Annotated in this window: 57 protein-coding genes (1 of these 57 only partly in view); 25 read left to right on the top strand and 32 right to left on the bottom strand. The window is 47.4% G+C overall.

The features are described 5' to 3' along the window. The first annotated feature begins 56 nt into the window (after positions 1-56). The 4 genes from JOY44_RS07380 to JOY44_RS07365 all read left to right on the top strand — a co-directional run bounded on the left by JOY44_RS07380 (position 57) and on the right by JOY44_RS07365 (position 3815). Positions 57-569, top strand: coding sequence for a Fur family transcriptional regulator (locus tag JOY44_RS07380; RefSeq protein ID WP_197985038.1), 513 nt, complete (start codon positions 57-59; stop codon positions 567-569). A 203-nt stretch (positions 570-772) separates the two neighbouring features. After that, the gene (locus JOY44_RS07375; protein ID WP_171572986.1) at positions 773-2608 is read left to right on the top strand and encodes a hypothetical protein; all 1836 of its coding nucleotides are present in this window, start codon (positions 773-775) and stop codon (positions 2606-2608) included. A 252-nt stretch (positions 2609-2860) separates the two neighbouring features. Further along, positions 2861-3517, top strand: a complete 657-nt coding sequence (locus tag JOY44_RS07370; protein ID WP_171572985.1) for a DUF3386 domain-containing protein — start codon at positions 2861-2863, stop codon at positions 3515-3517. A gap of 55 nt (positions 3518-3572) precedes the next feature. Continuing rightward, positions 3573-3815 (top strand): NifU family protein, encoded by a 243-nt coding sequence (locus JOY44_RS07365; protein ID WP_171572984.1) that lies wholly within the window; start codon positions 3573-3575, stop codon positions 3813-3815. Between the two features lie 149 nt (positions 3816-3964). On the opposite strand, the gene JOY44_RS07360 is transcribed toward JOY44_RS07365, so the two are convergent. Beyond that, on the bottom strand, positions 3965-4384 hold the full coding sequence (locus JOY44_RS07360; protein WP_171572983.1) for a TIGR02588 family protein: 420 nt from the start codon (positions 4382-4384) through the stop codon (positions 3965-3967). Next, the gene (locus tag JOY44_RS07355; RefSeq protein WP_171572982.1) at positions 4381-5262 is read right to left on the bottom strand and encodes a TIGR02587 family membrane protein; all 882 of its coding nucleotides are present in this window, start codon (positions 5260-5262) and stop codon (positions 4381-4383) included. The genes JOY44_RS07360 and JOY44_RS07355 overlap by 4 nt, the downstream gene beginning before the upstream one ends. An 84-nt stretch (positions 5263-5346) precedes the next feature. On the opposite strand from JOY44_RS07355, the gene JOY44_RS07350 reads away from it, so the two are divergent. Both JOY44_RS07350 and serS read left to right on the top strand, forming a co-directional pair. Beyond that, on the top strand, positions 5347-5919 hold the full coding sequence (locus JOY44_RS07350; RefSeq protein WP_171573761.1) for a sugar O-acetyltransferase: 573 nt from the start codon (positions 5347-5349) through the stop codon (positions 5917-5919). 124 nt (positions 5920-6043) lie between these two features. Continuing rightward, positions 6044-7324 (top strand): serine--tRNA ligase, encoded by a 1281-nt coding sequence (serS, locus tag JOY44_RS07345; RefSeq protein ID WP_171572981.1) that lies wholly within the window; start codon positions 6044-6046, stop codon positions 7322-7324. 63 nt (positions 7325-7387) lie between these two features. Here serS and JOY44_RS07340 read toward each other — a convergent pair whose 3' ends face one another. Genes JOY44_RS07340 through dusB form a run of 3 tightly spaced genes read right to left on the bottom strand, consistent with a single transcriptional unit; the run spans position 7388 to position 9038 of the window. Further along, positions 7388-7609, bottom strand: coding sequence for a BrnA antitoxin family protein (locus JOY44_RS07340; protein ID WP_242541726.1), 222 nt, complete (start codon positions 7607-7609; stop codon positions 7388-7390). Between the two features lie 19 nt (positions 7610-7628). Then, the gene (locus JOY44_RS07335) at positions 7629-7907 is read right to left on the bottom strand and encodes a BrnT family toxin (protein WP_171572979.1); all 279 of its coding nucleotides are present in this window, start codon (positions 7905-7907) and stop codon (positions 7629-7631) included. A gap of 60 nt (positions 7908-7967) precedes the next feature. Next, the gene (dusB, locus tag JOY44_RS07330) at positions 7968-9038 is read right to left on the bottom strand and encodes a tRNA dihydrouridine synthase DusB (protein ID WP_171572978.1); all 1071 of its coding nucleotides are present in this window, start codon (positions 9036-9038) and stop codon (positions 7968-7970) included. 339 nt (positions 9039-9377) lie between these two features. Between dusB and acnB the strand changes: the two genes are divergently transcribed. Beyond that, positions 9378-11966 carry a bifunctional aconitate hydratase 2/2-methylisocitrate dehydratase gene (gene acnB / locus JOY44_RS07325; RefSeq protein ID WP_171572977.1) on the top strand — a complete coding sequence of 863 codons (2589 nt, stop codon included), beginning with the start codon at positions 9378-9380 and terminating at the stop codon, positions 11964-11966. A gap of 73 nt (positions 11967-12039) precedes the next feature. Here acnB and JOY44_RS07320 read toward each other — a convergent pair whose 3' ends face one another. From JOY44_RS07320 to JOY44_RS07310, 3 genes are all read right to left on the bottom strand, one after another. Continuing rightward, entirely contained in the window at positions 12040-12429 is a 390-nt protein-coding gene (locus tag JOY44_RS07320; RefSeq protein ID WP_171572976.1) for a hypothetical protein, read from the bottom strand. Positions 12430-12494: 65 nt separating this feature from the next. Next, positions 12495-12875: a cupin domain-containing protein gene (locus tag JOY44_RS07315; protein WP_171572975.1), complete on the bottom strand. Its 381-nt coding sequence runs from the start codon at positions 12873-12875 to the stop codon at positions 12495-12497. Positions 12876-13254: 379 nt separating this feature from the next. Beyond that, positions 13255-14517: a TetR/AcrR family transcriptional regulator gene (locus JOY44_RS07310; RefSeq protein ID WP_242541725.1), complete on the bottom strand. Its 1263-nt coding sequence runs from the start codon at positions 14515-14517 to the stop codon at positions 13255-13257. 145 nt (positions 14518-14662) lie between these two features. Between JOY44_RS07310 and JOY44_RS07305 the strand changes: the two genes are divergently transcribed. After that, positions 14663-15505 (top strand): acyl-CoA desaturase, encoded by an 843-nt coding sequence (locus tag JOY44_RS07305; RefSeq protein ID WP_171572974.1) that lies wholly within the window; start codon positions 14663-14665, stop codon positions 15503-15505. Here JOY44_RS07305 and JOY44_RS07300 read toward each other — a convergent pair. The 4 genes from JOY44_RS07300 to JOY44_RS07285 all read right to left on the bottom strand — a co-directional run bounded on the left by JOY44_RS07300 (position 15502) and on the right by JOY44_RS07285 (position 20545). After that, positions 15502-16038, bottom strand: coding sequence for a GNAT family N-acetyltransferase (locus tag JOY44_RS07300; protein ID WP_207211159.1), 537 nt, complete (start codon positions 16036-16038; stop codon positions 15502-15504). The genes JOY44_RS07305 and JOY44_RS07300 overlap by 4 nt on opposite strands. A 278-nt stretch (positions 16039-16316) precedes the next feature. Continuing rightward, positions 16317-16553 carry a hypothetical protein gene (locus JOY44_RS07295; protein WP_171573759.1) on the bottom strand — a complete coding sequence of 79 codons (237 nt, stop codon included), beginning with the start codon at positions 16551-16553 and terminating at the stop codon, positions 16317-16319. A 159-nt stretch (positions 16554-16712) separates the two neighbouring features. Next, positions 16713-18539, bottom strand: a complete 1827-nt coding sequence (locus JOY44_RS07290) for a sensor histidine kinase (RefSeq protein WP_197985035.1) — start codon at positions 18537-18539, stop codon at positions 16713-16715. Then, a complete protein-coding gene (locus tag JOY44_RS07285; RefSeq protein WP_171572972.1) occupies positions 18536-20545 on the bottom strand; it encodes a PAS domain-containing sensor histidine kinase in 2010 nt (669 codons plus the stop codon). Before JOY44_RS07285 ends, JOY44_RS07290 begins: the two co-directional genes overlap by 4 nt. A 385-nt stretch (positions 20546-20930) precedes the next feature. On the opposite strand from JOY44_RS07285, the gene JOY44_RS07280 reads away from it, so the two are divergent. From JOY44_RS07280 to JOY44_RS07260, 5 genes are all read left to right on the top strand, one after another. Beyond that, positions 20931-21644 carry a response regulator gene (locus JOY44_RS07280; protein WP_171572971.1) on the top strand — a complete coding sequence of 238 codons (714 nt, stop codon included), beginning with the start codon at positions 20931-20933 and terminating at the stop codon, positions 21642-21644. 102 nt (positions 21645-21746) lie between these two features. Beyond that, entirely contained in the window at positions 21747-21833 is an 87-nt protein-coding gene (locus tag JOY44_RS32795) for a LuxR C-terminal-related transcriptional regulator (protein WP_415881107.1), read from the top strand. A gap of 266 nt (positions 21834-22099) precedes the next feature. Beyond that, complete coding sequence (locus JOY44_RS07270; RefSeq protein WP_171572970.1) at positions 22100-22282, top strand: CsbD family protein; 183 nt, start codon at positions 22100-22102, stop codon at positions 22280-22282. A 241-nt stretch (positions 22283-22523) separates the two neighbouring features. Then, complete coding sequence (locus JOY44_RS07265) at positions 22524-22871, top strand: hypothetical protein (protein ID WP_171572969.1); 348 nt, start codon at positions 22524-22526, stop codon at positions 22869-22871. 147 nt (positions 22872-23018) lie between these two features. Further along, positions 23019-24134, top strand: coding sequence for an AI-2E family transporter (locus JOY44_RS07260; RefSeq protein WP_197985033.1), 1116 nt, complete (start codon positions 23019-23021; stop codon positions 24132-24134). A gap of 4 nt (positions 24135-24138) precedes the next feature. Here JOY44_RS07260 and JOY44_RS07255 read toward each other — a convergent pair whose 3' ends face one another. Then, positions 24139-25350, bottom strand: coding sequence for a hybrid sensor histidine kinase/response regulator (locus tag JOY44_RS07255; protein WP_171572968.1), 1212 nt, complete (start codon positions 25348-25350; stop codon positions 24139-24141). 59 nt (positions 25351-25409) lie between these two features. Further along, positions 25410-25829: a response regulator gene (locus tag JOY44_RS07250; RefSeq protein WP_245404905.1), complete on the bottom strand. Its 420-nt coding sequence runs from the start codon at positions 25827-25829 to the stop codon at positions 25410-25412. A gap of 545 nt (positions 25830-26374) precedes the next feature. On the opposite strand from JOY44_RS07250, the gene JOY44_RS07245 reads away from it, so the two are divergent. Together JOY44_RS07245 and JOY44_RS07240 are read left to right on the top strand one after the other, a co-directional pair. Beyond that, positions 26375-26965, top strand: coding sequence for a hypothetical protein (locus tag JOY44_RS07245; RefSeq protein WP_171572966.1), 591 nt, complete (start codon positions 26375-26377; stop codon positions 26963-26965). A 102-nt stretch (positions 26966-27067) separates the two neighbouring features. Beyond that, positions 27068-27613, top strand: a complete 546-nt coding sequence (locus JOY44_RS07240) for a Dps family protein (RefSeq protein WP_171572965.1) — start codon at positions 27068-27070, stop codon at positions 27611-27613. Positions 27614-27744: 131 nt separating this feature from the next. Here JOY44_RS07240 and JOY44_RS07235 read toward each other — a convergent pair whose 3' ends face one another. The 8 genes from JOY44_RS07235 to JOY44_RS07200 all read right to left on the bottom strand — a co-directional run bounded on the left by JOY44_RS07235 (position 27745) and on the right by JOY44_RS07200 (position 33733). Continuing rightward, entirely contained in the window at positions 27745-28695 is a 951-nt protein-coding gene (locus JOY44_RS07235) for a F0F1 ATP synthase subunit gamma (protein ID WP_171572964.1), read from the bottom strand. Positions 28696-28813: 118 nt separating this feature from the next. Next, complete coding sequence (atpA, locus tag JOY44_RS07230; RefSeq protein ID WP_171572963.1) at positions 28814-30334, bottom strand: F0F1 ATP synthase subunit alpha; 1521 nt, start codon at positions 30332-30334, stop codon at positions 28814-28816. A 52-nt stretch (positions 30335-30386) separates the two neighbouring features. Continuing rightward, positions 30387-30947 carry an ATP synthase F1 subunit delta gene (gene atpH, locus JOY44_RS07225; protein ID WP_171572962.1) on the bottom strand — a complete coding sequence of 187 codons (561 nt, stop codon included), beginning with the start codon at positions 30945-30947 and terminating at the stop codon, positions 30387-30389. Beyond that, positions 30947-31489 (bottom strand): F0F1 ATP synthase subunit B, encoded by a 543-nt coding sequence (locus tag JOY44_RS07220; RefSeq protein ID WP_171572961.1) that lies wholly within the window; start codon positions 31487-31489, stop codon positions 30947-30949. Before JOY44_RS07220 ends, atpH begins: the two co-directional genes overlap by 1 nt. A gap of 86 nt (positions 31490-31575) precedes the next feature. Further along, a complete protein-coding gene (locus JOY44_RS07215; protein ID WP_171572960.1) occupies positions 31576-32004 on the bottom strand; it encodes a F0F1 ATP synthase subunit B' in 429 nt (142 codons plus the stop codon). Between the two features lie 179 nt (positions 32005-32183). Further along, positions 32184-32435 carry an ATP synthase F0 subunit C gene (atpE, locus tag JOY44_RS07210; RefSeq protein ID WP_171572959.1) on the bottom strand — a complete coding sequence of 84 codons (252 nt, stop codon included), beginning with the start codon at positions 32433-32435 and terminating at the stop codon, positions 32184-32186. Positions 32436-32573: 138 nt separating this feature from the next. Next, positions 32574-33323 carry a F0F1 ATP synthase subunit A gene (gene atpB, locus JOY44_RS07205; RefSeq protein ID WP_171572958.1) on the bottom strand — a complete coding sequence of 250 codons (750 nt, stop codon included), beginning with the start codon at positions 33321-33323 and terminating at the stop codon, positions 32574-32576. A 56-nt stretch (positions 33324-33379) separates the two neighbouring features. Next, positions 33380-33733 (bottom strand): ATP synthase subunit I, encoded by a 354-nt coding sequence (locus JOY44_RS07200; RefSeq protein ID WP_171573756.1) that lies wholly within the window; start codon positions 33731-33733, stop codon positions 33380-33382. 538 nt (positions 33734-34271) lie between these two features. Between JOY44_RS07200 and JOY44_RS07195 the strand changes: the two genes are divergently transcribed. The 3 genes from JOY44_RS07195 (at position 34272) to JOY44_RS07185 (ending at position 40028) form a co-directional block, all read left to right on the top strand. After that, on the top strand, positions 34272-37619 hold the full coding sequence (locus JOY44_RS07195) for a phycobilisome rod-core linker polypeptide (RefSeq protein WP_171572957.1): 3348 nt from the start codon (positions 34272-34274) through the stop codon (positions 37617-37619). Positions 37620-37855: 236 nt separating this feature from the next. Further along, positions 37856-38727 (top strand): IS630 family transposase gene (locus JOY44_RS07190; protein ID WP_242541724.1). Its coding sequence is split into 2 segments (ribosomal slippage): positions 37856-38176 and positions 38179-38727, totalling 870 coding nucleotides; the frame shifts between segments, so codons are not numbered across the junction. Between the two features lie 227 nt (positions 38728-38954). Then, on the top strand, positions 38955-40028 hold the full coding sequence (locus JOY44_RS07185; RefSeq protein ID WP_171571797.1) for an IS630 family transposase: 1074 nt from the start codon (positions 38955-38957) through the stop codon (positions 40026-40028). A 109-nt stretch (positions 40029-40137) separates the two neighbouring features. Here JOY44_RS07185 and JOY44_RS07180 read toward each other — a convergent pair whose 3' ends face one another. Together JOY44_RS07180 and JOY44_RS07175 are read right to left on the bottom strand one after the other, a co-directional pair. Then, complete coding sequence (locus JOY44_RS07180) at positions 40138-41892, bottom strand: peptidoglycan D,D-transpeptidase FtsI family protein (RefSeq protein WP_171572956.1); 1755 nt, start codon at positions 41890-41892, stop codon at positions 40138-40140. An 11-nt stretch (positions 41893-41903) separates the two neighbouring features. Further along, the gene (locus tag JOY44_RS07175; RefSeq protein WP_171572955.1) at positions 41904-42482 is read right to left on the bottom strand and encodes a hypothetical protein; all 579 of its coding nucleotides are present in this window, start codon (positions 42480-42482) and stop codon (positions 41904-41906) included. A gap of 328 nt (positions 42483-42810) precedes the next feature. Here JOY44_RS07175 and JOY44_RS07170 point away from each other — a divergent pair, with 328 nt between their 5' ends. Next, positions 42811-43107 (top strand): DUF3288 family protein, encoded by a 297-nt coding sequence (locus JOY44_RS07170; protein ID WP_171572954.1) that lies wholly within the window; start codon positions 42811-42813, stop codon positions 43105-43107. A 36-nt stretch (positions 43108-43143) separates the two neighbouring features. On the opposite strand, the gene JOY44_RS07165 is transcribed toward JOY44_RS07170, so the two are convergent. Continuing rightward, positions 43144-44670, bottom strand: a complete 1527-nt coding sequence (locus JOY44_RS07165; protein WP_171572953.1) for a CPBP family intramembrane glutamic endopeptidase — start codon at positions 44668-44670, stop codon at positions 43144-43146. A 173-nt stretch (positions 44671-44843) separates the two neighbouring features. Here JOY44_RS07165 and JOY44_RS07160 point away from each other — a divergent pair, with 173 nt between their 5' ends. The 4 genes from JOY44_RS07160 to JOY44_RS07145 all read left to right on the top strand — a co-directional run bounded on the left by JOY44_RS07160 (position 44844) and on the right by JOY44_RS07145 (position 48698). Beyond that, positions 44844-46265, top strand: coding sequence for a histidine phosphatase family protein (locus tag JOY44_RS07160; protein ID WP_197985031.1), 1422 nt, complete (start codon positions 44844-44846; stop codon positions 46263-46265). Positions 46266-46280: 15 nt separating this feature from the next. Further along, positions 46281-47546, top strand: a complete 1266-nt coding sequence (locus tag JOY44_RS07155) for a dihydroorotase (RefSeq protein ID WP_171572952.1) — start codon at positions 46281-46283, stop codon at positions 47544-47546. Between the two features lie 79 nt (positions 47547-47625). Beyond that, a complete protein-coding gene (locus JOY44_RS07150; protein ID WP_171572048.1) occupies positions 47626-48135 on the top strand; it encodes a helix-turn-helix domain-containing protein in 510 nt (169 codons plus the stop codon). Beyond that, positions 48129-48698: an IS630 family transposase gene (locus JOY44_RS07145; RefSeq protein WP_171572047.1), complete on the top strand. Its 570-nt coding sequence runs from the start codon at positions 48129-48131 to the stop codon at positions 48696-48698. Before JOY44_RS07150 ends, JOY44_RS07145 begins: the two co-directional genes overlap by 7 nt. Before the next feature lie 241 nt (positions 48699-48939). Here JOY44_RS07145 and JOY44_RS07140 read toward each other — a convergent pair whose 3' ends face one another. Next, positions 48940-49665, bottom strand: a complete 726-nt coding sequence (locus JOY44_RS07140) for a response regulator transcription factor (RefSeq protein ID WP_322091340.1) — start codon at positions 49663-49665, stop codon at positions 48940-48942. Between the two features lie 381 nt (positions 49666-50046). Between JOY44_RS07140 and JOY44_RS07135 the strand changes: the two genes are divergently transcribed. Then, positions 50047-50667, top strand: a complete 621-nt coding sequence (locus tag JOY44_RS07135) for a CPP1-like family protein (RefSeq protein ID WP_171572950.1) — start codon at positions 50047-50049, stop codon at positions 50665-50667. On the opposite strand, the gene hppD is transcribed toward JOY44_RS07135, so the two are convergent. The 5 genes from hppD to JOY44_RS07110 all read right to left on the bottom strand — a co-directional run bounded on the left by hppD (position 50632) and on the right by JOY44_RS07110 (position 55966). Continuing rightward, entirely contained in the window at positions 50632-51822 is a 1191-nt protein-coding gene (gene hppD, locus JOY44_RS07130; RefSeq protein WP_171572949.1) for a 4-hydroxyphenylpyruvate dioxygenase, read from the bottom strand. The genes JOY44_RS07135 and hppD overlap by 36 nt on opposite strands. A 155-nt stretch (positions 51823-51977) precedes the next feature. Further along, positions 51978-54254: a PBP1A family penicillin-binding protein gene (locus tag JOY44_RS07125; protein WP_171572948.1), complete on the bottom strand. Its 2277-nt coding sequence runs from the start codon at positions 54252-54254 to the stop codon at positions 51978-51980. A 188-nt stretch (positions 54255-54442) separates the two neighbouring features. Next, a complete protein-coding gene (locus JOY44_RS07120) occupies positions 54443-54640 on the bottom strand; it encodes a hypothetical protein (protein WP_197985030.1) in 198 nt (65 codons plus the stop codon). 120 nt (positions 54641-54760) lie between these two features. Further along, complete coding sequence (locus JOY44_RS07115; RefSeq protein WP_171572947.1) at positions 54761-55645, bottom strand: ABC transporter permease; 885 nt, start codon at positions 55643-55645, stop codon at positions 54761-54763. A 54-nt stretch (positions 55646-55699) separates the two neighbouring features. Further along, positions 55700-55966 (bottom strand): helix-hairpin-helix domain-containing protein, encoded by a 267-nt coding sequence (locus tag JOY44_RS07110; RefSeq protein ID WP_171572946.1) that lies wholly within the window; start codon positions 55964-55966, stop codon positions 55700-55702. A 95-nt stretch (positions 55967-56061) separates the two neighbouring features. On the opposite strand from JOY44_RS07110, the gene JOY44_RS07105 reads away from it, so the two are divergent. Then, the gene (locus tag JOY44_RS07105) at positions 56062-56250 is read left to right on the top strand and encodes a hypothetical protein (RefSeq protein WP_203031945.1); all 189 of its coding nucleotides are present in this window, start codon (positions 56062-56064) and stop codon (positions 56248-56250) included. Positions 56251-56316: 66 nt separating this feature from the next. Here the strand turns inward: JOY44_RS07105 and JOY44_RS07100 are convergent, their stop codons facing one another. After that, positions 56317-56722: the 3' portion of a DUF4230 domain-containing protein gene (locus JOY44_RS07100; protein ID WP_197985029.1), read on the bottom strand. The gene runs 401 nt beyond the window's last position; only the last 406 of its 807 coding nucleotides appear in the window; its start codon lies off the right edge, out of view; its stop codon occupies positions 56317-56319.

The following is a 56722-nucleotide window of genomic DNA, read 5'->3' as shown; positions in this document are numbered from 1 at the left end:
TTTAGCTATACTAGAACTATACTTGGAAGCATGATGTGTAAAGGCACCCAAGACGATTGTATCTAGCTACAGCCGCACCGCATCAAAAAGACTGGTTGGAAAAAGAGCGGTTAGATATGCAAAACGACACGATTAACCAAAAACCAATTCGATCGCTGGATGAAGCCCTAGACCGTTGCCAGGATTTAGGTATGCGCCTGAGCCGCCAGCGTCGTTTTATCTTAGAACTGCTGTGGCAAGCACAAGAGCATATGTCTGCCAGGGAAATTTATGATCGCCTAAATTTGCAGGGCAAAGAAATTGGGCATACATCGGTTTATCAAAATTTAGAAGCGCTTTCTAGCCAAGGCATTATCGAATGCATTGAGCGATCGGATGGCAGACTCTACGGCAATATCAGCGATTCTCATAGCCATGTGAACTGTTTGGATACCAACCAAATTTTGGATGTTCACGTTGTCCTGCCAGCAGATATCCTGAAGCAGATTGAAGATCAAACAGGCGTGCGGGTTACGGACTATCACATTAATTTCTTTGGCTATCGCAATCAAGAGCCTGCCAATGGTTGAGTTGTTATGGGTGAGAAAACTTGTCGATCAGACTAGAGCGATCACGAAGGATTTCACCATTGGCGCTCCAAACTAAATTGCAGCCTATACAATAGCGGCAAGCTGCAATGCGGATGAGTCACATAGACAAAGTACCCACCCCATTTCAGCTAGGCTGTGAACAACAGTCGGCAACACATTGTTGACAGAGAAGCGCTGAAGTCATGGCACATAAGGCAATTGACCGATTTCGACCTCAGGCATCGGGGGGAAAGCAGGGCACATCCGAAATCCATTCTTCAGTTCAGCCACCTGACCCAGAAGCCGCAATTGCAGAAGCGGAAGGATCAGAAATAGTCAGTCAGGCTGCTCAGTCGGAAGCCGCTTTGGATGCTCCCGAAGCTGATACTGTAGTGGAGGCTCCTGCACCTAAAGATTTAGAGCAAGCCGACAACTCCACTAGCTCATTAGTAGAAGCGGGAACGCAGCGTCATCAGACCGCTAAGTTTTTCACTCAAGTAACTTTAAAGCTAAAGCAGGGAGCCAAAACTTTAGGTACGCCCTTGGTTTGGTTGGGTGTGGTGGCATTTTGTGGCGGCACGGGAGTGGCAGCAATTTCCTGGTTAACGGATGTGCCGCCGAATCCTAATTGTCAACAGCTATGGTTTTTTTCATCCGATACAGAACGCTTATTTTGTGCAGAACAAGCTGCGCGATCGAGCAGCCCTAGCGCACTATTGGCTGGGTTAAAACTGATTGAACCCTGGCATGACAATCACACGTTAGAAAAACCTGCCAAGCGGCTCATGCGCGACTGGTCTAAAACCGTGCTGGCGATCGCCCGTCAAAAAGCAGGACAAAACAATTTGAAACAGGCGATTTATTTAGTCAGCAAAATTCCTGCAAATAGCCCGTTTTATAGAAATGCTCAACAGGCTGAAAACCGATGGCGAAAAAGCCAGATTAAAGGCAAAGCATTGGAAGAGTCGATTGAAAGCGCCTTAAAGAAACAGGATTGGCAAAAAGCTGAAACGCTACTGCTGCCCTTTGCCAACCAACAGAATGAGTATTGGCAGCAGCAGTTCATTCGAATGCGAGAGCGAATGATGACAGAACGACTGTCTTACAATCAGCTTCAAGCAATTCGGACAACTGTGGGACCGGATCTATCCAAAGCTGGGGAAAAACTAGGACCCGCGATCGCTGAAGTAGAGCAGTTGCATCCCAAAACCTACGCTCGTGCAAGTGCCGAAGACGATGTAATTCAGTGGAGCAAGGCGCTGACAAATAGTGCGACTCAGCAATTAGAGCAGGGAAACTTATCAGGGGCGATCGCTCAAGCAAAATGGCTGCCCGTCCAATCTTTATCCCCAGACTTGCAAAACCTGATCTGGTTGGATCAGGCAACCCAGTTAAATCGACAGATGCCTGCCGCTATCCCAACTGAGGAAAACTATTGGCAGATAGCGACTACGCTATCTGCTTTGCGCCAGATTCAACCCAGGCAGCCGCTGTATACCGCAGTACAGCCCAAAATTTCGCCTTTAGAAGATCGGCTGCAAGATTTAACTCAACTGCGCTTTGCCAAATTCGTGGCGGATGCGCGCCCACTCCCACTGCTACCGCTTGCGATTCAAATAGCCCAAGCCATTGCGCCTACCCGTCCCCATCGCCTTTATGCTCAGACGCTAATTTCTGTTTGGCAGCAGGATCAGCAGCAAATGAGCGATCGCGCTAATATTATTGCGGCTGAAAAATTTGCGGCTCTGGGAACTCCTCAATCATTGAACAACGCGATCGCCTACGCCAGTAAAGTACCCCTTGGCAGACCGCTCCGCCTTACTGCCCAATCAGCCATCTTTGATTGGAAACAACGCCTTTTAGATTTAGAAGATCAGACAATATTAGATCAAGCTCAGAAATTGGCAACTTCAAAACAGTATGCTCAGGCTATTCAGCTTGCCAATAAGATTGGCGATGGTCGCCCCCTGTATAACGCCGCGCAAACCCTTGTTCAACAGTGGAGTCTTTCTGAAAATGGTTCTACAGAAGGTGACTAGCACCAGCGACTACACAAGTCCCTAAATCCGGTTGGCTGTGATGCTCAGGCACAAAGTCAATACGTTGACAAACTGAATTGTTTGCTCATTCTGCGTGGATTTTGGCTCCAATTAACCCACGTAGAATAGACCGTCGGGGGATAAGCATAGTCAAAATTCGGCAGCAACTAATTTTGTACACTTACTCAAGCGAGTTCATATCCTTAGTAAAAGTCTCTAAACTGAATAAAGAACCCAACACAGGAGAATTGCATGACTGTAGCGCAAGTATCGGCACAGGAGCTATTTCAAGCCGCTTATGAAAATCGCTATACCTGGGAGCGCACTTTTCCCGGTTACACCGCTGACGTTCTTTTAAAGCTAGACGGTCAGGACTTTAAGGGCACGGTACGAGTGAATCCTGATCTGACTGCTGAAGTATTTGATATTGAAGATGAGCAAGCGAAAAAGCTGGTTCACGGTCAGCTTTGGGAAATTGCGATTCACCGGGTGCGACGTTCATTTGAAGAGACCCACAGCAAAAATACCTTTGCCTACGGTGAAACAGATGAGTCTGGCGCGGTGGCAATTTTGATGGGCGGCAAATCTGAGGGCGATCGCTATAAAGTTCACAACGGCGAAGTCAGCCTGGTTCACCGTCATATGCACGGTGTTGTGATCACCATTAACACCTTCAGCACCCACGACACGGGCGAAGGCTACTTGCCTTACCGCTATGATTCGGTCTATCAAGACCCCAAAACGGGTGAGCAAAAAGGTGGCAAGAGCCTATTTGAAGATGAATATGAACAAGTTGGCGGCTTCTTCATTTTGAATCGTCGTTTCATGGAAACCGATGTTCACGGCAAAACATCAACCCAAGAATTTCTCTTTTCCAACATTCAACTTTTTTTACCCAACGCCGCGTAGAAAGTAGCGTTAGGATCAAGTGGAATGATAGCTTTACAACAAACCAAGGTGAATTATGTCTGAAACGCTTACATTAAACACTGAAAACGTAGAAACCGTCTTAGACGAACTGCGTCCTTATCTAATGGCAGATGGCGGCAACGTGGAACTCGTTGAAATCGATGGTCCCGTCGTCAAACTACGGCTTCAAGGTGCCTGTGGCTCTTGCCCTAGCTCCGCCATGACTTTGAGAATGGGTATTGAACGTCGCCTGCGCGAATTCATTCCCGAAATTGCAGAAATTGAACAGGTCATGTAAGGGGTAAACAGGTAAAGGAGTAGGGGCATAGAGGTATACACCAGTAAACTTCTTCGCCTCTTTACTGCTTAACTCCTTTACCTACCAATGCTTGTTTGCCACACTATAAGCCCCTGATTCTCAGTTCCATCTCCTCTCTATCTCATACCTTAAGGCGTTTTATAGCTAGCCACTCGCACGACCAAATCACCTTGGCGCGGATCTGTTTTGAAAACAAATGCAGCCTTCTCTGTTTCGCCCCGTGATAGAAAATCAATTTGCAAATCGCCTGACTCCTGAATGGCAGCGTTGACTTTCAACTCAGCAATGACCTGCACTGACTCAGCCGTTTCGCCGCCTGTGTTAACAATTTCAAACGGAACATAAAACTGCCCATCAGCTTCACGCACAGGTTCAGTGCGATAAATTGTCAAACTAGGGGGACTGTTGCGCCCCATTGCCCAGCTATAAATGACCAAACCTGCCACCGTTCCTACGATTAGCGATGCAATTCCAAAAGACAGCCATTCGGTAGAATTGCGGAAAGGGCGTTTTGACTCTGGAGCATTTTTGATTTCACTGTCTGTCATATTGCTAACCGTCCTGCTGCGCCGCCGATCGTGGCAGGCAACCCTAAAATAATTGAGTAGCTCAACCAGAGATGCCAGGGATCTTGCCAACGCAACTTATCGAAAAACACCAGCATCATACAGGCTGCTAGCAATGAAACTAGGTATGAGATCAATGTTTCACTGTAAGGATTCTGAAAAATCCCTTCTTGCTGATGCCGCTTTTGCTGATTGGTAAACCCTGCGGCAAAGACGATCATATAGGAAACTAAAAGCGACGCTGCCATGATTGCCACAAGCCATAAGCCATTGACCGCCGCAGTAATCATCGGGATCTCATCAGTGGGAGCAATATTGAATGCGATAATAATTGCCCCAATTAAAGTGCCGCCAATATCGGAAAACGTTGCATTAAAAGTATTTTGATCAGACGCGAGAGAATCACTTTTTTGCGCTTCATTCTCCTCTTGCCCAGATAAAAACTGATTTGCTAATGCTACTCCCAATGTGAAGGGTGTGCTTTCATAAATTAGCTTTCCAAGCGCCTCATTGAGTGGAGTCTGTGAAGTAATTTCTTGAATCAATATCAGCATTGAGGCAGTACACACTAAGCCGATCGCCATCGCTTCCACACTATCCATCGCCGCATCAATCGCATAGATATCACTCGTTTGACGAAATCCAGCAGTGCGGTTAAGCATAAAGACAATCGCAAACGTGAGCAGTAATGCCACCAGCAACCGAAACATGTGAGCGGACGACCCAATCCACCAAACCTCCATGGTGTAGAGCAAGGGAATACCAAACAAGAATCCGCCTGATGCTCCTCGAATCACATCATTAAGTTCATTTTTCCACTGTTTTTCCACTAACTTTTTTTCACTGAATATCTTTTTCATTAAGTAGTCAATTTTACAATTTCTCGGCATAGGATGAAGCGATCGCACCTCTATCTTCTTAAAACAGAAAAGTCCAAAAATTCTATGAGCGAATTCGAGCAAACAGAAAAACAGAAGATGCTGGCAGGAGAGTTATATCTGGCAACCGATCCAGAACTTGCAGCAGAAAACAAACGCGCCAGTTGCCTGCTTCGCCAATACGCGCAAACGACGTTAGAAGAACCGGATCTTCGCGAACAAATTTTGCGAGAACTATTGGGGAAGGTAGGCGACGCGGTCAATATTGTGCCGCCGTTTCACTGCGATTATGGCAGCAATATTTTCATCGGCGATCGCTTTTACATGAACTACGGCGGGATCATGCTCGACTGCAACACTGTGCATATCGGCCATGACGTACTCTGCGCTCCCTACGTGCAAATTTACACGGCGTATCATCCTACGAATCCCACGACCCGCCTCACCGGAAGAGAACTTGCCGCCCCAATCACCATTGGCAACACCGTCTGGATTGGCGGCGGGGCGATCATTTGTCCTGGAGTCACGATTGGCGATAACACCACAATTGGGGCGGGGAGTGTGGTTACTAAAGATATTCCAGCCAACGTGATTGCGGTGGGAAATCCCTGTCGAGTGATTAAAACAGTAGGAAAGTGATGAGTACGGAGTGCGGAGTACAAAGTTTTTAGTATCTTTTCCCCTTCCCTTCCGCCTCTCATCTCTCACTGCAATTCCGTGTATTCTGGGTTAGGAACTTTTACTGAATGAATGGGAATGAGCTGTGCTTGACCTGAAGCAAATTCGAGAAAATCCAGACCGGGTACAAGAAAAGCTGAACCAGCGCAGCGGCAGCTATGATATACAGCCGATCTTGGAGCGCGATCGCCAGCAAAAAGCGCTAGAAAAAACCCGTTCCCAACTGCAAGCCCGCAGCAACGAAATTGGCAAACTGGTGGGGCAAAAGCTGAAATCGAACAGCAAACCAGATGATGCTGAAGTGCTTGCTTTAAAGAGTGAAGGCAATCAAATTAAAGCGCAACTCAGCGAACTTGAGCCTCAAGAAAAAGAGTTGAAAGCCGAAATCGAAGCTTTGCTATTGGCTTTGCCCAACGTGCCTAGCGACACTACGCCTGTGGGTAAAGATGAAACCGAAAATGTAGAGATTCGCCGTTGGGGAGATGAACATAAGCCGCAAGCAGAAACGCTATTGCCCCATTGGGAAATTGCCGAGAAACTAGGCATTTTGAACAGCGATCGCGCCACCAAAATTGCCCAAAGCCGCTTTATTGTGCTGCTGGGAGCCGGAGCTGCTTTGGAACGTGCCCTGATTTCCTTCATGCTTGATCGCCAAACTGCCGCAGGCTACACCGAAGTCATGCCGCCGCTGCTGGTCAATACCCAATCCCTGACTGCCACCGGACAACTGCCTAAATTTGCCGAAGAAAGTTTTCAGTGCAAAGACGATGATCTGTGGCTGATTCCTACCGCAGAAGTGCCCGTTACGAATCTTTATCGCGACGAAATCCTGGCAGCAGATGACTTGCCTATTCTCCACTGTGCCTACACGCCCTGTTTTCGACGAGAGGCAGGCAGCTATGGACGCGATACTCGTGGGCTGATTCGTCTGCATCAATTCAACAAGGTGGAGTTGGTCAAGCTCGTCAAGCCCAACACCTCTGAAGCAGAGCATCAAGCCTTGGTGCAAAACGCTGAAGCTATTTTGCAAGCGCTGAAGCTGCCCTATCGCACCATCGAGCTTTGCACGGGTGATCTTGGCTTTGGCGCGGCTAAATGCTACGACCTGGAAGTGTGGTTGCCCTCTGCCAATACCTACCGCGAAATCTCTAGCTGCTCCAACTTTGGCGATTTTCAAGCACGGCGCGGCAATATTCGGTTTAAGGAATCCGGGCAAAAAGGGACTCAGTTTGTCCATACCCTAAATGGCTCTGGCTTAGCGGTGGGTCGAACTATGGCGGCGGTGCTAGAAAACTACCAGCAGCCCGATGGGTCAGTCCGCATCCCGGAAGTGTTGCAGCCTTATCTAAACCGTGAAGTGCTTTGATTTTAGGTGATTCACGCGATCGCCTTCTGGTTCCATTGCGGGGGCCAAATCGGGTTGCGGGTATTATAGGGCTGGCTGTTCACCATTGCTCTCTATGTAATGACGCAAGGCTAAATTGATTGCAGTTTTGTATTTTTTGTGATGAGATTGGAACCAGCTTAAAACGTCTGGATCGATCTGAACAAGCTGTTGAGCCTGACTTGCAGGAATTCTCAGCGTTGCATTTTCAAAGAATTCGTCCGTCAGTGGTGGAATATCGGAGTAATCAATTTCTTCGTCTGTCATTGCCTCCAGTGCTGCCCAATTAGTCCGAGAGGTATTGCTCAAATTTGTGTCGCTCATGTCGATTTGCCCTTCGTGCTGAAATGATCCGGATCACGTCACCCTGCCGTTCTGTCCAAATAACAACCGCGATGCCATTGCCGAGAAAGCCGATACCAAACCAACGATCTTTGCCATAGTCAAAACGATCATCTGGCTCAATTAGCATTGAACTATCAAACATTGTGGTGACGTCTGCGAAATCGATCTCATGTTTGAGAATATTTTCCAAATTCTTCGCTTCGTCCCACTCAAACTGCATGAAGTTTAGATAACGCTAATCAGTCTGACTTTAATTATTGCTTTTTTCGTAAAAACTATTTCACAGGGCAACCAGTTGTGCGATTTCTGGGTCCATTGCGGGGGCTAAATCGGATTCGGGAATGTTGATTAAGCGGTCGATCGCTCGATCAATCAAATCCAAACCCTGCTGCACGTTTTCGATTAGGCTAAGCTGTCCGCGCAGGTCAGCGGCACCCACAAAGCTTTTGGCGTACCAGGTCATGTGTTTACGGGCTTCGCGCACACCGCGATCGCCCTTGTAGTCATACAGCATTTGCAGATGAGATCGGGCACAGTGCAAGCGGGCGATCGCGGTGGGAGTCGGTTTCAGTTCCCCTGTTTTGAGAAAATGATCGACTTCGCCCACCAAAAACGGATAGCCCATTGTGCCACGAGAACACATCACGCCATCGGCTCCAGTTTCTTCCAGGCACTTCACCGCTGATTCCACGGAAAAGATATCGCCATTGGCAATCACCGGAATCGAGAGAATATCCTTCACTTTTTTAATCCATTCCCACCTGGCATTGCCGTTGTAACCCTGAGCGCGAGTGCGTCCATGCACGGTGATCATTTTCGCCCCAGCCGCTTCCATCCGACTGGCAAAATCGAGGATGTTAATTTCTTGATCCGTCCAGCCGATGCGGGTTTTAACGGTGACGGGCACATCAACCGCATTCACCACCGATCGCACAATCTCTTCCGCCAGTTCGGGCTGCCGCAATAACGATGAACCACCGCCGTTTTTGGTGATTTTATTCACCGGGCAACCCATGTTGATATCCACCGTATCTGCACCTTCCTCAACTGCCCTTTGTGCCGCTTCTGCCAAAAAGTCGGGGCGACAGTCAAACAGCTGAATGCTAATGGGGCGCTCGTTGGGGTCAACTTCCATAATTTTGGGCAGTTCTTTGACGTAGTGCAGCCCTGTGGCATTCACCATTTCGGTATACATCATCGAAGTGGGTGCATACTGCCGCACTAGCCGCCGAAACACCATATCTGTCACGCCGGATAGGGGCGATTGCAACACACGGCTATTCACTTCAAAGTGACCAATTTTTAGCGGGGTGGCAAGGTGTTTTTGCAGAGCAGGCGACAGCGTAACCATGATGACTCTAACCAACAAAGACTGCTACCATTCTAAGCCGTCTGAAGGAACCAATTTTTGAAAGGTTTGTGGGGAGTGTCTTACGCTTCAGGCGATTGATTGAACCAGGCGATCAAGTCAGCTTCGATGGGAAAATGGAATTGGTTTTCAACAACGATGCCTTTGATAGACCACACGGCGGAACAGGACAAACTCTCTTTAGAATAGAGATAGCAGGCTATTCGTATCAATCCTAACTACAAGGGCGATCGCCCAGCGGTACGCTGAACAATTGATGCAATCTTGTGCGAATGTCGTTGGTGTCAATCACCATTCGCGGTCACTTTCTCAGAGATTTTTATGCTTGAATCCTATCGTAATCATGTTGCCGAACGCGCTGCTCTGGGCATTCCACCCTTGCCATTGAGCGCTCAACAAATGTCTGAGCTGGGTGAATTATTGAAAAATCCGCCTGTGGGTGAAGAAACCTTTCTATGGGAACTGTTGCGCGATCGCGTTCCCCCTGGTGTGGATCAAGCGGCTTATGTGAAAGCGGGGTTTTTGACCGCGATCGCCAAAGGCGACATCACTAGTCCACTTGTTTCCCCAAGAGCTGCCGTAGAACTGCTGGGCACCATGATGGGGGGCTACAATGTTCATGCTCTAATTGATCTGCTCAAATCGCCGAATGCTGAGCTTGCATCCGCCGCCGTTGCTGCTCTCAGCAAAACCATGCTTGTCTATGATGCCTTTCACGACATTCAAGAACTGGCTAGCAGCAACGCCAACGCCAAGCAAGTGATGGACTCTTGGGCAAACGCTGACTGGTTCACTAGCCGTCCCAAACTGCCAGAATCCATCACAGTCACGGTCTTCAAGGTTCCCGGCGAAACCAACACCGATGACTTGTCTCCCGCGCCTCACGCCACTAGCCGTCCCGATATTCCCCTCCACGCCCTAGTGATGCTGGAAACACGGCAGCCCGGTTCCCTGGAAACCATTGTGGAACTGAAGAAAAAAGGACACCCCGTTGCGTATGTGGGCGATGTGGTGGGCACGGGTTCCTCCCGCAAATCTGCCATTAACTCTGTGCTGTGGTACATCGGCAACGATATTCCCTGCGTGCCCAACAAGCGCACGGGTGGCTATATCCTTGGCAGTAAAATCGCGCCCATTTTCTTCAACACAGCGGAAGATTCCGGTGCCCTGCCAATCGAGTGCGATGTCACCAAACTCGAAACGGGCGACGTGATCACGATCCATCCCTACAAAGGCGAAATCACCAGCGAAGCAGGCGAGGTTCTTTCCACTTTCACCCTCAAGCCCGACACAATTTTGGATGAAGTGAGGGCAGGCGGACGGATTCCTTTGTTGATTGGGCGCACTCTGACGGATAAAACTCGCGCCGTGTTGGGTTTGTCACCTAGCCCGGTGTTTGCTCGTCCCACGGTGCCCACCGACACAGGCAAAGGGTTCACCTTGGCGCAGAAAATGGTTGGCAAAGCTTGCGGTCTAGTTGGCGTGCGACCCGGCACCTATTGTGAGCCGCTAATGACTACCGTGGGTTCCCAAGACACAACCGGACCGATGACCCGCGACGAGCTAAAAGAACTGGCGTGTCTAGGTTTTGGAGCAGATTTAGTGATGCAGAGCTTCTGCCACACGGCTGCCTATCCCAAGCCCGTAGACATTAAAACTCATCACGACTTGCCCGACTTTATGCACGAGCGCGGCGGCGTTGCCCTGAGACCGGGCGATGGCATCATCCACTCCTGGTTGAACCGGATGTTAATGCCGGATACCGTGGGCACGGGTGGCGATTCCCATACCCGTTTCCCCCTGGGAATTTCCTTCCCGGCTGGCTCTGGCTTAGTGGCGTTTGCGGCGGCGTTGGGCGTGATGCCGCTGGATATGCCGGAATCCGTGCTGGTGCGGTTCAAAGGCACCCTGCAACCGGGTGTGACATTGCGGGATGTGGTGAATGCGATTCCCTATGCCGCCATGCAGCGAGGATTGCTAACGACGACCAAAGAGAACAAGCAAAATGTGTTCTCTGGGCGAATTATGGAAATGGAAGGATTGCCCGATCTGAAGTTGGAGCAGGCATTTGAACTGACAGATGCCACAGCCGAGAGATCGTGTGCAGGTTCCACTATCAAGCTAAGTGTGGAAACGGTGGCAGAGTATTTGCGATCGAATGTGGCGCTACTCAAAAACATGGTGGCGCGAGGCTACGGCGATGCGAGAACTATTCTGCGGCGAGTTGCCCAAATGGAACAATGGTTAGCCAATCCCAGTCTGATGGAGGCTGATCCTGATGCGGAATATGCTGAAATCATTGAAGTCGATCTGGATCAAATCAAGGAACCGATTGTGGCGGCTCCTAATGATCCTGACAACATCAAACTGATGACTGAATGTGCGGGTGATCCCATCCATGAAGTATTTATCGGCTCTTGCATGACTAATATTGGGCATTATCGTGCCGCTGCGAAAGTATTGGAAGGTGCAGGAACCGTGAAGGTGCGCCTGTGGATTTGTCCCCCCACCCGCATGGATGAACAACAACTGCGAGAAGAAGGCTACTACGGCATTTTTGCGGCTTCCGGGGCGCGCACAGAAATGCCGGGATGTTCCCTTTGCATGGGGAATCAGGCACGAGTCGCCGACAATACGACGGTGTTTTCCACTTCAACGCGCAACTTCAACAACCGCATGGGCAAAGGCGCTCAGGTGTATCTCGGTTCGGCGGAATTGGCAGCGGTGTGCGCGCTGTTGGGTAAGATTCCCACAGTGGAAGAATACCTGGAGATTGTGACGAAGAAGATTGACCCGTTTGCTGCGGATCTATACCGCTACCTCAACTTCAATGAAATTTCTGGCTTTGAAGATGAAGGGCGGGTGCTAGCGAAAGAAGAGGAAGCGAAACTAACGGCAGCGGTTAGCTAACCACTTGTTTGGATGGATGAAGCGATCGCCCAAACACTAAGCGATCGCTTCATCCATTTAGCCATCAATAGTCTCAGGCAATTTTCTTCTTAGTTAATTTAATCGTTAGAACAATCGACAGAAACACACCGCAGCCAAATAACGCCACCAATGTTTCTTGGATATTGGGTGGTACGACCACAGCAAATCCCTGATCTTTGATCAAAGTAGAAAAGCTTGAAACACAGAATGGCATGAGATAAAGCCTAAAAGTTTGCCAATGATCTGTGTTGCGAGCCGCACTAGAAGAAACGCTGAGCAACAAGCCAGTGCCAATCACAACACTAATACCAATTGCGTTGATCCATACTTTCAATGAAGGATCAAAATGGAACCAGACGACTACAAAATACCAAATGAGGTAGCACCAGAGAATGGCTTTATCTAGCTTGATTTCATAAAAATATTGGATCAGCCGTTTCATATCTCAAAAATACTTAGGTTTTTTATCAGATTATTGGCTGAAAGGCAATCTAGTCGATTGAGTAGTCAGGAATGGAGAGCTAAAGAATCTTCTAATGAAACGAGTTGATAGCCTGCATCAGCAGGAGACACAACTGAAATAAAAACCAATGGTTCATCCCCATTGTTGAACACTCCATGCACACAGCCGATAGGGGCAATTACCACATCTCCAGCAGCGATCGCTTGTGTAGTGCCTACTTTATCCAGATAATACTCTCCATGCCCAGTCAAAATAGCCCAGGTATCCTGTCCGTGAGGATGGTTGTGCGCTGGGATTGTCTGCCCTGGCTTGATATGCCAAGCTACAACGACCGCATGACTAGACTCTGTAATCACTGACCGAATCGGCTCCCCGTCGGTCGGCTGAAAAAACTGAGAACTGTTGAATATCCGGGTGTCATTCATCTCTTTACATCCCTGTTGGAATAGAGCTATTCAGCAAACAGCATCTTCTTTCAAGATTTTTCAAAGTGTCATCCTCTCACTAATCACCTGAGGAAATTGTCACATTGATAACCTTATTTTTTAGGGGCGATCACGTCTTTTAGGCTCAAAATAAAACATAGCAACCCGTATTTTGCAAAAAGAGTAGCTGCATGGATAGTGAATTGATTCTGCCCGAAAACTGGCAAGACTGGCTGGTTGTGTTCAGCTACATTAGTTTTACTGCCTTCATCATCTGGCGAGTTTTAATCAGCAAATAGTGCATATAACTGGAGAGAGACTGATGGTGATGAGCAAATGAATCGGCAGTCGCGACAGATATTTTGGTTTGTGAAACGCCTTAGTTTTTTTGATCTAACCGAATCGCTTGCTCCAACGCCGTTTTTTCCTTAGCTCTTTGTGCGTAGGGTTGCAGAGTTGACTGATCACAACCCGTCAATAGTTGCAGATCATCCAGCCCAATCCCTCGCATCAACAGTTCCACACACCAGGTTTGTTGAGCTTGAGCGATCGCTGGAGGGTGCCCTTCCGGAGTTAGTAATCCGTTTGTCCAGGTTTGCCATCGCTGACGCAACTCCACCTCTAATAGGGGCTGGTCGTCATCACTCACAAATAACGATAGCTGACTATCTTTACGGCTTTTGAGCCATTGAGTTAACGGATTGCGCGTGTAGGAACCGTAGCGTTTACCCAAAATCCATTGATTAACCGGAACTTGGCGGGTTCCGTGTCCAACCTGCAACAGTTGTTGATTAGCATCGCTGATGTAATGTCTACGCTGCAACAAAATCACCTCTGATGAACTTAATCCAGCACCAAAAAAAACATACGCGATCGCATAGTCTTGCAAACTTGTTTTCTTAGCTTGCTGCAAAATGCTGTGAACTAAACTGACAGATAAATCGGATATGACTGAACTATCAGAAGACTCAAGTTTAGCTAAACGAACTGGACTCAAAGATCGTTGTGAGTCAGCAAAAGCACCATTTAGAAAAAGTATTACAACAGACTCTAAAAAATCTTCTCGATTGTGCCAAAGTTCATGGAACTCGCTGGTGAAATCGATTACGGCATATCCTAAAAGCAGTCCATTGAGTAAACTTGCTAGTTTTTCGGCAGGAAGATGAGTCTGCAAATGTCCTTGCTCAATGACCATTGCAAAATAATCAGCAACATAGCGATTGGCTTGAGTAAACCCTTTTCCCAAGGCTGCCCGATTTTCTGGGGGATACTGTCCGGCTTCGCCCACCACCGATCGCACGACGGCCGGAACGCTCTCTATTGCTTGCAAACAAGCTGTGGCATAGGCTTTAAGCGATTCATAAATGTCATTCAGGCTAGCTGTCTCACTGGCTTGCCGCACTAACGCCTGCCCAAACTGCTTGAACACCGCCGCCTCTTCAATTACGGCTAACAGCAGCCCATGTTTGTTGCCAAACTGGCGAAACAAGGTCACTTCATTCACCTCTGCAAGTTCAGCAATTTGCCTGGTCGTCGTTTCGGTCACGCCTTGGGTTGCAAATAGCTCAAGAGCAGATTGGATTAGCCGTTGTCGAGTAGATCGCTGATCAGCCATTGCATAGAATGCAAGTGACACTTGCACAAATTACTAAGGATTGTTACAATAGAAGAAATGTAAGTAACACTTGCATTTTCTCCAGTGTAAACGGTTTTTACAGGAGCGTCAGTTTTGCAAATTTGCGTCCGATCGCGCCCGTGTGAAAATCACTAAACTACAAGGATTATTGATGACTTCTACTTCAGTTAAGGCTACTCCTGTCGAGCAGTTGCCTCCTCTAGATTGGGTGAGCGTGGCGTTTTTCGGTGCAGTTCACGCGATCGCGCTCTTGTCTCCCTGGTTTTTCTCTTGGTCTGCCTTGGGCGTGACTCTCTTTCTGCATTGGCTGTTCGGCAGCATCGGCATTTGTTTAGGCTATCATCGCCTGTTGACCCATCGCAGCTTTCAAGTGCCCAAAGTTTTGGAGTATGCGATCGCTGTAATTGGCACCTTAGCCCTTCAAGGTGGACCGATTTTTTGGGTTGCTGGACATCGCCAACATCACCTGCACACGGAAGATAACGAAAAAGATCCCTATTCTGCAAACAAGGGCTTTTGGTGGAGTCACATGCTCTGGTTGTTCTACCCAATCAAGAAATTTTTTGACTACGAACAGTACAAACAATATGCACCAGAGCTGGCTCGTGATCCCTTCTACCGTGGGTTAAACACCTACTTCTTGCTGCTCCAGTTGCCTTTGGGAATCTTACTTTATCTAATGGGTGGCTGGTCTTTTGTGATTTACGGCGTGTTTCTTAGAGCTGTTTTGCTATGGCACAGCACTTGGCTGATCAATTCTGCTAGCCATATGACAGGCTATCGCAGCTTTGAATCGGACGACGACTCTCGTAATCTTTGGTGGGCGGCACTGTTGACTTATGGCGAAGGCTGGCACAATAACCATCATGCTGCTCCCAACGTGGCAAAAGCTGGGCTGAAATGGTGGGAAATTGACATGACTTGGTGGGCAATTCAAGGCTTAAGAAAGTTGGGCTTAGCCAAGCGAGTCATTCTGCCAACCCACGACTCCTAAAATGCCAATCCAGGTAAGTAAGCCTCTGACGTGAACCAGTTCTGGTTTGTCAGAGGCTTTACCATTGCTTTAGAAGATTCAAAATAGGGCTTGCCCTCGCTATCCACAGCATCGTGAAATAGGTTCGTCACTTGGTGATAGCCACTGGAAGCATAAATTTTAGGGTTACCAAATAAAACCGCATACTCAACCCGTTGAGATAGTAGCCAGACATCAATCGCTGCCAGGATTTGCTTAGCATACCCGTTGCCGCGATGATCGGGATGCACACACACCTCGGCGATACCGCCAATCGGATATTTTGCGTTGTCTACCACCACATACTTTTCGTGAACTGCAATATGGGCGATCGCCATTGCCGCCTCATCACGCATCAGCCACCGATGGCTAGGAGGCTCATGAAAATAGCGCCGCTCTTTGAACACAGCATCGCAAGGCTTGGTGAAGCAAAGGCAAAGCAACTTGCGAAGATCTTCATCTAGAAGCGCATCAACAGTGGCATCAGGCAAATATTCGATTGGCGGGATTGACATTATTTTCTGAGCAGGCTCACGCTTGATTGTCTTTGATGGAGCGATGAAGTAATCGGCAAGGCCAAAAAAATGCGCCACAGACACTAACAAAAGCGATAACAGCAACTTTGTGCCAATGTTTAGTTAAAGGCTCACTGGACTTGGATGAGACGTCCGTAGAACCTGACGGAGACTTAAAAGCCGAAGGCGATAGTTGACTCGCAGCATTAATCCCTTCGATCACGGCTCCAAAAAAATAAGCGCTTAGGGCAATGCTCAGCCAATGGTTCATAGTTGTACTAATGAGTAGTTTGCCCCAGCGATCGCCGTTCTTCAGCAATATCTCGAATTAGGGGTAGGCGCGACTCAATATAAGTATTAAGGCTATTCGTAGTGGGAGCGTCAATCACTTGCTGTGTGGCAAATTGATCCAGCAGTAAGTTCACCAGTGCAGAATCATCAAATTGCAGCAAAGTATTGACTTGAGTAGACTCGATTACAGCCCAAAGCTGCCGCATCATCTTGGCAGTGATCATCAGTCGTTGCCTTTTAAGAATTTCTTTATATTCACACAGTTTTTCCAATCAGTTATGGTTTGTTTTCCTAGCTTCATGAATCAACATGCAGTGATGATACATTTCGGTTTTGCTCAAGACATCCTACGGTTGGCATAGATACCTTCTTTTATAGTGAGCTTACTTCAGCCAGGTGAAATGAAAGGTGGCACCACTCCCTTCTTGAGAATCGATCCAAATGTTGCCCCCTTCAGCTTCAACAATTCTTTTAACAATCGCTAACCCGATCCCTGTGCTTTCTTTAGTGTCGCGGGCTTTTAGGGTTTGAAAAATGATAAAGACCTTATCGTAATAGGTAGAGGCAATACCGGGCCCGTCGTCTGCAACGGCAAACTTGTAAAACGCACCCTGATCTTCGACGGTGATGGTGATGTGCCCATTGGGGCGATCGTGATGCTTGATGGCATTACCAATTAAGTTGGCAAAAACTTGCCGCAGTAGCAGCACTTTGGTGGTGAAGGTGGGGAGGTTCGGCGCGATCGCGATCGTAAACGTCTCCGGGGGCGCAAGAGAATCGACGATTTCTTCTAGCAGGACTTGCACAGCAACTGGTTCTAGCGGGGCTTTGGCGCGTCCCACACGGGAGTATTCCAGCAGTCCGTTAATTAACGCTTCCATCCGATGAACTCGTCCCCGCAACAGCACCATTTGGCGCTGATTTTCGGCACCGAGTTGCCCTTGCAGATCTTCTTCAATCCATTCAGACAGATTGGCGATCGCCCGCAAAGGTGCCTTTAGATCATGAGAAGCGACATAGGCAAACTGTTCCAATTCCCGGTTGCGGTCTTCCAAAGTAATATTGGTTTGCGCCAAAATCGTTGTGATTCGGGTTAATTCGTCGGCGCGAGACTGGAGTTTTTCTTGAGTTGCCTGAACATCGGTCATATCGCGGATAATCGCAAGCAGGCGGCGATCGTCTAATTGCACATCACTCACCGAAATCGCGATTGGAAAGGTCGTTCCATCTTTGCGAATTCCTGAGGTTTGCCAGGCGTGTCCGGTTTGCACAGAGCTATCCATCGCGCTTTGCTGTGTAGTGGTGTGCCGATGACGGGTCAAAGATTGAGCCTCAACCAACAACCGCTCAACTTCACACCCAATCACCTCATCAGGCTGATAGCCAAACAGGGCAGAAGCCGTTGGATTAAAAGTTTCAATTTGGCTATCCTCATTGAGGATAAGCACTCCATCCACCACATTGGCGACGATCGCTTCTAGTAAAGATCGGCTTTCATGCAAGCGTGCTTCGCGTTCGCGCAACTCTCGATCCAGTTGGCTAAACAAATAAATAGCTGCAAAAAATCCCAACCCGCTAATTACGGCTGTGAGCCAGATGGCGGCAGAAGTCGCCTCCTGAATTTTTTCTCGCTGTTGCAGCAGATCCTTTTTGCGGAGTTGCTCCCTCTGCTGCATTTTGCCTACAGAAGCCCGCAAGGCATCCATGTTGGCTTTGTCTTGATAAAGCAACGTGTTGAGAGATAACGCGGTGCCAGATGGCTGAACATCGGTGGCATCAATCACCTGCCGCGACATCGCTAGATTACGCTGCACGAGTTGTTGAATAATGTTGACTTCTTCTAGTTGTCCAGGCTTTTTTTGCTGTAATTGTTGCAGTCGTGTGAGTGAGGGTTGATAGTGAACCAGGGATTGGCGATAAGGTTCTAGAAAGGCGCGATCGCGGGTCAATGCATAGCCCCGCACCCCGGTTTCTGCATTAATTTGTTCAAGCAGCAGTTGATTGCTTTCGTTAATCACTTCATCCGTTGATTCCATCTCTCGCCGGACAGCGTTTAAAACATCCCGCGACCACACCCAGGCAATCAGCGTGATCACCAAGCAAGTCGCGAGAATAGCAACCACGATCGCGCCTCGATCCCGAATCGGCAATCGCGACCAGCCCGCCCATGTCTTTTTGAATGAAGTATTTTGCATGGGTGGACGGCTCATGGTTCTGGGGCAGCATCTTGAGGCTGCTTGAGCCAAGTGAATCGAAAGGTAGTGCCTTGCCCAAGTTCGGATTCAACTCGAATCTGTCCGCCTTGGGCTTCAACAATTTTTTTGACAATCGATAAACCCACACCCGTGTTTTCTTTGGAATCGCGAGCGATCAAGGTCTGAAAAATGACGAAGATGCGATCGTGATAGTCGGCAGCAATGCCAGGTCCGTCATCTGTGACGGCAAATTCGTAAAAGGCTGCTTGCTCGGAGGCGGTGATGGTGATGCGACCATCGGGGCGATCGTGATGTTTGATAGCATTGCCAATTAGGTTCGCGAATACTTGACGCAACAGCAGTTGCCGCGCTGGCAGAGTGGGCAAATCAGAAGCAAGCGCGATCGTAAACGTAGCGGGTGGATCGAGAGAATCGATGACTTCTTCTAACAAGGCGCGGACGGAAACGGATTCGATCGCGGCTTGAGTCCGTCCCACACGGGAATAATCGAGTAATCCAGTAATCAAGGCTTCCATCCGCAGCACTCGTTTTCGCAAAAGCCTCAGTTGCTGCTGATTTTCTGCTGGCAGTTGCCCCTGCAAATCATCTTCAATCCACTCGGCAAGGTTGGAAATTGCCCTTAGCGGTGCCTTTAGATCGTGAGAGGCAATATGAGCGAACTGATCGAGTTCACGGTTGCGTTCTTCTAACAGGGTGGCAGTCTGAGCAAGTGTCCGGTTCAACTGCGCCATTTGAGAGGTCCGTTGTGCCACTCGAGCCTCTAGTTCGGCGTTCAGTTTATAAACTTCGGCTTCGGCTTGCTTTCGCTGAGTGATGTCGCGTCCTTCGGAGATCAGCAACACAACTTGTCCAGTTTCATCTCGTAAGGGTTTAATCGAAAAATCGCAGACCGCAGTTCTGTCGTCTACACCGGATAGCTTCACTTCGTATCGAATGAATTCTCCGGCTGCGGCACGAGCGATCGCCCCACGCAACTGCACTCGAATATCGTGAGACTCTCGCCACCAAGGAGTCTCCCAAAACATCTGCCCAATCACTTGTTCAGCCGTCACGCCGCCAAATTCTAAAGCTGTTTGATTTGCTTCAATGACTTTGCCATCGGGTTCGAGCAGCCCAACAAACTGAAACGTTTGGTCAAAAATGGCGCGAAACCGACGCTCTTTTTCTCTCAGTTTTTGCTCTGCTTGTAGGCGATTGGTAATGTCTTGCTGCACTGCCACTACTACCGAACCATATTCGGGATGCTCAAAAATAGACGTAGTGGCTTCACACCAGAACAGAGTCCTGTCTTTTCGGATGCTGTGAACGGTATAGGTTGCTTCACCGTTCTGTTCTACCTGCCGCAATAGGTCGTTGGCGATCGCTTCTACGGCTGGCAAATCTGGAGCATAGTTCAAGATTGAGAAGGGTTGCCCATTTAGTTCGGCTGGCTGATAGCCAAATAGTTGTTCAAACTTGGGGTTGGCATACACAATCACGCGATCGCTCAATCGCACCAGGCAGATCCCTTCTGCCATGTTGCGAGTAATCACAGTTTGCAGTTCCCGCTCTTGTTCTAGTTCGGTTTCTACGCGCCGCGCCTGACTGGAAGGAGTGCAGGTTCCTACCCATTTCGTCACGGCGTTTGCCTCATCTAAAATAGGGCGACCCTTCACCACAAATCGACGATGAGCGCTATCTGCTTGACGAAAGCGCAATTCTACTTCAAAGGCTTGTTCAGTGCTGATGGATTGTTGCCATTGCCGGAAGGCGATCGCGCGGTCAGCTGGATGAATGCGATCAAATAACTGCCACTCCAAGGAATCAGCGATCGCCACTCCCAGCATCTCTGACCAAGCATGATTAAGATAATTGATTGATCCATCAGCATTTGCAACCCACATCATCTGTGGTAGTGCATCCATTAGCTGCTCATACTGATTATGGAGATTCAATTCGGGCTGACATGAACTAGAAGCCGCCACACTCCATGATTCAGCAGAATTAGAAACTTCATTCATGAGGCAAACTCAGTCAAACGCAACCTTCTGCTGCAAAGTACTTGATCTTAATAGTTTCCAGAATGGATAAACCCAAAGATACAAAGTCAAAGTCTGCTTTGTCCTAACTGCTGATTTTTTGAGATAGGAACTTTATTTTTGCAAATATAAAACGCTATATGCCAAACTGCATATACCTAAGGGATGAATCTAGTAGATGAATCTGCTGATGGATTTCTTCAAATATCTCAGGGCTGGTGCACCTATTCAGTTAAACAAGAGGCTTAAACTCCTTACCTGACTTAGATCCGATGTCATTTGCGGAATTTTCATTAGGTTCCACATGGTGTGTGATTAGCAAATGGTGAGTCCCGAATAGTTAAACGTAAAGCGTTAATAAAAGACAATGGCTGATATTGGGATTGTGTTGATTGAAGATCACGACCTGACTCGGTTAGGCTTGCGAACTGCCTTGCAGCGGCAAGATAGAATTCAGGTTGTGGGTGAAGCAGGCAATGCAAAGCAAGGATTGATGTTGCTGCAAGATAAACAGCCTGATGTTGCCGTGGTGGACATTGGGTTGCCTGATATGGACGGCATTGAACTAACCCGCCAGTTCAAACAATTTCAAATAGATACCAACAGTTTTTCAACTCGAATCTTGATTCTGACCATGTATGACAGTGAGGAATCGGTATTAGCAGCCTTTGGGGCTGGAGCCAATTCTTACTGCATGAAAGATGTCAACATTGACCAATTAGTAGAAGCAATCCACGCGACATCGGATGGCAATTCTTGGATTGATCCAACGATCGCAAATATTGTGCTGCGTCAAATGCGTAAACCGATCGCGGTTGACCCAACCCAACCCAAAATGATCACCATCGAAGCCGTTGAACCTGCTTACGAAGAGATTTTGGATAACGTGCAATTGACCGATCGCGAACTAGAGATTTTGCAGTTAATTGTGGAAGGTCAGAGCAACAACGCGATCGGCGAAACCTTGTTTATTTCTCTAGGCACCGTCAAAACCCATGTCCGCAATATTCTCAGCAAGCTCTGTGCGGATGATCGCACCCAAGCAGCCGTCCTGGCTTTGCGATCGGGCTTAATCAGTTAACAGCCTTGTGTGTCCACAAAGAAGGCTTATCTACAAAGGAGGCATTGATCCTGACCACTTTTAATAACATTGACTCTTAGAGAGCAAGAGATTTTGCAGTTAATGGGTACGGGTGCCAGCAATCAAGAAATTGCTAAAGCGCTTTACATTTCAGAAAAAACGGTGCGGAATATGTTACCAATTTTTTGAGCCAATTGGGGCTGCGCGATCGCACTCAAGCTGCTACTGGTATTCAATCTCGTTCATTGCAAAACAATTGACTATCAGCAATTTTCTTGAGTTGCAGAGCGTAGTCATGAGCTTTTTTAATTATTCCCAGACAAATTTTTCTTGCTGATAAACACACCTTTGGATAGAGGGATAAAGTGCATTTCAAATCTATATTAGTAGATGTCAAGAAGATACACGATTCTACCTCTTGCACACATAACAAAAATAACAAAAAGGATAAAATTATGAGCGCTGAAGATAGATTGAAAGCTGTTGCAAAAAACATTGAAGGTAAGGCTCAAGAACTTTCTGGTAAAGTTACGGGCAATCCTGAAGACGAAGCTGCTGGAAAAGCAAAGCAAGGTGAGTCTAAAGTCAGACACACTGTTGAAAATGTAAAAGATGACGTCAAAAAAGCAATTGACTAGTGATTTTTAATAATCACCTCAGGTAGCTGTCATGAACTTGAAATGACATAAAAGCACCCATAAAGCCTGAACATCTAGATGTTCAGGCTTTTTTATAGCGTCTGCCATTTGAGAATTACTTCCTCACTCAAAAGATTGGGGAAGAGGCAATTTAATTGGTACTTACGATAGATGAGTTACTTCAGTAATCGGCTATAAGCTGTTACCAATTCATAACTATTGCATTTGGATATTACTAATTATGACAAATCAAAACGCTGATTCTAATACTTATGATCGGGGTATTGTTCCCGCAGAAACCGCTGCTCGGATGGAGCGCGAAGGTGGCAATTACAAGGAGCTACCTGAAGAAGAAGGAAAAGAAAGTTTAGATACTACAGGTGGCTTTACAGTTGATCAGGAAGGTCTGTTGAACAACTACGCGATCGAGCCTGAAATGTATTATGAAGTGCCGGGTGATGCAAAACAAGCAGAAGAGGAAGACTTGCGCGCTCGCGCTCAAGAGTTAAAAGAAGTCAACGAAACCAACGAAGATGGCAAGCTGACTGGCGATCATGACTCTCGCGGCAGAGGTCCTGGAGTCATCTAAAACAGAAATTAGTTGAGTAAGTTTAGGAGCATCTGAACGATCAGATGCTCTTTTTGTTGAATTCTTTAAAAATAGGGGGGTTAGGGTATTCACAAACTGAACTTTGGAGGAATATAGGAGAGATTACTTCATCTTATTTTGATTCCTGTGTCTTCTCTGCAAAGCATTCTCATTACATGGTCTCTAGTGCTTGTAGCTGGATGGTTAACCACTCAAGCTCTGAGCTATGTAGGTGGGCTGATTAGTATTTTACTAACTGCTGCCTTGATTGCCTTCTTACTGAATTATCCTGTCAACGCGCTGAAAAACCTACTGCCTCGGACAGTCGCCGCAGTCATTGTTTATTTAGCCAGCGTCTTAGTTGTTGTATTGCTGTTAATTACTTTATTGCCACCCGTAATTAATCAGGGCGTGCAATTTATCACAGGTTTTCCAAACCTATTAGCCCAAGCCCAAGATAAATTGACAGGCTTTCAGGTGTGGAGCGATGAACACAGCTTACCGATTAATATTCAGCTCCTTACCTCTCAGGTTTTAAATCGTAGTCAGGCGATCGCCGAATCTACCGCAACAAAGGGGGTTAGCCTAGTTTTAGGCACCGTTAATCGCTTTGTGGATTTCATCTTGATTTTGGTGATTTCGTTTTACATGCTGATTGATGGCGATCGCCTGTGGAAAGCATTTACTTCTGTTTTCACACCCATTATTCAGCAAGAACTGACTGTCAGCTTACGAACAAACCTACAGCGTTTTGGCACTGGACAACTACTTCTAGGAACGTTCATGGCAGCTACATTAACGGTTGCTTTTTGGGTTCTACAAGTGCCTTTTTTCCTATTGTTTGCGATGTTCATTGGAGTGATGGAAGTAATTCCATTTGTGGGTGCAACTCTAGGCATTGGCGCAGTTGTTCTGGTTGTCTTATTTATTGATTGGTGGTTAGCACTAAAAGTTTTAATGGTTTCTCTAATCGTGCAACAAGTGAAAGATAACGTGATTACACCCAAGTTAATGGGCGAATTAACTGGGTTGTCACCTGTATTTATTTTTATTTCCTTGCTGTTAGGAGCCAAAATTGGTGGGCTGCTAGGCATTATCCTAGCGATTCCGTTTACGGGCGTGGTCAAAAGTTTTGTAGAAGTTATTTCTAAGCCAACTTCGCCACCTCAAACGGGATCGTTTTTTCAGAATCCTCTTACGCTCAAAGACACTAGTAATGCTTTGGTGGTAAACCAAGAAATCGTCACGTCTCAGAAAATTTAGTAGTTTACAGCGGAGAGCTAGGAGAGGTCTCTACGTCGTCATCAATAGCGGCGCAAGACTCAGTCCCAATTTCATGGGCACTTGGCAAACAGACAGTAAAAATACTGCCTTTTCCTGGCTCAGATTGGGCTGCGATCGCACCTTGGTGAGCTTCGACAATACGCCGAGAAAGATAAAGACCTAGGCCACTACCCGAGCGCTTGCTTTCTCCCTGACGAAATCGCTCAAACAAGCTCTCTTGGTCTTCCAGGGAAATTCCAGAGCCAGTGTCTTTTACCTGAACCATGACCCATGGAGTATCCAACAAAGTGTGCTGAGGATCACCGCCACTGGAGCCAGTGACATATAAATCAATTGAGCCTGTATCAGTAAACTTAATCGCATTGCCAATTAGGTTTGCAAATAAGCGACGCAGTTCTAAACAGTCGCCCACCACGGTCATCAGGTGCCCAGTTCCCTCTGAGTCAATGTGTAGGGTCATCGATAAGCCTTTTTCTTCAGCTAACGGCGTTAGCTCTGTGACGATCGCTTTTAGAATCGGCTGCAAATCGCAGGGGAAAAAGCTAAGAGTCTTATGCCCTGCATCATGACGATACACTTCCAGAATAGAGTTGACCATGTGCAGCAGACTCTGATTGCTGTGAACCATCATGGCGATCGCCTCCATCATATCAGGCGAAATTTCACCAAACGCTTCTTGTTTAAACAGGGTCAACATGCGATCGGCAGCAACTAAAGGCGTACGCAGATCATGAGTCAATCGGTAAACAAAATCTTCCCGTTGGCGAGATAGCTGCTCCTGCTCTTGCTTTGCCGCCTCTGCCTCCTGCTCCAAACGGTAAAGCCGGACAGCATTTCGTAAAATGCGAGACAAGCGGTCAGGCGATACTTTAGATTTAGGCAAATAGTCTGTTGCCCCTGCTTTCATCAGATCTACTGCAATCTGCTCATCTCCCTGACCCGTGAGCACAATAATGGGAGTACGCACATTGTCGTGCCGCAACTCTTCTATCAGAGATAGTCCATCGCGGTCAGGTAAACGATAATCCAAAAAGATGCAGTCAAAGTCAATTTTTTTTAATTCAGCGATCGCAGTACTACAATCCACCGCCTCAGAAAGCGACATCTCGACTTCAGCCATTGTCAGAGAGCGACGCACTGCCATCCGATCAACCGCATCATCGTCAACCACTAGAATTTTTAAAGTTTCTTCCATAAAAAACAAGACATTTTTTATTAGCGAACATCTATCAGACTGAAATCTCAATAGGATCACTAGCTAGGCAATTCGCATAATGCCCAATACTTATTTAAAGTTGCCATTAACTCTGCGAAGTTAGCAAACGTGACAGGTTTCAAAATATATCCTGCCACGTTGAGATTATATGCCTCAATTCGATCGAGATCCTGATTGGATGTTGTCAGCACGACTACAGGAGTCGATCGCAATTTGTCGTCTGCACGCAGCTCTTGCAGGAACTCCAATCCACCCATGCGGGGCATATTTAGATCAAGCAAAATCAGCCTGCGAGTCATGGGTAGCATTGGTACTACGTGGGATTCTCCCCGAAGCATTGCAAGTGCATCAAGCCCATTACCGGCAATGTACAGGGGATTGGTGATATTGTTTCGCTTAAATGCGCGCTGCACGTTCATCACATCCACTTCATCATCCTCAACTAAGAGGATATTCATCAGTCTGTCTTCCATTGCTAGCTATGAATAACGTAGTTTATTAAGAACTTGTTACACAGGTTACATTTATTCTACGTATTGATTTAAACCTTATTCCTCACCCTAGAGGAAGAAACCTAATTCTATATAGGCATAAATCTACATGCCTAACTCGAGTTAGCCTTATCAACAGTTTTTATAGAACCGTTGCTTTAAGCATTCTCTTAATATCGGAATCGACCGCTGATGATACGCCCATATCAGGATGTCAATTTATTGGCAAGGAATTAACAGCTTGTGAAAAGCTAGAGATGAGGCGTGATGGAAAAAACAGTCTTGTTTTAAGTTGATGTCCTGTTTAGGTGGCTCTTATTCTACTTCGCGTTTCCTAAACAGGTGTCTCTGCAATTAAAAATTTCTAATTGCTTGACATTGTGGGTTGCTAAAACTAATAGTCATGAAATTTGCCACTTATTGTCACATCTTATACCATGTATCCTCTATGTTCGTGTTGGATGCTTTTAGAGAGCAGTCTGTGCAACTAAGAAACGCCTCAGTGTGTGACTATGACCTCCCCCACAAACCGCTATCGTCCGATTCTTCGCCTGAATGATCTGCTTCACCCCATTCAGCAACGTGAACGGGCAATCGAATTTTCAACCCTAGATGAACCGATTGGTCCCTATCCAAACTATTCAAGACTGTGGGCATCTTCTCGAATACCAGCATTGTTTCTTACAAAAGCGCCCCGTTCTACCACTCGGCTGAGTGAAGATGTCTATTTTGTGTTGATTAAACAGCGCATTACCTGGATGATTCACACTTGGGTGCAAACAGCTAGAGCCAGTTTGGCTGAGACTCAAAGAATGCTAGAAACAAAACTCAACTGCTGTGAAACTCATCCTGTTGATACCCCTACCTTGGATAAAGATGTAGATGGACAGTCAAGTGAGCAGGTTTCCTCATCAAAGCAGTGGCGAGACGATTGGGCTGAAACTCTGATTACCACCAGCGATCGCTTTTCAGAAATGCTCTCTTTACAAGGTGTTAAGTTTCCAGTTCAATCATTCGACAAAAGCCATCCGGAATTTAAGGATTTTCTAAACCTGCATCAGGAAGTAGATTTGGAAGCTTGGCTAGATCTTTTGTACTCCTAGGCAAAGAGAAATATAGACGCGATCGCAATCCCCTCCTTTGGATGGATGATATTCCTTTATAAAATTGGTGAACTGATGGATAGAGTTAATCATTGAGAATCTATGCGCAAGCTAAATATCGGTCTCACAGATAAAGAACGCCAAGGCGTGATCGACTTGCTAAATAGCAGTCTATCGAATGTGTATTTGCTACTGATTAAAACTAAAAAATATCATTGGGACGTGGTTGGTCCTCAGTTCCGCACCCTCCATATGCTGTTAGATGAGCAATACCAAATCCTATCCACTGCAACCGATAGCCTTGCAGAACGGGTTCGGATCTTAGGCGGCTTCCCCGCAGGTACAGCCGCAGAATTTATTCAGCTAGCTTCCATTGAGGAACGCCCTGGCGTGATTCCAAACGCAACAGAAATGGTGTCAAAGTTAGTAGACGACCATGAAACAATCATCCGTAGCCTGCGGGAGCAAATTGACCAGTGCGGTGATGATTTTCACGATCAAGGGACAGCAGATTTCTTGACTGGTTTCATGGAGCAGCATGAAGAAATGGCGTGGATGTTGCGTTCCTTCATTGAAGGGGAATCCGTTACTCCTGATGGAAAGCAGCCAGAGTCTGCAAAAGTTCCAGTTTCAGCAGGCACAAACTAGTCTGAAGTCACTTTTTGTATAACAGAAGATTCGACGGTAGCTTACCATTAAGCAAAATCATCATTAATAAGAAAGGTGCCTGAAATTTAGTTTTAGGCACCTTTTTTAGATTTCTAACCTACAGATCTGAGTTACTTAAGTGCTTCAGCTCCGCCAACTACCTCAAGAATTTCTTGGGTAATAGCAGCTTGGCGTGCTTTATTGTAAGAGCGGGTAAGGGTATTAATCAGTTGTTTCGCATTGTCACTCGCGCTACTCATCGCTGTCATTCGAGCCGATAGCTCACTTGCAGCAGACTCTTGTAGAGCGCGCAATAGTTGGTTATTAAGATAGAGAGGAAGAAGAGTCTCTAAAATTTGTACAGGCTCTTGCTCAAAGATCATGTCTCTTGGAAACTCTCGATTAGTTGTGTCAACCTGTTCACGCGATACTTCAAACTGCCCACCACGGCTTGTGAGGCGAAAGATTTCATCCTCTGGATCTTCAAAGCCTTGTGGATCGAGAGGAAGTAGGGTTTGAATGACAGGGCGAGAACTAATTAGAGAGACAAACCGAGTGTAAATTAGCTCAACTCGATCAACGGTTTCAGATAGAAACAGCTCCAGTAGCACATCAGCAATCTGAGATGATTCTGATGCGGTGGGTACTTGCTCTAAGCCGGTGAAAGTTTCTGCAATAGGCTGTTCTCGACGTTGGAAGTATTGAGTTGCCTTCCGACCAATTAACACGAGCTTGTAGTCTAGCCCTTCTGCTTTCAGTTCTTTAATCCGGTTCTCAGCCCGCCGAATAACGTTGCCATTATAGCCACCACAAAGACCACGATCGCCTGTGACCACCAGCAACCCAACAGTTTTTACAGTTCTTTTTTGCAGCAGCGGCAAGCTAGTGTCGTTTTGAAACTTCAATCGGGCTTGCAAACCATAGAGCACTTGGGCTAGCCGATCAGCGAAGGGACGAGTAGCAAGCACTTGCTCTTGAGCGCGGCGCACTTTTGCTGCTGCCACCAGTCGCATGGCTTCTGTAATTTTTTTAGTGTTTTTGACTGACTTGATGCGATCGCGAATGATTTTAAGATTTGCCATAACTTTGAGAAGTTTTGAATTGTAAATTGCGATTGAATTACTCAGAGCAATTAAAGAATTGAGGCATGAGTTCCAAACAGTGGGGTTGTTAAGAACTCATAGCCCAATCATGACGAACCTAAGCGGCAGTTGCCACAAAAGTTTTCTTAAACTCAGCGATCGCGCCCTTGAGTGCTTCTTCTGCATCCGCAGTCAGTTCTTTCTTCTCGCGAATGATGTCACCATACTTCGGTGCGCTTCCCGCTAGATATTCCCGCAGTCCTTTGAGGAAAACGGTGACTTTGTCAACTGGGAGGTCATCCAAATAACCGTTAATCCCTGCATAGATGGCAGCAACCTGATCTCCAACCGATAACGGCGAAAACTGAGGCTGCTTGAGGATTTCCCGCAGACGCTGACCCCGTGCCAACTGATTTTGGGTCGCTTTATCTAAATCTGAAGCGAATTGAGCAAACGCTTGCAGGTCATCAAACTGCGCTAGCTCTAGTTTCACCTTTCCGGCGACTTTCTTCATGGCTTTCGTTTGAGCGGCTGAACCAACCCGTGATACAGAGATACCAGGGTTTACCGCAGGACGCAAGCCTGAATTGAACAAATCAGAGGATAAGAAAATTTGACCATCTGTAATCGAAATAACATTGGTTGGAATGTAAGCAGACACGTCGCCCGCTTGAGTTTCCACAATGGGCAAAGCAGTCATACTGCCGCCGCCTAGAGCATCACTGAGTTTGGCAGCACGCTCTAACAAACGAGAGTGGAGGTAAAATACATCTCCAGGATAAGCTTCACGACCGGGTGGACGACGCAACAGCAAGGACATTTGGCGATAAGCTTGGGCTTGTTTGGACAAGTCATCGTAGACAACGAGTGTATGCTTGCCTTTATACATAAAGTATTCAGCTAAGCTTGCGCCCGTGTAGGGAGCAAGAAACTGAAGTGAGGCTGGATCGTTGGCATTGGCAGCGACGATGATGGTGTACTCCAAAGCGCCTTGTTCACGGAAAACGTTAACAATATTGGCGACAGTTGAAGCTTTTTGACCAATCGCTACATATACGCAAACAACATCTTCACCTTTTTGGTTCAAAATGGTGTCAAGCGCGATCGTGGTTTTACCCGTTTGGCGATCGCCAATGATCAGTTCTCGTTGTCCCCGACCAATGGGAATCATGGAATCGATCGCGGTGATACCCGTTTGCATTGGTTCGCAAACCGACTTACGCGCAATGATGCCAGGAGCGGGGGATTCAATTAAGCGCATTTCGGAAAAAGCAATATCGCCTTTACCATCCAGTGGGCGACCTAAAGCATCCACCACCCGTCCGATCAGCGCATCGCCGACAGGCACCTGAGCAATTTTTCCAGTTGATTTAACGACGCTACCTTCTTCAATGCCGCGTCCACCGCTCATCAAAACGGCACCGACATCGTCTTCTTCTAAGTTGAGTGCAATCCCAATTGAGCCATCGGCAAACTCAAGCAGCTCATTTGCCATTACTTGATCTAATCCATAGATGCGGGCAATCCCGTCACCCACTGATAGAACAGTCCCAACATTAGAGGCTTTGATGCCTTGATCGTACTGCTCGATTTGCTGCCGAATAATACTGCTAATTTCGTCTGGTCGAATGCTTACCATAGGGTTACTCTCTGGAAAATGAGGGTTAGAAGGTTAAGTTGCAAAATGTAGATTAAGCCGCACCGCCTAAGCGAAGAGAAATGCGCCGTAACTGTCCACGGATACTGGCATCGATGACTTGAGAGCCAATCTTGATTACCACACCGCCAATTAGCTCTGGGTCAAGCTTGATGTCTAGCTCAACTTGATGGGCACCTGTCAAGGCGAGAACTTTTTCTTTCAAGGCTTGGGTTTGCTCTTCGGTCAGTTCGCGCACGGTCGTCACTTCAGCGAGAACTATCTGGTTCAGTTTCCTGAGCAGCGCTTGAAACTCACTGCAAATTCCTGACAAAAACATGATGCGACGGCGATCTACCAACAGCATCAAAAAGTTTCGGGTGTAGGAATGGAGTCCATCACCAAACACTTGTGATAAAACAGCCTTCTTCTGCTCCGCTTTATGAATCGGGTTGGCAAAAAAATCTTTCAAATCTTCAGAACTTTTGAGTGTTTCAATAATTGTGTTGATGTCATTGCCAACTTGATCGACAATGTTGCTCTGCTGGGCTAGCGACATTAGAGCTTGAGCGTAGCGCTCTAAAATCTCACCTCTAACCACACCTCCGTCTTTCATTAGGCACCTCCAATCATGGCAATGCTGCGGTTAATAATATTAGTCTGAAGCTCATCGGTCATGCGGGAGGGCAATTCAGATTCAGCTTTTTGCAAGGCTAAAGTAGACACTCGCTGCCGCAGGTCGGCGATCGCGCGTTCCCGTTCTGCATTTAAATCTTGGCTCAACCCTTCTTTCATCCGCTGAACTTCGACTTCTGCCTCCGCTAGCAAAGAAGCTTTGACTGCAACTGCACGCTCTTCCGCAGCCGTGCGAATTCGAGCAGCTTCTTGCTGAGCTTGAGCCAATTTTTGCTGTTCATCTGCAAGGGCTGCCGCAGCTTTTTGCCTGCGTTCTTCAGCTTCCTTCAGAGCAGCTTTGATGTCGTTGCGGCGTTCGCTCAAAATCTTTCCTAAGAAACCGCGCCCAAAGTAAACCAAAAGACCAATCACTATCAAAAGGTTGACCAGGTTTGCTTCTAGAATGTTGGCGGCCAAACCACCTTCTTCAGCAGCTTCTACACCCGCTTCCGCAATCAACCATTCCATCCCCAACATACTCATAACTGCGCCATTCCCATCTTGTATGCTCTGTGCAGTACATTCACTCGCTATCTAGGTGCAATGCTCTCGTTAGACCGCGCTAATAGCTAGGCAACTTGAGCGCCCAAGATTTTATCCAAAATCTGACGACTGAGTGAGTCAACCTCATGTTCTAGCGATCGCATTGCCTCTTGCTTTTGCTGATCTAACTCTTGTTGAGTTTGCTCCTTTTGATGACGGGCTTCTTCTTGAGCTTCAGCAATTTTGCCAGCAACAATTTGTTGGGCATCTGCTTGAGCTGCTGTAATCAGCGCCTGAGACTGCCTGCGAGTTTCGGCTAAATCTTGCTCATATTGCTTTGCCAACGTTTCCGCTTTCGACAAACGCTCCTGAGCTTCAACCTGATTCCGTCGAATATAATCACCACGCTCCTCAATCGCCTTAGTTAAAGGCTTATAGAAAATGGCATTCAAAACAACCATTAGGAGTAAGAATTGCACCGCCATCAAGGGCAATGTTGCATCAAAGTCAAACATGGTTTTTCTTTCCAAAAACTGCTATCGCAACACTGTGTGGTCAGTGAGAAAAACAAAATCCAAAACTCAAAATAACTACGACAGGAAAAAGAAAAGCTGCAATAAACTGTAAGTGGCAGCCTTCAGTTAAAAGGTAGAGACGCAAAGTACGCCTCTACCACAATCCTATCCAAGAAATATCAACCAATAAATGGGTTTGCAAATAGCAATACTAATGCAATAACCAAGCCGTAGATGGTGAGGGATTCCATAAACGCCAACGTTAAAAGCAAAGTGCCGCGAATCTTACCTTCCGCTTCAGGCTGACGTGCAATCCCTTCCACTGCTTGTCCAGATGCGTTACCTTGACCAATTCCAGGACCGACCGAAGCCAGACCAATTGCGAGAGCCGCAGCCAAAACAGAAGCGGACGCAACCGTTGGATCTACCATGACGTTTCCTCTTGATTAGTGAACAGAACGATAAACAAACACAAAACTATGGATTTAAGATTTCTTACAAGATTCAAATAAACTTGAACCCAAAATCAAAAGTCCGATACCCAAAAAGGCTTAACAATCGAAAGCACATTAATGCTCCTCATGCTCTTCCCCATGTCCTTCTAATGCTTCATGAATATAAGCACCAGCCAAGGTGGCAAACACAAGCGCTTGAATTGCGCTGGTAAATAGCCCCAACAGCATCACAGGAAGCGGAACAAACAAAGGCACCAGAAGAACCAAAACTCCAACCACCAACTCATCCGCCAAAATGTTGCCAAAGAGACGGAAGCTCAGCGAAAGAGGTTTAGTGAAATCTTCCAAAATCGCGATCGGCAAGAGAACGGGAGTAGGCTGAACATACTTAGCAAAGTAGCCTAATCCCTTCCTGCTAAAACCAGCATAGAAATATGCTAGCGAGACTAGCAGGGCGAGGGCAACAGTGGTGTTGATGTCGTTTGTTGGAGCTGCTAACTCACCTTCTGGCAGCTTTATCAGCTTCCAAGGGATGAGCGCACCAGACCAATTCGACACAAAGATGAATAAAAAGAGAGTGCCTATGAACGGTACCCACGGGCGATATTCCTTCTCTCCCAGTTGATTTTTAGCTAGATCACGCACAAAATCCAGTGCATACTCCATAAAATTCTGCATTCCTGACGGAATACGTTGAATATTACGAGTTGCTAAGATCGAGGCAATCACTAACAGCGCAATCACAAACCAGGAGACAAGAAAGACTTGACCATGGACTTTGAGATTGCCAATTTCCCAATAAAAATGGTGACCAACCTCTAGGCTGGCAAGTGGAAAATCAGGAGTAGCAATAAAACTTAGCATTGGACTCCAGCCAGATTCCCAAAGGGTTTCAGTAATAAAGTTGCTAGTCTACCCACCTAACGAGAGTTAGAAGGCATTAGTGTTCGCAGCATATAAACGATGAGAGCACCTTTGTAAGTCAAAAAACCTAGGAAGATTGGCAAAATCTGAAGCTGCTTCCACTGAGTTGCAACGATAATCAACCCAGCAAAAATTACAATTTGAGACTTTCCAATTTGGCTCTTTTCTCTACCGAACTGCCCAACGTTTCGAGCCAACACTTTCAAGTAAACCACACCTGTGCACGCTCCTAGCAAATAATTCAGAGCAATGCTTAAGGAATAAAAGTACCAAACAAAAACAAAGATAATACCCGTCAAAATCACAGTGGTTACCAACAACTCCTGCTGAAGTTGATAATACTCCTGCATAGAATCGTTAGGTTCCGCTGGTAAAGAATTTAGTTCGGATACTTCACTCACTTTGGATGAAACTCTTCAATGGTTTAGCCTGCGACTGTTGAGCTGAGCATCCCAAAAGACACTATTGACCTAACGCCTTTAGATTCGCTTTAGATGCTCAAACCATCAGCAATCATATCACGCAAGGTAATAATACTTAATGTCAACAACGAGAAAATTTTACTCCGTCATATAAATGTATTCGTTCTCAAACCCTTTCAAAATGGGTCGATTTGGCTTTTGTAACAAAAGGTTTCTGGATTCTCAGCCGAGTCACCCTAATCCTCTATGATTGGTCGATAAATCAAGCGGGTTGGGTTCTATATACTTTTTAATAAAAGGCTTGTTGAATCCAAATCGTTTTAATCCAAGCAAGTGAACAAGTTATCCTCAGCCTTTGTTTTCAACGATTTAGTGCTTCTTTAGTAGGCATTATCTAGAGATTGGCAAGCAAGGTTTTGGTCAGATTTAAAACAGTAACAATCCGTAAAGGGAGCTTTTGAAATCCATGAGTGTTAAAGCAAGCGGTGGAAGCTCGGTTGCACGCCCCAACCTTTACCAAACTCTAGCCGTCGCTACAATTTCCCAGGCTGAGCAGCAAGATCGCTTTCCAGGAAAAGGAGAACTAGACGCGCTAACTACTTATTTCAGTTCTGGTTTAAAGCGTCTAGAAATTGCAGAAACGCTCACTCGCAATTCCGACATTATTGTGTCGCGTGCTGCTAATAGCATTTTTACAGGCGGTTCGCCTATGGCATTTCTTGAGAAGCCAGCAGAAGCTCCAGTGATGACGATCGCCGGGGTTGCTCTAACGACCGAAGAGGGAATGAAGTTAGGCACTGTTACTTACGGCGACACCAAGAATACCCCTGGGATTCTAGATAGTATTCGCTCTATTTTTAAGGGCACATCCGATGGTGGTTCAACGCCTGTAAATTTTCGCCCAATCAACATTTCTCGATATGGTCCGAGCAACATGGCTAAGTCCCTTCGGGACTTAAGTTGGTTTTTACGCTACGTCACTTACGCGATCGTGGCGGGTGATCCCAACATCATCGCTGTAAATACTCGTGGCTTGCGGGAAATTATTGAACGAGCTTGCTCTGGTGAAGCGACTACGGTAGCCCTACAAAAAATGAAGGGCGCTGGACTGAGCTATTTTCGGAATGACCCTGAAGCGGAGGAGATCGTCCGTCAATATTTTGATGTGTTGATTACTGAATTCAAAGCGCCTACCCCTTCTACACAGGTACGCCAGCGTTCCTCCAACGACCTACAGGGTTTGCAACTTCCTCAGATCTATGCCAATGCGGCTGAGAAGCGGTCTAAGTATGCAATGAAGCCTGGTCTGTCCTCCACCGAAAAAAATGATGTGGTGAAGGCCGCCTATCGCCAAGTATTTGAACGGGACATCACCCGTGCTTATTCCCTTAGCATCTCCGATTTAGAGTCTAAGGTGAAGAACGGCGAAATCTCTATGAAGGAGTTTATCCGTCGTTTGGCGAAATCGCCCCTTTACCGTAAAAACTTCTATCAGCCTTACATCAACAGCCGCGTCTTAGAGTTAGCTTTTCGCCATATTCTGGGTCGTGGTCCTAGCTCCCGTGAAGAGGTTCAAAAGTATTTTTCCGTCGTTTCTGAGGGAGGCTTACCTGCCTTAGTAGACGCGCTGATCGATTCTAAAGAATACGCTGATTACTTTGGTGAAGAAACGGTTCCTTACTTACGGGGTTTGGGGCAAGAGGCACAAGAATGTCGCAACTGGGGTCCCCAACAAGATCTATTCAAATACAGTGCTCCTTTCCGTAAGGTTCCTCAGTTCATCACTACCTTTGCAGCCTACGATCGCCCCTTGCCTGACCAGCATGTCTATGGCTCTGGCAATGATCCTTTAGAAATTCAGTTTGGGGCTATTTTCCCGAAAGAAACTAAGAATCCAAGCACTCGTCCGGCTCCATTTGGCAAGGATACCCGTCGCATTCTGATTAATCGGGGTGCAGGAATTAACAACCAGTTGAGCAATCCTGCAGCACGGGGAGTAGCTCCTGGATCGTTGGGTCCAAAGGTCTTCAAGTTTGACCAAAGCCCTAGCTATACCGGCAGCTTTGCTAAAGGTCGAGATCGCGGCAATACCAAGGGCATCAGCGTTAAATATTCTGAAAGCTCTACTCAAGCTGTGATCCGCGCTGCGTACCTGCAGGTATTTGGACGAGCAGTCTATGATGGGCAGCGCCTCAAAGTCGATGAAATCAAGCTGGAGAGCGGTGAAATTACCCTTCGCGAGTTTATTCGTCGCTTGGCAAAATCTAATCTCTTCCGTAGCCTCTACTGGACCTCTCTCTACGTCACTAAATCCGTAGAGTACATCCATCGCCGTTTACTAGGTCGCCCCACCTACGGTCGGCAAGAGATCAATGCTTACTTCGACATTTGCGCCAAAAAAGGCTTTTATGCCCTGATTGATGCTTTGTTAGATAGCCAGGAATATTCAGAAACTTTCGGTGAAGATACGGTTCCTTATGAACGTTACGTCACTCCGGCAGGTTTGTCTTTACGCGGTAATCGGGTTGGTTCCATCGCCGATAAGAGCAGCAAAGTTATTCAGGAAGTAACGCCGCGCTTCGTAGAATTGGCCGCCGCCGCCGCATTACGGACTGAACCTGATGTTCAATTCCGGATTAATCAAGGTGTAAGCAAGAAACGCGAACAGACGAAGGTCTTTAAGCTGACGAACCTGGCTGATAAACCAAACTTGAAGCTAGTCATAGGTGCTGCTTATCGCCAAGTGTTTGAACGGGATGTTGCACCGTACATTGTCCAAAATGAGTTCAGCGTTTTAGAAAGTAAACTCGGCAACGGTGAAATTAATCTGAAGGAATTCATTGAAGGATTAGGAATCTCTAACCTTTATCTCAAGGAGTTTTATACGCCTTATCCCAATACGAAAGTAATTGAGCTAGGCACTAAGCACTTCTTAGGACGAGCACCTTTAGATCAGGCTGAAATCCGTAAATACAACCAAATTTTGGCAACGAAAGGGTTGAAGGGCTTCATCAATGAGATTGTAGGCAGCATGGAGTATGGTCAAGCGTTTGGAGAAGACGTGGTGCCCTACAACCGCTACCTAACGCTGCCTGCGGCCAATTTCCCAAATACTCAAAAGCTCTACAACACGCTGACTAAGCAAAACAAAGACTTAGTGGTGCCGAGCTTTGAAACGGTGAAAGCGCGGATGGATGGAGCAAAAATGCCGTTGATGGGTAAGGCGATCGCAGATATGGCAGCGCAAGCTCGTCAGCAAGAGCAAGCCAAAGCTGAATTTGTGAAATTGGGTCGCTCCTCCTCCAATTTAGAGCACTCACCAGACGCTACTACTTGCAAACCAGCCCGAATTTATCGGATGACTCCTGGTATGGGAAGGGTGGAAACCGAGTTAGTGCTGAGTGCCATCTACACCCAGATCATGGATGTGTTTGGTGAGCCAGTACCGGAACAGTTCAGGCAAGCAGAACTGGACAGCCAATTCCATGGCGGAAACATCTGTGTTCGTGAGTTTGTTAAAGCCTTAGCAAGCTCAGGAGTTTACTGCAACCGATTCTACACGCCCTATCCTCAAGCGAAGGTCGTTGAATTTCTATTCCGGCACTTGTTAGGTCGTTCTGCCACTCAGGGTGAGGTTCACCAATATACTGAGTTGTTAGAGCAAGGGCTGGAGGCAACAGTGACTGCGGTGGTAGAAAGTGCCGAGTACCTTCGCTATTTTGGTGAAGATGTGGTGCCTTATAATCGCTATCCTAACCTGCCTTTAGGGCACTCCTTGAGTAGTGTCAAGGCGGTTGTAGGCTCAGGAAAATAAGCTTTGCTGAGTCGGGTGACGCTTTATCTGCGGTGTATGAGACTTTTAAGCTAAGCACCCCGCTTGGGTCATCGGTTACTACTGTGGTAGCTTTTTTCAACAAACCCCTGATTTAATTGTCAGGGGTTTAACTGTATGGTGATTTCTTAAAATGGCTGTAGATAACTTCTATAGCAGTCGAGGGTTTAGTTGAGACATAATTATAGAGACATCTTTACTCACTCTCCCCTCCGGCCATGCCTAGTCCCTACAGCGATGACCTGCGTCAAAAAGTGCTCGATGCCATTGACAGTGGATACCGTAAAAGTCACATCAGTCGCCTGTTTAACCTCAGCCGTAACACCATCGACTTATGGCTCAAACGACGGGAGGAAAGCGGGTCACTCAGTGCCATTTGCGATTACCAACGGGGACCTCAAGGCAAGATCGCTGACTTAGAGCAGTTTCGAGCCTTTGCAACTGAGCATGGACATTTGACACAGAAGGGGATGGCAGCACAGTGGCATGAACCGATTAGTGACTATGCCATCAGCAAAGCGCTGAGGCGGATTGGTTTCACCCGCAAAAAAAGAGTTATGGGTATCAAGAGCGGGATGCAGCGCAGCGGCAAGCCTTCCTCGCTCAATTGCAAGCGTATTGCGTAGAACAACTGGTTTACGTAGACCAGGCAGGGGTAGATGATACTGAAGACTATGCCTATGGCTGGTGTGCTCAATCTGAGCGGTTTGAGGCGTTGAAGTTAGGGCACCGCACCCAGCGCATTAGCATGATCGCTGCTTGGTGTAATTGTCAAGTGGTAGCCCCGCTGACCTTTACGGGCTACTGCGATACCACGTTGGTGGAGACCTGGGTGCAGCAGTGTCTGGTGGGGCAATTAAAGCCAGGGCAAGTCGTCGTGATGGATAATGCCAGCTTTCACAAATCAACGTTGATTCGCGAGTTGATTGAGCAAGCCGGCTGTACACTCCTATTTTTGCCGCCTTATTCTCCAGACTTGAACAAGATCGAAAAGTTTTGGGCGCGTCTCAAGCATTACCTTCGCAAGACGTTGAATCAGTTTCAGAACCTCTGGGATGCGGTTGATAATGCCTTCGGACAATTGTCCTAACCTTCCACTCGACTGCTATATTTCTGTACTTTCTATGCCGAATGCCTTGCTCAAGCCAACAGTCTGCACCTACGGAAAGCAGAAAATTCAATCGCTGGGTGGTTTGGGTGTGATCAAATTCTAAAAACGACGGGATAGGAGACTGAACCACTATGCGCTGAAAGTGGATATTATACGGAATTGAGTAGGGGAGTATCATTTAGCAAGATGAAAAAGGTACTCTGTCCATGCCTCGACCCCGCACTCAAATTAGCCCTCATCTAGACTACGCAGATCTAACTCAGCGGTATGTTCAGTGCCAAGATGCTGGCGAGAAAAACCGTTGGTTGGTGATTCGATTGCTCAGTCATCCAAAGACTCCGATGAGCATCGAACAAACCGCTGAGATTTGTGGACTCAGTTGTAGTGGAGTGCGGAAAATTGCCCGTCGCTACAACGCCGAGGGTGCGGTCGGACTAGTCAATCGGCAACGCTTGAACCCTGGGGGCAATCGGTTGGCTTTAAGTGATGAACAGCAACGGCTATTGCGGCAACGCTTACAGAGTGCCCCGGATGATGGCGGACTCTGGAGTGGACCGAAAGTTGGGGAGTATATCGAAACCTACTTTGGCATTTGCTTACACCCCTCAACAGCCTGGAAGTATCTACGACGTTTGGGGTTGAGCTTGCAGGTGCCGCGTCCGGTGCATCATCAAAGCGCAACCCTTGAGCAGCAAGCAGAGTTCAAAGCAGGATTAGCAGGTCATGTGGCGTGGTTGCGCTCGTTGTTTCCCAATCGGGAGATTGTAATTTGGGCGGAAGACGAAGCTCGATTAGGCTTGCAACCCATTGTCAGGCGGGTTTGGGCACCCATAGGAGAACGCCCATCAGCGCATCATTCTCGCCGCTATCAATGGGTCTACACCTATGGTTTTGTCCATCCTGCCACTGGAGCGAGCTACTTCCTTTTATTGCCCCGTGCCAATGTCTCCATGATGCAGATGGCGTTAGAGCTATTTGCGGCTCAGGTCAATCCCCATCGTCAGCAGTTGATCATTCTATTGGTTGATCAGGCCGCGTGGCATATGAGCCAAAAACTTCAGGTGCCCCCCGGCATTTTCTTCTACCCGCTATTGCCCTATACCCTCCAACTGCAACCCACTGAATGTGTCTGGTCTTTGCTGCGCGAAGCAATCGCTAATCAAGTGTTTGACAATCTTGATGCTTTAGAGGATGTCTTAGTCAAGCGGTGCCAATGGTTGATGCAGCATCCTGTGATAGTTCAAGGCAAAGTGGGCTTTGATTGGATTCAAGCAATTTAATCTGGTCAAAAAGTACTGCCTTCCGCAATTCCGTATTAGTATCAGTTAACGATCTTTTTTACACCTAGCTTGCGCCTTCTAACATGCTTACAAGATCTCATCAGGAGCATTAGGAGGGAGGAATATTTTCTAATGCCGTGAGGGCTTGCAAAACTTCTTTCACAACGGGAGCGGCGATCGTGCCACCATATCCTCCTCCAGCAGGCTCGTCGATCACGGCAAGCACAACATAACGAGGTTTGTCAGCAGGAAAGATTGAAACAAAACTGGTGACATAAGCGCTTTCCGAATATCCACCAAACCCATTTGCCTTTTGCGACGTTCCGGTCTTTCCAGCAACGTGATAACCCGGAAGCTGTGCCGCTTTTCCCGTTCCTTGCGTTACGACCCCCTCCATCATCGGCAGAATGGCTTTGGTGGTTGTCGGAGAAAACACTTGCCGCTGGGAGGGAAGGCCGGGTCGCCAATAGAGCCGTCCTTTGCTGTCAAACAATCCTTGGATGACGTGAGGAGTGACTAATTTGCCGCCATTCGCAATCGTGGCATGAAGCTGAACTAATTTCATCGCTGTGAGGGAAAACCCTTGACCAAACGACGTCACGGCTCGATCAATCCGGTTCTCAACAAAGCTTTTGCGAGATTTGAACTGTCCCGGACTTTCGGAGGGTAAATCTACCCCAACGATTCCACCCATACCCAGTCGTCTTAGCCACGCATAGTAGACCTCTGGTTTTAGAGTATCTACGATATGCACCATGCCAACGTTGTAAGAATTAATCACAATGTCGTTGACGGTTTCACTACCGCCGCTACCGCCTGTAATAGGCCATTCGTCGATGGTGATAGCGCTCGGATTGTAAATTAGAGTGTCAGGCTGGATAGTTTTATTTTCAAGCGCGATCGCCACAATGATCGGCTTAAACGTAGATCCTGGTTCATATAAATCTGTAATGGCCCATGTTTTGTAGCGCTCTGGCTCAGCTTTGTAATACTGGTTAGGGTCATAGGATGGGTAAGATGCCAGTGTCGTCAGTTCCCCCGTGTAGGCATCCATCACAATCACCGTGCCTTTCTTAGCACCGGCTTTAAGGACATGCTTCTTTAGAATTGGCTGCACCGCTCGCTGCAAGCGAGTATCTAGGGTTAGCCGTAGCTGCAAATCATCCTGGTTAAGAAAGCCCGTTGGAATCTGGTCAGGCATGAGAGAGCCATCCCCCATTTGGCGCAGCTTAATTTCTTGACTGGGGCGGGTCAAAATGTTTTGCTGACTGAGTTCTAACCCCGCTTGCCCAACATGTTCGCCATCTACAAAGCCGACGATATCAGCAGCCACTTCTTTGTGAGGATAGAGCCGTTGTTGATGAGGAATTAGCTCCAAGCCATCCAACCGCAAATCAATAATGCGGTTGGAAATATCTTCAATCAGCGAGTATTCGATCCGAATGCCCGTATCTCCTTCATTAAATTGCTTGATCAAACTAGCAACAGGGCGCTCCATGATCGGAGAAAGCTTCTCAGCAACCTCTTCTTTTGAGAGTTTAAACAGCTTAGGGTGAGCAAAGAGTGTAAATACAGGGCGATCGAGCGCCAAAATATTTCCATCTCTATCCACGATGTTGCGGCGTGGCATAAAGGGACGGATTTGCGTTACCTGTTGGCTTTGAGCAATTCCACGCAGCAACTTACCTTGCACAATCTGAACGTAGAATAAATTGATAACCAGGGCACCCATTGCCGCAATCAGCAACCCCCATACCAACACGGCTCGAAAGTTAAGCGAATTTACCCACAAAAAAAATTTAGATTGTTTAGGAGATGGGCGATTTCGAGCGCGGGGTTTTCGGAAGGAATAAGGACTAGCCATTGCGAAGCATCCTAATATCCTAAGGGCGGCATATTTGCCGATGCCTCAGCTTTGATCAAAATAGGCACGGCTACTGGCTTAACAGTACGGAGCGGAGACGATTCCAACACTAGAGTGTGCTGTGAGGATTTATTAACCAACCCTGAATTAGGGCTTTCTGCCTGCTGAATAATTTGATTTTTTAACACTTCACTAGCAGCTAACATTTGGCGCTCACTGCGCTGCATGGTTTTTAGCTTGCGATATTCTTTACTCCAAAGCTGCTGCATATAAACAGTGCCGCCATACATCACCAACGTAGCTACAACTAATGTGAAAGTGACTATCAAAGAACCGCGCTGAGCCTGTATGAGTAAGCGCAACCAATTTGGAAAAGGACGAGCAGTGGGAAGTTTACGAACTGCTGATTGAGTGGATGTAGGTGAAACAGTTGATAAAGGAGGTTTAAAGGATTGACTGCTGCGCTCTAAAGTAGCGCTATGGACAGGCTGAAGGTGAGTTTTCCGACGCAGTGCAGCTTGGCGATTCGTGAGACGATCCCTATGGGAATCGCGGGGTGTAGGTCGTTGAGATCTCAGTGCTGTTGCCATCCGCCGTGCATTACTCCTAAATCAAACGAGAAAAAATTGAAGCGTCCACAATTTTCTGTAGTCAGTCTACTGCAACAATTGAATTACAACTACAAATTCATAATTTTGCACCTGCAAAAATTTCAAATCCTCTCTCCTGCGGAATAAAGCTGCATTTTTAAGTGTCTAAGAAAAGTTGCACATCTTGTGATGTATGTAGTGTATGTAATTTTAATTTTATCAGCACTGTACTTTGCCAAAGCTGGGAAAGTAACATGTTTTGTCTGTTGACGATCGCTCGTGAACTGACCCATTGCAGACTAAAACTTTATGCAGGAATAGTAAAACTGTGAGTCAAGCAACCGAATTTAAAGACCAACAGCATCCTCAATGGAAACTTGATCGCCAAACTGTGGATACTTTACTGGCGGCCAGTGACCCTACAGACCACAACTTGGTGGAACTAGCCCGTCTCCGCGTTCGCTATCGAGGCTTTCCTGGTGCCAGAGACATTCAAACCGATTTAGATAAGGTACTGGAACAATGGGATTTAACAGAAGCTGGCCTGTTTGAAAAAACTCGTCAAATCCACGCGATTGCCCAGGTATATCGGGGGCAAAGCTCTAAACGGGATGATTGGAGTTAGAGATTAAGGAATAAGAAAATTGGGGCTATCGGCTAATTATCCTTGACCTGAGCCGAGGACAAACAGGCTCAGTAGGGTGCCGCTATTCCATAAACTATGGAGCAGCATAGATGAAAGCAAGTTGCGCGATCGCGAGTAGACAAAGCCTAGCACCATGCCTAAAGTCATTAGCGGCAGCACCTCCGATAGGCTGAGATGGGCAACAGCAAACAGAAAGCTGCTGAGAATGATTGCGCCCCAAACCGGGAAGTAGCGAGTTAAGGAAGACAGCAAAAAGCCCCGAAACAAAATTTCTTCAAAAATGGGAGCGGCGATCGCGGCGGTGACAAAAAAGATTGCCAGGGCAAAGCTATTTTTTCCTTCTAGGGCGATCGGTAAAATGGGATTGCTTCCACCTCGTCCTTGCCAAATTTTTTGGTTCACGAGCGATACCACAATCACTAACGGCAACGCTGCAAAATAGCCGCCCAACCCCCACCAAAACCAGTTGCCTTTTAAGTTGATGCGAAACCAATCTTCTGGCAATGGCAGATAGGATTGGATCGACCAGTACAGCACACCCAATCCACCGGCTGCCAACAGCACATAATTGAACAAAATAAATAAGGCTCTGCCCTGTTCTCCAAAGCTAGAGGGATTCAGCCCTGTTTGCTGTTGCAGCACTGCTAGCAGAATGGGTAAGGCGATCTGACCCACCATAAAAAAGCCCAAAATCAACACCTGCCAAATGGTTTCGCCATCCCACGGGGTTATCCACGGTTCCAGGGTTTCGATGGAGAGAATAGCTTGCTTGCGCTGCAAAACCCACTGCCCGATCGCAAAAATGAGTAGTCCAGTGCCAATCACGCAACTCAAAACTGGAATACCGCCCACGATCGCCAAACTGGTTAAAGCTTTTTCTGCGGCTTGTTGTTCAGTTATTGCTAAAGCTTGCAAATCAGAGGAACGCTGTTGCAGCGTGTATAGCTGAGTCAGCGCGCGATCACGAAACCAGCCATCCAGGTTTTTTTGAATCTGAGGTTCTGCATTGGGAAGCAACTGAGGCGACTCCGCCCACAGCCCTTGTAAAACTACCGCTGTTGCCGCCAAAGGTTCGAGTCCAGAGTCTGCTTCTGCCTGCTGAATGACGGTATCCCATTCTTTTTGGGCAAGAGCTGCTTCTCCCTGCTGCGATCGCAGAATTCCCAGCTTCAGATTCAGTTCTGTAAGCAAACGAGTCAGCTTTCGTTCAGTTTGCCCCAAAGATTCTAATTGGGCTTTATTGCTTGAATCGGTTGCTAAAAGGGATTGCGTCTGCTTTAAAGTCTGCTGCACCTGCTGCTGCACGTCTTGATATTGCTTCAAAGCATTTTTTGTTGGCTCTGCGCCCAGTAATGCCTTCCGAGCAGTATCCATAGTTGGATCGCTCTCCTGTAGCTCTGTAGCCCGTAACAATAAATTGGTTTGGTACAGTTCCAAACGGCTTTGGACTTGGGGCTGATTCCAGCTACTCAGCAAATCTTGCCCCATAAGAAAGATTGCCAATACCGTCAGCGTTACCAAAATCACCCGCTTAATCGTCATGAAATCCTCAGATTGCTATGGATCTAGGGTACAGGAAATGGCGATTAGCGATTAGCAAGGGACGAATGGCACACGAGGAATAAAATCGGCAATCGCCTGGAGAGCATCGAGCGCAGCCAAAACGCACTTTGGAAAAATGACTGGATTCAAGTAGAGCATGGGAACAGGGTAGAATGCATCTGGCTAAGCGATCGCAAATTCATCGCAACCACTTTAATCCAAAATTCTTATTCCCACTTCCTCATATGGTTACTCGTGTCATTTTGGTTCGTCACGGTGAAAGCAGCTTCAACGTTGAGCGTCGAGTGCAGGGTTTTTTGGATGAATCAACCCTGACCGATCAAGGGCAGGCGATGGCGCATCAGGTAGGAGAGGCGCTCAGTGAAATTTCGTTTGATGCCGTTTATAGCAGCACTTTACGCCGTGCAAAAGACACCGCAGAAATTGTGCTTACCCACTTAAAAACTGCGCCAAAAGTGCCCCTGCAGCCGGTTGACAGCCTGAAAGAAATCAATTTGATGCTGTGGGAAGGAATGCTGTTTGGCGATGTTGAAAAAATATATCCCAATGAATATGAGCAGTGGAAGAATTATCCTCACAAATTGAGCATGATGATTCCCCAGGAGAATGGCGAAACGGCGGAGTATTTTCCAGTAGTAGAGCTATTCGATCGCGCCCAGCAGTTTTGGCAAGAGTTTCTCCCGAATCACGGGAATCAAACGGTGCTGCTTGTTGCCCACAGCGGCATTAATCGGGCACTCATTGGCACGGCGATCGGGCTAAACGCTAGCGGCTATCAGGCAGTTCAGCAGTCCAATTGCGGTATCAGCGTCCTCAACTTTGCCGGAGGATGGGGTGATTTGGTGCAGGTGGAATCGTTAAACCAAACCGCGCACTTAGGCGAACCCCTGCCCAATCCGAAGCAAGGCTATCATACGCGCCTATTGCTGGTGCGCCACGGCGAAACGGAGTGGAACCGCCAGAAGCGCTTTCAAGGACAGATTGATGTGCCGTTGAATGACAATGGGCGATCGCAGTCAAACCAGGCGGCAGAATTCCTAAAAGCCATCCCGATTGACCATGCCATCACCAGTCCCATGCTGCGCCCTAAGGAAACAGCAGAAGTCATTTTGCAGCATCATCCGGATGTGGCGTTGGACTTTGAGGACAATTTAAAGGAAATTAGCCATGGATTGTGGGAAGGCAAGCTAGAAAGCGAAATTGAACAAGAGTTTCCCGGAGAACTACAGCGTTGGCAGCAAACGCCAGAAGTGGTGCAAATGCCAGCGGGAGAAAATCTACAGCAAGTGTGGGATCGCGCCACGACTGCCTGGGATGAGATCGTCCAAGCGGCGGTCAACCAGCCTAAACCGGGAACTACCCTGGTTGTTGCCCATGATGCCGTAAACAAAGCGATTCTCTGCTACGTGTTGGGATTGGAGCCTAATCGCTTTTGGAGCTTCAAGCAAGGCAATGGAGCCGTTAGCGTGATTGACTATGCAGCGGCAGATCAACCGCCTGTGATGATGGCAATGAACATCACAGCACACTTGGATGGCGGTGTATTGGATAAGACGGCAGCAGGAGCTTTATAAAGTGCTGAGGTATGAATGAATGAGCTTCTAAAACAAGTTCGGTTGCTTGATCCGACTTCCCAAACGGATCGAATTGCCGATGTTTTAATTACTGATGGCATCGTCACGGCAGTAGAAGACGCGATCGCCGATTATCCATCCAACGCGACAATCTACGAAGGGTCTGGTTTAATCTTGGCACCTGGACTCGTCGATCTCTATAGTCACTCTGGAGAACCCGGTTTTGAAGAACGTGAAACCCTGAAATCGTTGATGCAAGCAGCAGCGGCAGGTGGTTTCACCCGCATTGCCATTTTGCCCGACACGGCTCCTGCCCTCGATCATCTCGCTAGTATTGCATGGCTACATGACCAAGCTAATCTCCAGTCTATTGTCTCTGTTCCTTTAGTACAGCCTTGGGCAGCGCTGACCCAAGAGGTCAAAGGGCAGCAACTGACTGAGTTGGCGGAACTGGCAACGGCAGATATTGCTGGATTTGCCGACGGGAAACCGTTGCAAAACTTGATGATGGTGCGCCGCCTGTTGGAATATCTACAGCCACTGGGTAAACCCATCATGCTGTGGGCTTGTGATAGAGAACTAACAGGCAATGGGGTGATGCGCGAAGGATCGGATTCCATCCAGATTGGGCTACCTGGCATTCCTGCGATCGCCGAAACCGCAGCCCTTTCCGCCCTACTAGAATGCATCGAAGCCACTGGCACCCCAGTACATTTGATGCGAATTTCTACGGCGCGTGGCGTAGAGTTGATCCGCAAAGCAAAAGAGCGGGGCTTGCCCATCACTGCCAGCACGTCTTGGATGCATTTACTGCTGAACACTCAAATGATTGCCAGCTATGACTCAAATTTGCGGCTCGATCCGCCTTTGGGAACTCCAGCAGACCAAACGGCATTGATTGACGCAGTGCATCAAGGCGTGATTGATGCGATCGCGATTGACCACAGACCTTACACCTATGAAGAAAAAACGGTGCCTTTTGCCGAAGCTCCTCCGGGCGCGATTGGGCTAGAACTAGCGCTGCCGTTACTATGGCATCGGTTTGTTGAGTCCGGTTTATGGACGGCAATCAAACTGTGGTCAGTTTTGAGTACTCGTCCCGCAATTTGCCTACAACAAAAGCCCCCTGAGATCGCGATCGGCCAACCAGCAGAAATGCTCCTGTTTGATCCTCAGCACTTTTGGCTCGCAAAGTCCCATTCGCTAAAATCATCTGCTTCAAACACGCCTTGGTTGGATCAAGACATTCAAGGTCAAGTCATTAAAACGTGGCGTTACTAAAAAATATTTCTCATACCAATTTAAATTGAGTAAGCGGCAAATGGACTAGACTGAGCGGAGTTGTTTGGAGAGTCTAGTCATGGCAGGTGTAATGTCAATAGACGTGAAAGAAAGTTTGGACGACTTAGCTCAACAGTTGCGGCAAGCCGAAACGCCAAGCGCTAAAGAACGATTGCAAGTGCTCTACTGGTTGAAACAAGAGAATGCGCCGAGCATTAGTGCGATTGCCAAAGCGGTCGGGAAACATCGAAACACGGTGCAAAGCTGGCTATTGATGTATCGCACTGGAGGAGTGGGGGCGATGCTAGAAATCAAGAAATCGCCGGGGGGAGTGCGAGTGATACCCCAATGGGCAGAGGATGCTTTGGCAAAGCGGTTACGACAGAGACACGGCTTTCAAAGTTATGGAGCAGTACAACAGTGGTTGGCAGAAACCTTGGGAGTAGAAGCGGAGTATCACGCGGTCTACCAAATGACCCGCTATCGGCTCAAAGCCAAGCTAAAGGTTGCTCGTCCTCAAAATTGCCAGCAGGATAGTGAACAGCGATCTGCTTTTAAGCAAACCTCAAGGGCGACCTCAGCTTGCTGAGTCAGTATGCTCGCCACCGGGGGCAGGATGAACGTCCCATTCGCTATTTTGCTCAGGATGAGAGTCGTTTTGGACTGCATACTCTGATGGGACGATTGATCACGGCGTGTGGCATCAAACCGATTGGGCAGTGGCAGTGGTTGTTCAAAGCGTTCTGGCTCTACGGGGCGGTTGAACCTGCCACGGGAGAGTCCTTTTTTCTGCAATTTTCTCATGTTGATACCGAGTGTTATCAACGATTCTTGAATGAATTTTCCAACGCTTATCCGGATAGTCTGAACGTCTTGCAAGTGGATAACGGGCGGTTTCACAAGGGTAAAGCGTTGGTGGTGCCAGAGAACATCATCTTGTTATTCCAACCGCCTTACTGCCCTGAGCTAAATCCTATTGAGAGGTTGTGGGAACATCTCAAGGCAAGTTTGAAGTGGGCTGCGTTCAAAACGCTCGACCAACTACAAGTCAAAATCGATCAACTCCTGGCTGAGTTAACACCACAAGTAATTGCTTCTCTCACAGGTTATTCCTTTATCCTGGATGCCCTATCTGCCTTGAATACTGTTTAAATTGGTATCAGATTGTTCGCGAAGTGCGCCGAAGGTAACCCTTCTCGTTATCGTTCGATAATCAATTGCCTGGTCTACTACCTTTCTCGCTTGCATGAGGCATCATTTGGCTGGCTCAAGAATCCCTCATTTGCTATCGATCCCAATGTGCTGCCCTCAGTGCACCTCAAACTGACCTAGGAAAGATCGTCAATCTGGATAGTTTTTTGGGGTGCCTAACGAAGATTCTGTTAAAAGACAGCTAAGCAGAGGCGTTGGCACTGTCGCCATTCATAGGGGCTTCAAACTTGTACCCAACACCCCGCACGGTTTGAATCAGTGCAGGTTGGCTCGTATCGATTTCAATTTTCTTGCGGATTTGCCCAATGTGGACATCGACCACCCGCTGATCGCCCACATACTCATAATCCCAAACTTCCTGGATCAGTTCCGCCCGTCGCCACACACGCCCCGGATTTTTTGCCAAAAAATAAAGCAAATCGAATTCTAACGCTGTGAGAGGCACAAACTCTCCAGCTAGCTTGACTTCACGCCGTACTGGGTCAACCACTAACTTTTCAAACGTGAGTAATTGCTGCTCACCTGTAGTAACCGTGCGTTGTCGCCTTAAAATTGCCCCTACTCTAACGCCTAATTCACCCAAACTAAACGGTTTGGTAATGTAATCATCGGCACCTTGAGCAAATCCTCGAATGACATCGCCTTCATCAGTTCGGCTTGTTAGCAACAGCACAAATACGCTGGTTCGCCCTTGCATTTCCTTACAAAGGGCATAACCGTTGGCATCTGGCAAATTGATATCTAAAATCACAAGATCTGGATTGAACTGTTCAAACGCGATCATCGCGCTCTTCCCATCTTCTGCAGACTCCATCTGGTAGTCTTGCTTTGTCAAAAAACGGTGAATCAAGTTCCGAATTGCAGGATCGTCATCAACCACGAGAATTTTGGCAGGAGCCATATTCATAACCTTGCGTTCGTGAGGAAGTGTAAAACAAATTTTAACTTTTGATGCGTGAGGCAGACATCAGCAAGGGCAACAGCACTAGTCTGAAAACTGACCATCGAATAGAAGAAAGAGATTGAGCATTAAGCAAATGTTTTTCAGGGTTGAACCCAGCACACCGATGATCCTTATAAGATCGTTCATTGGGATATGTTTACTCCAGCATTAGTATGCCTTACCTTTACATAAGGTGCCCAACAATTCCTGTTTTTCCGGAAAATCTGACCGTTTTGCTTAAATTACAATTTCAATAAATTAACTTATCAATAATGCAGATTTGTAAGTATCCTCATTTTTCGGATAGGCTCTAAGGTAGCCGGAGAAGGATGTGGAGTATATGGTATGACTGAGCAAAACCCGTACGAGCAGCTTAGGGTTACGGAAAGCTCTAGCTTTGAGGACATTCAGGCTGCCAAGAGCCGTCTGCGCGCTGAATGCGAAGGAAACGAGGAGCAAATTCGGAAAATTGATGCGGCCTATGATGCGGTATTAATGGATCGTCTCCGTCTGCGCCAAGAAGGAAAAATCAAGGTGCCCGATCGCATTCGTTTCCCGGAAAAATTGGCTGAGCCGCCTTCTAATCCAAAGGTCGATTTGCCTAACAATTCGCCAGCCTGGATGCAGCGTCTGGTTGACACTCCTTCACGGGCAGACATTTTACGACCCTTGGGGGTCAGCGTTGGGCTGAGCGCATTGGTCATCTTCGCTCCAACAGCCGTTCAAATCGCGCTAATTGGTGGAGTTGGCTCTACTTTCTATTTTCTTTACCGCAAAGAGCGCAAGTTAGGACGTGCGGTTTTACTGACCTTTGTCGGCTTGCTTTTGGGCTTGCTCTTAGGCAGTTTTACTTATGAATTCGTTGCTGGATTGTTTGCCAATTTGCCAATTGGGATTGGGGTCGATACCTTTGCTAGTATCCTTACGTTTTTACTTTTGTGGTTGGTCAGCAGTTTCTTGCACTAAGAGAGGCAGGTTACCACGCTTGATTTGTTCTCGTTCAATTGCCTCAAACAATGCCTGAAAATTGCCTTCTCCAAATCCTTGAGCGCGTTGAAGCTGCCCAGGAATTAGGCTGGATTGTCGCTCAATCAACTCAAAGAAAAAGGTAGGCTGAGTAAAAATTGGCTGAGTGAAGATTTGCAATAGGGCTGTTTGCCCCTCTGCCTTGGAATGCCAATCGACTAATATTTGCTGACTGGCAAGACTGTTTAAAGCGGTTTTTGAGAAGGGGCATTCGGGCTGCGCCTGTAGCTGAGTGTAATAAGTGGAAGGGATTGAGATTAAAGGTAAGCCTGCTTGCCGAAGTTGGGCGATCGCATCAATTAAATCTACCGTTTCAAGAGCGATATGCTGGATGCCAGCACCGCGGTTAACAGTTAAGAATTCCTGAATTTGAGAATTAGTAGAAGAGGGTTCATTAATCGGAATTTGTACATTTCCTAAAGGATGGCGCATCACTTGACTGCACAGTCCTGAATATTCCGTTTGAATCGCGAATTTTTGATTGGGCTGTAATCCTAATACTCTTTCGTACCAACTGACAGCGGCATCTAGTTCACCCTTGGCAACATTCAGGACGATGTGATCAATGCTAAGAAACTGAATCGGTGAAGTGTCCGAACTGGAATTTGCCTCGGTTTCGTTCTTAACAGTAAAGGACTGAGCAGGATCTACTTGAACAGAGTGGAGGCTGGCTGAACTGGTGAGTTGTGGTAACAAAGATGTAATTCCACAGCGTTCGATAAAGGTGTGTGTAAGGCTGCCCCACGCCTGAATTTCTGCCCATTTCAGGATGCCTGCTGCTTGTTGTTCTTGGTGAATAGGTTGCAGAAGTTCAACACCCTGATTAGTTGCTTGAGCAATCGCGGATTCAATCGCTGGCACCCTAAAAGCAACATTGGAAACACCAGGCGGATGTTGCTGTAAGAAACGGGCAGCAGCGCTGTCATGGGTTAAGGGTGAACACAATAAGAAGTAGATGGAGCCAGAGTTTAGTACTTCGATCGCGGTGTCTTGCCAAATTCCACTGGCGATCGCCTGAAACTTTAAGTGGTTAATAAACCAAGCCGACAACGCCTTAGCATCCTCTACACAAAAACACACATGGTCAACATTCATAACGTTTCCACAACTGAACACTCCAGTACTTCCAAGTGTTCATTTTGCCCTTATATCAGCCTTTTTGAGTGTCTCTACGGACTCATTTATTGAGCAGATTTCAGGTTTCAGATGCATTACCTTGATCCCTGATCTTTGATCCCGACCGTCGCTGTCTATCGAACAATCCGGCTCATGTAGGTGCCCCACAGTTGGGCGGCTTGGGCGCTGCTGCCATCCGTAGGGGTGTTGTCGTCATTGCCTAGCCATATGCCGGTTACCAAGCCTTGGGTGGGCAGAAAGCCGATAAACCACAAATCTACATTATCGTTAGTCGTGCCCGTTTTCCCGGCGGCTCCCAGACCGATCGCCGCATTCCTTCCGGTGCCGCTTTGTACCGCGCCTTGCAACAGGGTCGTCATGGTGTCGGCAACTTCGGGCTTGATCACTGGCTGATTTTGCTCCGAGTCTTGGTTAAAGGCGTAGATAACACGACAGGTTTTGAGATTTTTGCGATTGGGGCAATCTCCGGCATCCAAAACCCGGCGGATGGTGCGGGGATAATTGCGAATGCCGCGATCGGCGAAAATGCTAAACGCTCCGGTCATTTCGATGACGCTGACTTCACTTTGCCCTAAAACTAGCCCTGGAACCGATTTTAGGTCGGATTGGATACCCATTCGCTTGGCGGTTTGCACCACCCGGTCTAAGCCTGCTTCTTGGGCAACCCGGAGGGCGATCGCGTTTTCCGATTGGGCAACCCCATTGTACATATCCATGCTGCCGTTACCGGCGCGACAGCCATCAAAGTATTGTCCCTCCCAATTCAGCGGATTACAGGAGAATGATGTTCCCGGCGAGATGCCTTGCTGGAGGGCAGCCGTGTAGGCAAACACTTTGAAGGTGGAACCGGGCTGACGTAGTGCTTGGGTCGCCCGATTGAACTGGCTTTTTTTATAGTCCACGCCGCCGACCAACGCCAACACTTCCCCTGTTTTGGCATCCAGCGTCACAATTGCCCCTTGAGAAAAACCAGAATCGACTCCCGTGGAGCTTACCGCATTGCGTAACTCTGCCTCTGCTTGTGCCTGGATCTCGATATCTATTCCCGTTTCAACAATAAAATTTCCTTCCTTGGCAACTTCTACCCCCAGTAGTTTTTCTAAATCGGCATACACCTGATCGTGGTAGTAGGGCGCACGGATGCTGTCCAGTTCTTCTTTCGCTTTCGGGTTGACTTCAATGCGCGATCGCCGTGCCCGCTGAGCGTCTTCGCCGTTGATCATGCCCAGTTCCTGCATTCGTTGCAGCACACCGTTTCGCTGAGAGATTGCCTTTTCATAATCTCGTACAGGATTATATCGATTAGGCGCAGGCAAAATGCCCACCAGCATTGCCGCTTCTGAAAGGGTGACATCCTTCGCTGTTTTACCTAAATAGAACTGTGCTGCATCTTCAAAACCGTAGGCTCCACTGCCCATATAAACTCGGTTTAGGTAAGTCAGCAGCAAAAAGTCTTTGCTGTAAAAAGTTTCTAGCTTGAGGGCCACAGCGGCTTCTCTCAGTTTGCGGGAAGCGGTATCATCAGTGCCCACATAGCCCCGAAAAATACTGCGGGCAAGCTGCTGAGTCAGGGTGCTGGCTCCTTCTCGAATCGTGCCGCCGCGCAGGTTTGCCACTAATGCCCGCACGACCCCCACTGGATCAACGCCCATATGCCAGTAAAACCGCGAATCTTCCGAGGCAATGATCGCGTTAGCCAAGTAGGGTGAAAATTCGTTCAGCCCTTTCATTTCGCCATGAGTACGGGTGATGGGGGAACTCAGCGGTGTTTCACCATCACGAGCATAGATCATGACTGGACCTTGCACCGAGTTGGGCAACGGCGTAACTTTGAATTTTTGCCATTCCACAAGAGTGATAGCAACTGCCACAGCAGAGAGTCCACCCAAGGCATAGACACTATAGCGGAAGCCTTTCACAAACCACGGCGGCGGATCGTTGAATTTGAGCCGAACTCCGTCTGCTAATTCCGCAGGTCCCAATGTGTACGTATCGCCGTGGCGCATTACCATCGATCGCACCCGTCGTTTACCCCGATAAATGCCATTGGTAGAGTTTTCATCTTGCATGACGAAGGGCGATCGCCAAAAATAGCCTAAAAATCCTGGCGGCTGCTTTTCCCGATTCAGTGACAGGTGTACCTGGCTGACTACGGGATTGCGAATGACAATATCGCAGGATTTGGAACTGCGCCCTAACAGATGGCGATCGCCCAACAACGGAAATACCTCAGCCTTGGCAGCATCCGCTTCCTGTATCCAAAGCTCTGGCACCCTTGAGTTGGGATTGAGTTTTAATTTAGTGAGAAGTACCTGAGTACGGGCTTGTACAGCTTGCGTCAGGTTCCCCAGAAAAGTTTTGGGTGGACGAGTAGGCGGAGTAGGGGACATGGGATAGGAGGGTAAAGGGGAAGGAGAAGGATCTGGAGGCTAGGGAAAATCAGGGTTGCGATCGCAGAGTATTTTAGAAGGGAGAATCAATCCCACAAGTGAGAATTTCGGTGAATTTCTGATTTATTTTAGCGGCTGCATCACAAGGCGCGATCCCCGTGAGAGATTTGCTCTGCGAATCGCGTTTTTTACACCTGCCCAGGGTCAATACCCACCTCTCGAAGTCTTTCTGCTAAGCCTTCTGCGCGTTGCTTGATAGCGATACGATGACGATTACTTTCCAATGCTCCATCATCAAAAATCAAGTCTGTGAGCGGCATTGGAGGTGCCCAATCCTCAACCTCCGCTGTTTGAGACATCGCCTGCAACTCGGTGAAAATCTCCATTCTGCCTCCCCAAGAATAGTGAGCAATTCAAAATTGGGAACTTGCACTATGAGCCACTTTAAACTTCTTTTTGTCTGGCTAATGTGTCCGTTATCCTACTCTGCCACACTTTCTTTACGGCTATCTTTCATCTCGATTTGACAGGGGATTGATTAAGTCACTTAACCCTTCTCCCAAAAGGGATAGCCCGGTCACCATGAGGGTCATTGCCAAACCAGGGAACAACGTTGTCCACCAAATGCCGCCCGTAGAAAGTCCATCTAATGCTTGTTTCAGGTCATAGCCCCACTCTGGCGTTTCCTCTGGCAAGCCTAAACCAAGGAAGCCCAAACCGCCCAAGATTAAAATGGCATCAGCTGCATTGAGTGTAAACAGCACTGGAACGCTCTGCACCACATTAAGGAATAAGTAGCGAGTCAACAAATGCCAAGTGGAAGCTCCCATTGCCTGGGCTGCCTCAACAAATAGTTCATTTTTGACGGCAATCGTTTGGTTGCGAACCAGCCGATAGTACTGGGGAATATAGGCAATGCTGAGGGCGATCGCGGCATTCAACACTCCGCGTCCCACGACAAACGCCAGGGTCACGGATAGCAGCAATCCAGGTAGCGTGTAGATTGTATCCATTAAAAACAATAGGAGCCGATCCAGGTTGCCGCCTAAGTAGCCGCTCATCATACCCAAGGGAATGCCAATCACCAACCCCAGTAGTGTCGCCAAAATCAACACTTGCCAAGCTGCCTGAGTGCCAAACACCGTGCGTGAAAAAACGTCGTAGCCGAGTTGCGTGGTGCCAAACCAATGCTGCCAGGATGGAGCTTGTTGGGGAGCATTATCCAAAAACTCCGTGGGATCTTGCAGCCAGTCGATCCCTTGTAATAGCGGAGCGATTAACGCCAACGCTAGGAAAAACAAAGTCATCAGCAAGCCAATTTGAGTCAGCCGCAGAGACAGACTGGCAGAATTAGGTTTAAAGAGACGGGCGATCGAAGAACTCAGAGCCATAGAAAACAGAGGATGAGAATAAACGTGTAAACCGCTGATGAATCAGCCGTACTGCTATGGATAAGATTTGTGCTTCCAACTCCACCATTTCAGCAGTTCAGGATCTGGGTTTTCGGTAGAGGCATAGTAAACCGCGCACCGAAGCACATACAGCATACAGCGATCGACGGGTTTACCTTCATAGTCACAAACTTGCTGATACAAAACCTCTGGGTCTTGGTTTTGCAACTCTTGCACACGATGAATTCCTAAGTTGTTCAAGTCCTCGGCGATCGCCTTGCCGACTCCTGGAATCTGCTCTAATTCGCTTCGTTTTTTCATCCTGATCTGAAAAAATTTATCCGACCTGCATAATCTTGAGTTGTTCAATCGTAAAGGTCAATAAGCCCCTAGAAGCCCCCAAGGAATTGACCACCATGAACACCATTACAAAACTAACCCTTAACGCCTTGATGATTGTTGTCGTGATTTCTCCTTTAGTGAGTGTTGCCTTTTCATCTTCCCCAGAAGCAGCTTCCGCTCGTGGTAGCGGCAAACCCGGACGCTTGGAAACGGGCGGATCACGGGCGGTGCCCCAGAGTTTCATCCAAGAACTTAAAAGCTAGTAGGCTACATGCTCGCAAGAAGAAATGAACCTACCCAATACTGACAAATTGCAAAAGAATGAAAGCTTATTGACTCGCTGGTTGTGAGTTGATTGGTTGTGGATTGATTAGCTGTGGATTATTTGGAGTGACTGGGTTAGAAGTAACATCACTAGATTGATTGATTGAGGCTGCACAGGCACTTGCTTGAAGAGTTGGAGCAGGCATATCGATAGTCACCGCTTTATAGCCTGCGGTGTTGAGCAACTGAGCGACAACAAATTTGGCGCGATCGCTAGCTTTTTGTAATAGACCTGCTTCACAGGCTGCTAGCATAATTTTTTGAAGCGCTTCTTGTTGCGCTCTTGCTTGTAAATCTGGCGCAACATCGGGTCCCAAGCCCAAGAAACCCCGGTTGTAGTCATAAACCTGAGATTTGGTCACATCAATTTTGCTATTTAAAATTTTGGGCGGCGGTAGCTGAATCTGAATC

It is taken from the genome of Leptolyngbya sp. Cla-17 (genome assembly GCF_016807185.1).
Lineage (GTDB): Bacteria > Cyanobacteriota > Cyanobacteriia > Leptolyngbyales > Leptolyngbyaceae > ULC077BIN1.
Note: the sequence above shows the minus strand (reverse complement) of the source record. Positions and strands in the feature narration are given on the sequence as shown.

What these genes read in the sequence shown, in the direction of transcription:
- JOY44_RS07180 (WP_171572956.1), bottom strand. Translation starts at nt 41,892, where the DNA reads ATGGCTAGTCCTTATTCCTTCCGAAAACCCCGCGCTCGAAATCGCCCA.
- JOY44_RS07125 (WP_171572948.1), bottom strand. Translation starts at nt 54,254, where the DNA reads ATGTCCCCTACTCCGCCTACTCGTCCACCCAAAACTTTTCTGGGGAAC.
- atpA (WP_171572963.1), bottom strand. Translation starts at nt 30,334, where the DNA reads ATGGTAAGCATTCGACCAGACGAAATTAGCAGTATTATTCGGCAGCAA.
- JOY44_RS07360 (WP_171572983.1), bottom strand. Translation starts at nt 4,384, where the DNA reads ATGACAGACAGTGAAATCAAAAATGCTCCAGAGTCAAAACGCCCTTTC.
- JOY44_RS07195 (WP_171572957.1), top strand. Translation starts at nt 34,272, where the DNA reads ATGAGTGTTAAAGCAAGCGGTGGAAGCTCGGTTGCACGCCCCAACCTT.
- JOY44_RS07365 (WP_171572984.1), top strand. Translation starts at nt 3,573, where the DNA reads ATGTCTGAAACGCTTACATTAAACACTGAAAACGTAGAAACCGTCTTA.
- JOY44_RS07375 (WP_171572986.1), top strand. Translation starts at nt 773, where the DNA reads ATGGCACATAAGGCAATTGACCGATTTCGACCTCAGGCATCGGGGGGA.
- JOY44_RS07295 (WP_171573759.1), bottom strand. Translation starts at nt 16,553, where the DNA reads ATGATCACTGCCAAGATGATGCGGCAGCTTTGGGCTGTAATCGAGTCT.
- JOY44_RS07335 (WP_171572979.1), bottom strand. Translation starts at nt 7,907, where the DNA reads ATGCAGTTTGAGTGGGACGAAGCGAAGAATTTGGAAAATATTCTCAAA.
- dusB (WP_171572978.1), bottom strand. Translation starts at nt 9,038, where the DNA reads ATGGTTACGCTGTCGCCTGCTCTGCAAAAACACCTTGCCACCCCGCTA.
- JOY44_RS07340 (WP_242541726.1), bottom strand. Translation starts at nt 7,609, where the DNA reads ATGACAGACGAAGAAATTGATTACTCCGATATTCCACCACTGACGGAC.
- JOY44_RS07350 (WP_171573761.1), top strand. Translation starts at nt 5,347, where the DNA reads ATGAGCGAATTCGAGCAAACAGAAAAACAGAAGATGCTGGCAGGAGAG.
- JOY44_RS07115 (WP_171572947.1), bottom strand. Translation starts at nt 55,645, where the DNA reads ATGGCTCTGAGTTCTTCGATCGCCCGTCTCTTTAAACCTAATTCTGCC.
- JOY44_RS07240 (WP_171572965.1), top strand. Translation starts at nt 27,068, where the DNA reads ATGCGCAAGCTAAATATCGGTCTCACAGATAAAGAACGCCAAGGCGTG.
- JOY44_RS07250 (WP_245404905.1), bottom strand. Translation starts at nt 25,829, where the DNA reads ATGAATATCCTCTTAGTTGAGGATGATGAAGTGGATGTGATGAACGTG.
- JOY44_RS32795 (WP_415881107.1), top strand. Translation starts at nt 21,747, where the DNA reads ATGGGTACGGGTGCCAGCAATCAAGAAATTGCTAAAGCGCTTTACATT.
- JOY44_RS07255 (WP_171572968.1), bottom strand. Translation starts at nt 25,350, where the DNA reads ATGGAAGAAACTTTAAAAATTCTAGTGGTTGACGATGATGCGGTTGAT.
- JOY44_RS07150 (WP_171572048.1), top strand. Translation starts at nt 47,626, where the DNA reads ATGGCAGGTGTAATGTCAATAGACGTGAAAGAAAGTTTGGACGACTTA.
- JOY44_RS07320 (WP_171572976.1), bottom strand. Translation starts at nt 12,429, where the DNA reads ATGAAACGGCTGATCCAATATTTTTATGAAATCAAGCTAGATAAAGCC.
- JOY44_RS07155 (WP_171572952.1), top strand. Translation starts at nt 46,281, where the DNA reads ATGAATGAGCTTCTAAAACAAGTTCGGTTGCTTGATCCGACTTCCCAA.
- JOY44_RS07235 (WP_171572964.1), bottom strand. Translation starts at nt 28,695, where the DNA reads ATGGCAAATCTTAAAATCATTCGCGATCGCATCAAGTCAGTCAAAAAC.
- JOY44_RS07290 (WP_197985035.1), bottom strand. Translation starts at nt 18,539, where the DNA reads ATGAGCCGTCCACCCATGCAAAATACTTCATTCAAAAAGACATGGGCG.
- JOY44_RS07285 (WP_171572972.1), bottom strand. Translation starts at nt 20,545, where the DNA reads ATGAATGAAGTTTCTAATTCTGCTGAATCATGGAGTGTGGCGGCTTCT.
- JOY44_RS07315 (WP_171572975.1), bottom strand. Translation starts at nt 12,875, where the DNA reads ATGAATGACACCCGGATATTCAACAGTTCTCAGTTTTTTCAGCCGACC.
- hppD (WP_171572949.1), bottom strand. Translation starts at nt 51,822, where the DNA reads ATGAATGTTGACCATGTGTGTTTTTGTGTAGAGGATGCTAAGGCGTTG.
- JOY44_RS07140 (WP_322091340.1), bottom strand. Translation starts at nt 49,665, where the DNA reads ATGAATATGGCTCCTGCCAAAATTCTCGTGGTTGATGACGATCCTGCA.
- JOY44_RS07370 (WP_171572985.1), top strand. Translation starts at nt 2,861, where the DNA reads ATGACTGTAGCGCAAGTATCGGCACAGGAGCTATTTCAAGCCGCTTAT.
- JOY44_RS07270 (WP_171572970.1), top strand. Translation starts at nt 22,100, where the DNA reads ATGAGCGCTGAAGATAGATTGAAAGCTGTTGCAAAAAACATTGAAGGT.
- JOY44_RS07280 (WP_171572971.1), top strand. Translation starts at nt 20,931, where the DNA reads ATGGCTGATATTGGGATTGTGTTGATTGAAGATCACGACCTGACTCGG.
- JOY44_RS07160 (WP_197985031.1), top strand. Translation starts at nt 44,844, where the DNA reads ATGCATCTGGCTAAGCGATCGCAAATTCATCGCAACCACTTTAATCCA.
- JOY44_RS07300 (WP_207211159.1), bottom strand. Translation starts at nt 16,038, where the DNA reads ATGTCAATCCCGCCAATCGAATATTTGCCTGATGCCACTGTTGATGCG.
- JOY44_RS07355 (WP_171572982.1), bottom strand. Translation starts at nt 5,262, where the DNA reads ATGAAAAAGATATTCAGTGAAAAAAAGTTAGTGGAAAAACAGTGGAAA.
- atpB (WP_171572958.1), bottom strand. Translation starts at nt 33,323, where the DNA reads ATGCTAAGTTTTATTGCTACTCCTGATTTTCCACTTGCCAGCCTAGAG.
- JOY44_RS07165 (WP_171572953.1), bottom strand. Translation starts at nt 44,670, where the DNA reads ATGACGATTAAGCGGGTGATTTTGGTAACGCTGACGGTATTGGCAATC.
- JOY44_RS07120 (WP_197985030.1), bottom strand. Translation starts at nt 54,640, where the DNA reads ATGGAGATTTTCACCGAGTTGCAGGCGATGTCTCAAACAGCGGAGGTT.
- JOY44_RS07175 (WP_171572955.1), bottom strand. Translation starts at nt 42,482, where the DNA reads ATGGCAACAGCACTGAGATCTCAACGACCTACACCCCGCGATTCCCAT.
- JOY44_RS07215 (WP_171572960.1), bottom strand. Translation starts at nt 32,004, where the DNA reads ATGTTTGACTTTGATGCAACATTGCCCTTGATGGCGGTGCAATTCTTA.
- atpE (WP_171572959.1), bottom strand. Translation starts at nt 32,435, where the DNA reads ATGGTAGATCCAACGGTTGCGTCCGCTTCTGTTTTGGCTGCGGCTCTC.
- JOY44_RS07305 (WP_171572974.1), top strand. Translation starts at nt 14,663, where the DNA reads ATGACTTCTACTTCAGTTAAGGCTACTCCTGTCGAGCAGTTGCCTCCT.
- atpH (WP_171572962.1), bottom strand. Translation starts at nt 30,947, where the DNA reads ATGAAAGACGGAGGTGTGGTTAGAGGTGAGATTTTAGAGCGCTACGCT.
- JOY44_RS07200 (WP_171573756.1), bottom strand. Translation starts at nt 33,733, where the DNA reads ATGCAGGAGTATTATCAACTTCAGCAGGAGTTGTTGGTAACCACTGTG.
- acnB (WP_171572977.1), top strand. Translation starts at nt 9,378, where the DNA reads ATGCTTGAATCCTATCGTAATCATGTTGCCGAACGCGCTGCTCTGGGC.
- JOY44_RS07105 (WP_203031945.1), top strand. Translation starts at nt 56,062, where the DNA reads ATGAACACCATTACAAAACTAACCCTTAACGCCTTGATGATTGTTGTC.
- JOY44_RS07185 (WP_171571797.1), top strand. Translation starts at nt 38,955, where the DNA reads ATGCCTCGACCCCGCACTCAAATTAGCCCTCATCTAGACTACGCAGAT.
- JOY44_RS07265 (WP_171572969.1), top strand. Translation starts at nt 22,524, where the DNA reads ATGACAAATCAAAACGCTGATTCTAATACTTATGATCGGGGTATTGTT.
- JOY44_RS07135 (WP_171572950.1), top strand. Translation starts at nt 50,047, where the DNA reads ATGACTGAGCAAAACCCGTACGAGCAGCTTAGGGTTACGGAAAGCTCT.
- JOY44_RS07220 (WP_171572961.1), bottom strand. Translation starts at nt 31,489, where the DNA reads ATGAGTATGTTGGGGATGGAATGGTTGATTGCGGAAGCGGGTGTAGAA.
- JOY44_RS07245 (WP_171572966.1), top strand. Translation starts at nt 26,375, where the DNA reads ATGACCTCCCCCACAAACCGCTATCGTCCGATTCTTCGCCTGAATGAT.
- JOY44_RS07110 (WP_171572946.1), bottom strand. Translation starts at nt 55,966, where the DNA reads ATGAAAAAACGAAGCGAATTAGAGCAGATTCCAGGAGTCGGCAAGGCG.